Here is a 57,671-nt window from a genome sequence, read left to right on the forward strand (position 1 = left end):
ATTCCTTAGTCGCTGCCGCTTTGTATCGTGCTGTGCGAGAAGACCAACTTCCTTTAACTCGAGTGACAGAAATGTTTGGCCGTAAGGTGGCTTCTCTTGTTGAAGGCGTTATACGCATGGGGGAAGTGTCTAAAAACCTAACTGCAGATACAGCTGCAGAAGTCCTTGGCAGCAGTGAAAATCAATTAGAATCTTTACGTAAAATGCTTGTGTCGATTATTGATGATGTGCGTGTTGTGCTCATCAAATTGGCAGAGCGTGCCTGTGCCATCAAAGAAGCAAAGCATCAAGATGAAGAGCGCCGAGTCGCCGTTGCATTAGAAGTTCAGAGTGTTTATGCGCCTTTGGCTCACCGCTTGGGGATCGGTCATATTAAATGGGAACTTGAAGACCTGTCTTTCCGCTACCTTTACCCTTCTGATTACAAACGCATTGCTTCTTGGTTAGATGAAAAACGCTTAGATCGTCAGCAGTACATAGATGACGTGATCAATATGTTAGATGAGCGTTTAAAAGGCATTAATATTCATGCGGACCTAATGGGACGCGCAAAGCATATTTACAGTATTTGGCGCAAAATGAAGCGTAAAAATATCGGCTTCGATGAAGTGTACGATGTGCGGGCTGTGCGTATTTTGGTCGATGAACCAATGCAATGTTATGGGGTTTTAGGGGTTGTTCATAACCTATGGCGTCCTATTCCACAAGAATTTGACGACTACATTAGTAATCCGAAAACCAATGGTTATCAATCGCTACACACTGCTGTCGTCGGGCCACAAGGTCGAGCGTTGGAAATTCAAATTCGTACCCACAAAATGCATGAAGACGCCGAACTTGGCGTTTGTGCTCATTGGAAATACAAAGGGACGGATTTAAGCTCCAACAGCAGCAGTTACGAAGAGAAGCTGCAGTGGCTACGAACCATCTTGGACTTCCATGAAGTTCAGAATGATTTAGAGTCTTTGTCTGAGCAGGTTCGCAGTGACATTGAGCAAGATCGCATTTATGTATTCACTCCAGATGGTCATGTAGTGGATTTACCTGTCAATTCGACGCCAGTGGATTTTGCATATCGAGTCCATACTGAGATCGGTCACCGTTGTCGCGGCGCCAAGGTGAATGGCAAGATCATTACCTTGGTTACTCATCTTAAAACAGGCGATAAGGTTGAAATCTTAACCACGAAAGAGGGCGGGCCAAGTCGAGATTGGTTGCACCCAACTTTAGGTTATGTTCAAACAAGCCGTGCCAGAGCCAATATTCAAAACTGGTTTAGAAAAGAAGACAGAGAGAAAAACCTAGAAGCAGGTAAGTTGTTATTAGACAAGCAACTGAAACGACTTGGCATAGACGACAGCCGCATTGATTTCCAAAAAATTGCTTCTCGTTTTAGCTTCTCAAGTGCTAGCGATGTGTTTGTTTCCTTGGGGGCGGGTGATATTCAATTAGCTCGCGTGCTTAGAGCAATTGATGAGCTCTATGGCATTGATGGCGATGTTGCGCCAGTTCGCCCGATTCGATTGAAGAAAAGCCTTCACAAATCTTCGGATAATGATATACACATCCTAGGTGTCGGTAAGTTACTGACTCACATGGCAAAATGTTGTACGCCAATACCTGGTGACGATGTGATCGGATACATTACTCAAGGGCGAGGCGTTTCAGTACATCGTCAAGACTGTATCAATATCGTTCAGCTTGGTTTGGATGAGCCAGAACGTATTGTGAACGTGAGCTGGGGCGAAGAGTTAGACAATCAGTACCCTGTTAACATTCAGGTGGAAGCTTATGATAGAACAGGCCTGTTGAATGACATTACAAGCTTGTTGGCGAATGAAAAGGTTAATTTGCTCTCGATGAATACATTGTCAACCAAAGAGAGCCATACAGCCCAAATTCGATTCACCATCGAAGTCAGTGAGCTAAGTGCTTTAAGCCGCTTGTTACATCGTATTAACCAATTACCTAACGTATTGAATGTGTTTAGAGAGAGGGATTTTTGAGCGACGCACTTGCACGACTTCAGCATTTGATGGCTTGTCTTAGAGATCCTGAATTTGGTTGTGATTGGGATAAAAAGCAGAACTACAAAAGTCTGGCACCTTATACATTAGAAGAAGCGTATGAGGTGTTGGACGCCATAGAAAGAGAAGACTTTGACCACCTCAAAGAAGAATTGGGCGACCTATTGTTCCAAGTGATTTTTTATGGGCAAATAGGCGAAGAAGAGGGGCGATTTACCTTCGACGATATTGTGGATGCGATTACTCAAAAGATGGTAAGGCGCCATCCTCATATTTTTCCTGATGGCGATATGTCGCGTTTTGGTGAGAAAACAACATTAACTGAGCAAGAAATTGCACAGCAATGGCAAAAAATTAAAGCTCAAGAAAAGCTGCAATCACCAAACAAAAACGTTTCAGACTCAATATTGGACGATATTCCAGCTTCCATGCCCGCTCTAATGCAAGCAGTTAAAATACAGAAAAAAGTGGCTGGGTTTGGTTTTGATTGGCCGAATATAGCACCTGTTTTTGAGAAAATTCGTGAAGAGTTGGATGAGCTAGAAGAAGCCATCCGAGAAAATGATAAACCACATACAGAAGAAGAAATGGGTGATGTGTTGTTTGCTGTCAGTAATTTAGCACGACACCTTAATGTTTCACCCGATGTAGCATTAAACAAAACGAATGTTAAATTCCGTCGCCGTTTTGGCAGAATAGAAGACATCGTGTCCACACAGAATAAAAATTTAACGGACTTTTCTTTGGAAGAATTAGACCGTTATTGGGAGCAAGCTAAAAGCGAAGGTTTATAGACTTGCTTATCGTACTATGTACAGGAAATACTTTAATTACAGGCATTATCAGTACTGTTTAGGAGAGTGAAGTGAGTGATCGACAAGCGTCATTACGTGAGAATGTTAGGTTGCTGGGAGATTGTCTTGGCGAGAGCATGAGCAATCACCTAGGTGAAGACTTCCTGAAAAAAGTAGAAAATATTCGAATGCTGTCTAAAGATGGACGTCAATCAGGTGATTCCGCAGCCCTAATTGAAGCGTTAGAAGCATTAGACGATGAAGAAATTGTGCCTGTTGCTAGGGCGTTTAACCAATTTTTAAACTTATCCAACATTGCTGAGCAATACCACCGCGTTCACCGACGCAGAACCAATGAAAGTTTAGGGGTTTATCAGAACCCAATAGGCGATTTGCTCAAACGACTTTCTGATAAAAATTTCACACCAGAGCAAATGCTCGAATCGTTAAAATCTCAATCCATTGAATTGGTTTTAACGGCACACCCTACCGAAGTTGTGCGTCGTTCCTTGATCCGTAAATACGATAATATTTCAAGCGAGCTGGAAGCATTAGACAAAGACAATATTTTGCCTTTGGAAGAAACAAAGCATGTTCGTCGCCTTAAAGAAATCATTACCCAAGCTTGGCACACAGATGAAATCCGTGAAGAGCGACCAACGCCGGTAGATGAAGCGAAATGGGGCTTTGCTGTTATTGAACAATCTTTATGGCAGGCGGTTCCACGTTTCTTCAGACAGCTTGATGAGCAATTTAGTGCCGTCTCAAAAAATAATTTACCTCTCGATTTAGCGCCTATTCGTTTTGCAACTTGGATGGGCGGCGACAGAGACGGTAACCCAAATGTGACCCATAAAGTGACCAAAGAAGTGGCTTTGTTGGCGCGTTGGATGGCTGCAGATCTTTACATTAAAGACTTAGCGGTATTACGCGCTGAGTTTTCCATGACGCAGTGTAACGATGCATTGCGTGCACGAGTGGGTGACAGTACTCAGCCTTATCGTGAAGTGATTCGTCACCTAGAAAACAAAATGATAGCAACCAAGAACTGGGCGAAAGCGTGCCTAGATGGACAACCTGTTGCTGATGACGATATTTTCCTTGATATTCAGGAAGTAGTGGATGATTTAACTCTATGCTATCAATCTCTTTTAGATTGTGGCATGAAGGTAATTGCTAACGGCTCATTGTTAGATTTGATTCGTTGTGCCGCGACTTTCGGTGCTACTTTGGTCCGACTTGATGTTCGCCAAGACGCTGGACGTCATATTGATGCTTTATCTGCGATCACTCGCCATTATGGTTTGGGTGATTATGCGGAATGGGATGAAATGTCTCGTCAGGCTTTCTTGCTAACAGAATTGAACTCTAAACGCCCATTGTTGCCGATGGATTGGTCTACGACCGACGACGTGAAAGAGGTGCTTGATACTTTCAAGATGATTGCTCAAGGTCAGCAAAACTCTTTCGGTTCTTACGTGATTTCTATGGCAAGTTCGCCGTCTGATGTGTTGGCGGTTGCGCTTTTGCTAAAAGAGTCTGGCGTCACTTTCCCTATGCGCATTGTACCTTTATTCGAGACTTTGGCGGATTTAGACAATGCAGAGCCGACTATTGAACAGTTGTTCTCGATTCCTTGGTACAAGTCTTATATTAACGGTCATCAAGAAGTTATGATCGGCTATTCAGACTCAGCAAAAGATGCGGGTCAGATTGCAGCAACATGGGGTCAATACCGAGCGCAAGAAGCGTTGACTAAACTTTGTAAAAAGCATGATGTTCATTTGACTTTGTTCCATGGTCGCGGTGGTACCGCTGGTCGCGGCGGCGGTCCAGCACATGTGGCGATTTTGTCTCAGCCTCCGGGTTCTGTGAACGGTGCGATTCGAGTGACTGAGCAAGGTGAAATGATTCGCTTTAAGTTTGGTATTCCTGATATCGCTGTGCGTTCTTTAGAGCTGTATTGCTCCGCAGTAATGGAAGCGTCTTTGATTCCAGCTGAGCCACCAAAAGATGAGTGGCGTGCAATTATGGATGAAATGGCGGAAGTGGGGATGAATCAATATCGTTCCATCATTCGCGGCCATGAAGACTTTGTCCCATATTTCAGAGCAACAACACCAGAGCAAGAATTGGCTAAGTTGCCTTTAGGTTCACGTCCTGCTCGTCGTCGTTCCGATGGTGGTGTAGAGAGTCTGCGTGCGATTCCTTGGATCTTTGCATGGATGCAGATTCGATTGATGCTACCTGCTTGGTTGGGAGCAGAAAGTGCTATTCAACAAGCGGTTGAATCTGGCAACTTAGAGAAACTGCGTGAAATGCATCAGAAGTGGCCTTTCTTTGGTGCGTATTTAGACATGCTTGATATGGTTCTAGCGAAAGCAGAGCCAGAAATAGCAGAGTACTATGAGAAGCGTTTGGTGAATGAAGAGTTGCAAGGTTTAGGTCGTTTATTGCGCGGCAAACTGAAGCAGGTTAGTGAACTTGTGAAAATGCTGAAGAAGCAAGAAAGACTGATCGAAGACAACAAAACCATTCGTCAATCTATTGATGTACGAAACCCTTACATTGATCCGTTGCATTATTTGCAAGCAGAGCTTTTATATCGCAGCCGTAAAGATGATAACAACGCTGAGGTAAACAAGGCTCTAATGATTACCATGGCAGGTATTGCCAGTGGAATGCAAAACACGGGTTAAAGGTTATATTTGTTCGATAAACACTCAATATGAGTAATAAAACAATAAAAAACGACGCGTAAATTTGCATATTGAAGGGCTGCTTGGGTATGCTTGTCGGCCATTCAATTTTTAGTATGCAATTATTTGCTTGAACACATCACTTTGACGCTTTTTTAGCGTTAAAGTGATGTATCAATCATCTTTGCAAATCAGTTTACGCTGTCTTTGGAGACTTTTTATGCGAGTAATATTATTAGGTGCGCCAGGCGCTGGTAAAGGTACTCAAGCTCAATTCATTACAGAAGAGTTTGGTATTCCGCAAATCTCTACAGGAGATATGTTGCGTGCAGCGGTAAAAGCAGGAAGCGAAATGGGCTTGAAAGCCAAAGCAGTTATGGATGCTGGTCAACTTGTTTCCGATGACATCATTATCGGTTTGGTAAAAGAGCGCTTAACTCAAGATGACTGTGTAAAAGGCGCCTTATTTGATGGTTTTCCTCGCACGATTCCTCAAGCCGACGCTTTGAAAGAAGCTGGCGTTAATATCGATTACGTTGTTGAAATTGATGTTGCCGATGAAGAAATTGTAAAACGTATGAGTGGCCGTCGAGTTCACGAAGCATCTGGCCGTACTTATCATGTCATCTATAACCCACCTAAAGTGGAAGGCAAAGATGATGTAACAGGCGACGAGCTTGTGCAACGTGTTGATGACACTGAAGAAACGGTTCGTAAGCGTCTAGGTGTTTATCATGACCAAACAGCACCATTGATTGGTTACTATCAAGATTGGCTGAAAGCAGACAGTGCAACAGCGCCTAAGTTTGTAAAAGTAAACGGTGTTGGTGATTTAAATGAGATCAAACAAAGCTTGCTAACCTCTTTAAAGGCTTAACCATTCAATGACGGCGATTTTAGCATTAGATACGTCAACGCCAGCTTGTTCTGTGGCGTTGAATATTGATGGTGTTGTGTTAGAAGACTTTCGCATGGCACCTCGCCTTCATAATGATTTGATTCTACCTATGGTGGATCAGATTCTTTCCCAAGCTGGAATGTCTTTATCTGATCTGGATGCCATTGCTTTTGGTCGTGGCCCAGGCTCATTTACTGGACTTCGAATAAGTGCCGGAGTGGTGCAAGGGCTCGCTTTTGGTGCGGATTTACCTGTCGTACCAGTCTCTACTCTTGCTGCTTTATCTCTAGAAGCTTTCCAAAAAACAGGTCAAAACCATTGGCTTGCTGCGCTTGATGCTCGAATGGGCGAAATTTATTTAGGCGGTTATTTCGTTAATAAAACGGATGGTCAATATCAATTAGAAACTCGGATTAACGAACAGGTGGTAAAGCCTGATCTGTTGTCAGAGTTTGAAATGGAATTTAATGGTGTGGGTTCTGGTTGGTGTTATGAAGAGGTTTTAAGTAAGCGATTGCCTAAAACTCCAGAGTATATACTGACAGACTTTGCACCTCGTGCAGCTTGTATTGCTGAACTTGGGATGATGGCCTTCCAAAAAGGTGAAACAGTGTCTTCTTATGACGCTATTCCAACCTATTTAAGGGATGAAATCACTTGGGAAAAGCAGGCGCCTCGTATCGGGAAACGATAGCCTTATGTTGTGGTATCAAATTGTTTTTTTGTCATTAATTCAGGGTCTTACTGAATTTTTACCTATCTCAAGTTCTGCTCATTTGATTCTTCCTGCTCAGCTACTGAATTGGCAAGACCAAGGTCTTGCCTTTGATGTGGCTGTGCATGTTGGAACGCTTATTGCGATTGTTGCGTACTTTCGAAAAGACCTAGTACAAATTACGATTGCATGGTGTTTGTCTATTAAGAGCGGGCAATCTACATCGGATAGTCGTTTGGCTTGGTGGGTTGTTCTTGCAACAATTCCAGCTTGTTTGGCGGGATTGATATTCGGTGACTTTATTAGTCAGCACTTACGCTCAGTCGAAGTCATTGGTTATACCACGATTGGATTTGGTATCCTCTTATGGCTTTCTGATCGTTATGGCTCAAGCAATAAAACGGAGCATGACTTTTGTCTGAAGAGTGTAGTGTATATCGGTCTAGCTCAAGCATTGGCTCTGATTCCTGGTACGTCTCGCTCTGGTATCACTATGACAGCGGCTCGCTTTCTTGGTTTTAGTCGAGAATGCGCGGCACGGTTCTCTTTTCTATTATCGATACCTTTGATTTTCGCGGCCGGAAGTATGAAGCTGCTTGAGTTATTGTCGTTGGAGACGGAAGTTGAATGGGTGAGTATTAGCTCTGGTGTGGTTTTATCTGCGATCAGTGCTTACTTGTGTATTTATCTTTTCTTAAAATGGCTTAACAAGGTTGGCTTCTTCCCATTTTTTATATATCGACTAATATTAGGCTCAATACTTCTAGCCTTAGTGTATTTTTGAAATAACGTAAAAGTAGATTTCAGATACTTGAACAGATTAGATGTTCAGATTTAAAAGAAAAGCTTCTAGACACTAGAGGCTTTTCTTTTATCAATATATTTTATATTGCATCGTATAAATTAGTTTCTTATTCATTTTGTATTTTTGATTGCCTTGGAGATAAGTGCTTTTGTTGGATTCCATTGCGGTAGCGACAACCGATGCTTTTTTAGAAGCAGACGTTAAATTATTGGCTAAAAGCTTAGAGCTGCCTTTTTACTCTCTTAAAGGACAGATCAAGTTTGTTTCTGACTATGAATATTTATTGTTGAAAACCGAAGCAGGTATCTCTATTGCGAAAACGGGCAAAGGGGCGCCTAAGCCAGTGTTTGTCGATTTTACATCTGGCGCTGTCGATCATAGAAGACGATTCGGTGGCGGAAAAGGGCAAGATATAGCGAAGGCCGTAGGTTTGAATAAAGCTTCTAACTTGTCTGTATTAGACGCTACAGCAGGCTTGGGAAGAGATGCTTTTGTGTTGGCTTGTCTGGGCTGCACTGTTTCATTATGTGAGCGAGTGAGCTTTGTCAGAGCTATGTTGCAAGATGGCTTATACCGTGGCTCTTTTCACCATGAAGTGGCTGAGATAGTAGACAGAATGTCACTACTGGATACGGATATTCGAGGCATTGAAAATCAGTCGTTTGATGTGGTTTACCTTGACCCTATGTATCCGCACATGGAAAAGTCTTCGGCGGCGGCCAAAAAAGAAATGGCTTTCTTTCGTGATTTGGTTGGTCAAGATGCGGATGCGGATGAGCTTTTGCCCTTCGCAATGCAGTTAGCAGAATACAGAGTAGTGGTTAAACGTCCTAAAGGCGCTCCATTTTTAAATAGCACTGAGCCAACATATCAGCTTGAAGGGAAGTCTGGGCGCTTTGACGTATATGTATTGAAGTCTTTGGATTTATTGCCTTAGGCTATAAAAATTCATATAGCCTAAAAGCACTCTAGGGTCAGTAAAAAATATACTGTTAATAATGAGGTGGTCTTTCGCCTTCATGGATACTTTGTTGTTGGCGATAAGATTCTAATTGTTTTCCCATCATAATGAGTTTTTCTTTCATTAAAATTATATCTTTTTGTTGCGTAATTAACGCCTGATTTAAACTGTCAATTGTGTCTTCTTGGAATTGAATTTTAAATTCTAATTCGTCTATTCTTTGGTTGATTTGTGAGGTGTTCATGGATACCTTCTGTGTGTTAACCTTAGTTTGCTAAATTCGTATTTTATCAGCTGTTCTGTGCTCGTTGTTTAGTCTTATTGAGACCATTTGAGTAGAGAGATGGCGTGAAAATTGCTCGTATTAAAGTGAATAAAGATTTTACTACTATCTTCTTTAGCTTCACATGCAATTTCAGAAAGAGTTTAGTAAATATGTTTATTTTTACATTTTTGTACTAATACGGAACTCCTAAAGGGTTCCTTTCACAATAATATTTAATTTGATAAGAGATATACTGTTATGAATGATCATTATGATAATGTTTCGCATGGTAAAGGTTCTTCTGCTAATTCCGGTTTTTTTTCGTTGCGCGCATTTGTCGTTAGTCTCGTTATTGCTTTGATTGTCCCATTGCTTATTGCTGGGGTTTTGAAAGAAGAAATGGGAACCAACTTTCTAGTCTACTTTGGTTTTATTTTAGTGTCTGTTTATGTCGGTGCTATGGTAAGTCAAGTTCGCATTGCTGGTGGTGATTCTGAGTCTGAAGAAGACGAAGATGATGATCGTGAACAAGGAACGGTTAAGTGGTTTAACTCTTCTAAAGGTTTTGGCTTTTTAACAATGGAAAATGGTGATGATGTTTTTGTTCATTACCGTGCTATTCGTGGCCGTGGTCGCCGCTTTCTTGTTGAAGGTCAGCTGGTTCGCTTTTATGTCACAGAAGGTGAAAAAGGCAAGCAAGCAGAAAACGTTTCTATTATCCGCGGTTAATGAATTACCGCTTTATTGCTCAATATATTTAAGAGGCTATTTATGGCTACTGTTACACTTCAAGGTAACCCATTCGAAACAGCAGGTTCACTTCCTGCCGTAGGTTCGGCAGCACCAGAATTCGAATTAGTAAAGCCTAATTTATCTGTTGCAACACTAGCAGATTACAAAGGTGCGAAATTAGTATTGAATATTTTCCCTTCTATCGATACTCCTACATGCGCAACATCTGTTCGTAAATTTAATGAATCAGCAGCAGCTCTAAAGGATGTTAATGTTCTTTGTGTTTCAGCGGATTTACCTTTTGCAGCAGCGCGTTTTTGTGGTGCGGAAGGTATAGACAATGTTGATACAGGTTCTAGCTTCCGTTCAACATTCGGTGAAGATTACGGGTTGAGCTTTTCTACTGGGCCGCTACTTGGTCTTTTGTCTCGTGCGGTTGTTGTTCTTGATGAAGCAGGTACTGTTATTCATACTGAACAGGTTGCAGAAACAGCAGATGAGCCAAATTACGATGCTGCTTTAGCTGTATTAGCATAAGATTACAGTATAAAGAAAAAATAAAGGCCAGCTTCTACATTCTAGAAGCTGGCCTTTTTGTTTCTACGTATTGGTGATTGAGTTTAGTCTTTCTGTACAGGAATAGTGTTAGTGGTTCTTTCAACACTGTTGTCTTTGTTTAAATACACCAACTTAGGTTTAAAATTATCTGCTTCGGCTTCTTCCATTTGTCCATATGCTGCAATAATGACTCGATCGCCTACTTGGACCTTTCTTGCTGCTGCGCCATTCATTGAAATAGTGCCAGAGCCAGCTTCCGCCAAAATAACATAAGTGTGAAAACGCTCACCGTTATCAACATTGTAGATGTCGATTTTTTCAAACTCTCTAAAGCCAGCGAGTTCTACAAGGTCTTTGTCAATGGCGCATGAGCCGTCGTACCAAAGCTCTGCTTGGGAAACGCTGGCCATGTGAAGCTTGCCTTTAAGGAGTGTAATTTGCATGTGTTAAGTCTCTATTAATGTTTCTATATTACGTTTGCTTGCTAAGTCATGAAAATATCAATCAGTGTCTGATGCTCTGACTACGAACTTTCTATGACGTCGTATTCTTATTCCCAGATAAAAGGGCCTTCTCCATGAGAGTTGATTCGCCACCACTGATCTGGGTCTTGATCTCCATCTTCTTCCCATCCTTGAAAATTACAGCGGATTTCACAACCGAGCGCTTGAAATGCGTCTCTAGCGCAGCAGATATCATTTTCCCACGGCGTTTTATCTGAATCAAACCAGATAGAAGTAAAACGCTTACCCGCTGCTTGCTCCAAAATGGTAATGTCGATGATGTTATCATTCGATGAAACAGACACCTTTGTGCATAATGCTGATGGTGTACTTGTTTTTATAAGTGTGAAAGTGCCTTCAAGCCAGGTTATGATTTTTTCTGTTGGGCAGGATAAAGTATAGATTTCAATATCTGTTTGCATCCTGTTAATCCTTCTTTTTAATCATGTAATAAATCCTAAGCACACTCATAGATAAATAGCCTATGAGCGTCCATATTAAGCCAACGCCTGCAATAATTAGCCCTGATAACGCGATGATTTCTTGGCTAATAGACGGCTGTAAAACACGATCTGCAACCATCAAAATGAGCACGCCGAATACAAACATAAGTCCGCCTTGAATCATTTTGATCAAGGCGAGCTTAGGATTTTCTCCGAGTTTCATTATCCGTTTATGCAGCGTGTTTTTCATTCGAATATTGGCTTAAGTGTTTTTCACAAACAGGTTTTTCAGAATGCGAGTATAAATGAGTGATAAGTTATTCAGACTTTCAGCGTCTACGCACTCGTTTATTTGGTGGATCGTTGCATTGATAGGACCAAGCTCGACTACTTGAGTACCCATTTTTGCAATGAATCTGCCATCAGATGTGCCACCAGACGTAGAAAGTTCAGGAGTAATATCAACTGTGGATTGAACGGCTTCTACGATAGCATCAACTAGATTTCCTGGGCGAGTTAAGAATGGTAAGCCGTTGTAGGTCCATTCAATATCGTAACGTAAATTATGTTTATCCAGAATTTCTAGCACGCGTACTTTTAATGCATCAAAGTCGAGCTCAGAAGAAAATCGGAAGTTAAACTGAGCGTTTAATGTCCCTGGAACCACGTTTGTTGCACCAGTTCCTGCTTGTATGTTGGAGACTTGAAAGCTGGTTGGCGGGAAGAATTCGTTACCGTCATCCCAATGTGTGCTCGACATTTCAGCTAATGCTGGAGCAGCTAAGTGAATTGGGTTTTCAGCTAGGTGAGGGTAAGCAACATGACCTTGTTTACCGTAAACGGTTAAATCGCCGCTAAACGAACCACGGCGACCATTTTTAATAATGTCACCTAACGTCTTTGTGCTAGAAGGTTCACCAACAATACACCAATCTATTTTCTCATCGCGTTCCATTAAGGTATCGACAACACGAGTGGTGCCATCAACAAAAGGGCCTTCTTCATCGCTGGTAATAAGGAATGAGATTTGACCTTGGTGATCTGGATGCTCATGGATGAAGGCTTCTACAGCAGTCACCATGGCTGCCAAACTGCCTTTCATGTCGGCTGCGCCACGTCCAAATAACATGCCATCAACAATCTCTGGCGAGAAAGGAGGTACTTTCCATTCGCTTTCAGGGCCTGTTGGAACCACATCTGTATGTCCGGCAAAACATAAATTTGGACCAGAGGTGCCACGTTTTGCGTAGAAGTTTTTCACATCGCCAAATGGCATGTATTCAACCTCAAACCCAATGTTTTTTAATCGGCTAATCATTAGGTCTTGGCAACCAGCATCTTCTGGCGTTACAGAAGGGCGAGAAATAAGATCTATGGCGAGTTTTAGTGTGGGTGACAAGTTAGACATTCTTTACCTTTGCGTTGGTTTTCGCTACCTTATGGAAGAACCTGCTACTATAACAGGAGATTCATATAAAGGTGGAATTATGAAGTTAGGTGTTGTTGTTTTTTTGGGTTTGCTTAATGTTGGATGCGCTCTTACCGCTCAGCCTGTTGTCGTTCAAGAATCCTTTTTTGTACCAGTGATTCGTTCAGATGTATCTTCTGCAGGTTATACACCGACAGTGACACCGACTGTACCAACTAAAACAACTCCTCGAATTTATACGCCAGTATTACGTTAAAGCAATTTCTGAGAATACTCGTCTGAATTAAAGCCTAAATGGATTTCACCATTCGCTATAATAAGAGGGCGTTTTATCATTGAAGGCTGGTTGATTACTGTTTCTACAGCCAGCTCGTTATTCATTGAGTTTTTCGTTTCTTCATCTAATTTGCGCCAAGTGGTTCCACGCTTATTAATAACACTTTCCCAACCTAACTTATCTATCCAAGCTTTTGCTGTTTCGGTTTCTAAGGCTTCTTTTTTATAGTCATGAAAGCGGTATTCAACCTTATGTTCTTCTAACCAGCGAAACGCTTTTTTCATGGTGTCGCAGTTTTTAATACCGTAAATATCAATCATATTTCTCTCCCTCACATAGGTTTAGTTATAACTGATGAATGAATAAGTTAGAAAAATGCCCGACTTGAAAAGCCAGGCACTTTTTATTCACAGTTTGTATTGCTTAGTTATTCGCGTGAAGCGCTTCATTTAAGGCAATGGCTGTTTTATTTGTTTTGCACTCGATCGCGCCTGTTTCGGAGTTGCGACGGAAAAGAAGATCAGATTGACCAGAAAGGTCGCGTGCTTTGACAGTAGAAACAACTTGGTTGTTTTCATCTAATACTGCGACTTTGGAGCCGGCTGTGATGTATAAGCCAGATTCAACAGTACAGCGATCACCAAGACCAATACCGATACCTGCGTTAGCACCAATTAGGCACTTTTCACCCACCCCAATAACAATGTTGCCGCCACCAGATAATGTTCCCATTGTTGAGCAGCCACCACCTAGGTCTGAACCGTCTCCAACAACAACGCCAGCAGAAATACGACCTTCAACCATGCTTGTGCCTAATGTTCCTGCGTTGAAGTTTACGAAACCTTCATGCATAACCGTTGTGCCTTCGCCCAAATGAGCACCTAAACGGATGCGTGCTGCATCACCAACACGAATGCCAGTTGGTACAACAAAGTTCAGCATTTTAGGGAATTTATCTACGCTGTAGACTTCGATAGTGCGACCTTCCATGCGAGCGCTTAATTGACGGTCTGCCAATTCGCGAACATCAATTGGGCCTTCACTTGTCCATGCCGTGTTAATTAGTAGGCCGAACATACCATCTAAAACTGTATTGTGAGGTTGTACTTGACGATGTGAAATCAATTGCAGCTTCAAATATACTTCGGCTGGATTTTGTGGTGCTTCGTCAGTGGCTAGGACGCACAAAACAACAGGCTGAGTAGAAGCTTTTAAACGAGAAGCCAGTTCAGCTTGTTCAATGTTGCCAGCTTTAAGAAGGTTCATGTGCAGGCGATTTAGGTCGCTCTCATCTAGAACAAGTGTACTGTTGCCACCTTCATAGTTTGTGCTTTCTAGAATAGCATCTAGTGTGCTTTTTTCCGCGCCAAGTGTTGGTGCTGAATAGAAAACCTCTAACCAGTTGCCTTCTTTGTTTTGTGCGCCGATGCCTAGACCGAATGCGAAAATTGAATTACTCATGTAGTTCTCCAGCTGAGTGTTGTAACTAAAAATTATTTAAGGTTGTTGCGAGTAAGGAAAGCTTTGATTCTCTCAGCTGCCTCAACGCACTCAGATTCTTCTGCAACAAGTGCCATTCGAATATGTTGGTTACCAGGGTTTTCGCCGTTTACGTCTCGGCCTAAATAGCTTCCAGGTAATACTAATACCGCTTCTTCTTTGTATAAAGCAGTGCAAAATTCTTCATCTGTTATGTCTACTTTTGGCCATAAGTAAAAGCCAGCTTCCGGCTTATTGACGGCCATAAAAGGAGACAGTATTTCAAGTACAGAATCAAACTTGCGAGTGTAGATCTCGCGGTTCTTCGCGACATGAGCTTCATCATTCCAAGCGGCAACAGAGGCTTCTTGGTGGTGAACCGGCATAGCGCAACCTTGATATGTGCGGTATAGCAGAAACGGCTTCAGTAAGCTGGCATCGCCTGCCACAAAGCCAGAGCGTAAACCCGGTAGATTAGAGCGTTTAGAAAGAGATTGAAAAATCAGGCAGTGTTTATAATCTGTATTGCCAAGCAGTGTGCATGCTTCGAGCAAGCCTAATGGAGCCTGATCGCCAAAATAAATTTCGGAATAGCATTCATCTGCGACAATCGTAAAGTTAAAGGTTTTTGCCTTTTCGATTAGGAAGGCGTATTCCTCAAGCGTTGTAACTGTGCCGCTTGGATTGTTTGGTGAACAAACAAAAAGTACTTCACAACGCTTCCATATGTCATTGCTGACTTGCTGGTAATCTACTTTGTAGTTGGTTGCTGAGCCGCAAGGAAGAAAGTGAAGTTTTGCACCCGAAAGAATGCCGGCCCCTTCGTAAATTTGATAGAAAGGGTTTGGGCTAATAACCAAAGGTTGGTCTTTTTCACCAACAAGAGTTTGCGTGATTGCAAAAAGTGCTTCGCGAGTACCGGATACGGGAAGTATTTCTGTTTCAGGGTCTAGGTTCTCAAGAGAGAAACGACGTTTGGCCCATTCGCTAATTGCACTGCGTAATGACAATTCACCTTTTGTTCCAGGATATTTGCTGACGCCATTTAGGCTTTTAGCTAGCGTATCTAAGACAACTTGAGGGGCTTCATGTTGTGGTTCGCCAATGGTTAATTTAATCAACTTTTTGTCTGGATTTTGTGTAATTCCTTCCAATAGCTCGGCAAGCTTTTGGAATGGGTACGGGTGCAAAGAATGTATAAGAGGGTTCATATGTCTTTAATCCATCGCTTTTGAGAAACGGTCTATTTTCTCTTTTAATAGTGTGCAAATGTCGTTCATACGATCGTTATCTGTGATGAGGTCGCCATTTTCTTCTGTGATATAAAAGGTGTCTTCTACTCGCTCGCCTAATGTTGCGATTTTAGCCTTGTGTAACATGATGTTGTTGTTCATAAAGAACTGACCAATTAACGCAAGTAGGCCTGGACGGTCTGGTGCAGTGACTTCCAGTGCGGACCAAACTTCTTCTGGCTGGCTCACAAAATGTGCCGTTGCAGGAGAGTTGAATATTTTTAGGATTCTTGGTGTATGTCGTTGTACCACGCTTTCGTACAAAGACGGTGTTTCCAGTTGTTCCATTAAAGTGCTGCGAATGAGGCCGATCTTGTCTCTATCGAGATGTAGGTCTGTACCGTTTTCGGTGCTGTCCATAACAACAAAGCTATCTAGCGTGTAGTTATTACTGGTTTGGCTGATTTTTGCGTCAAGGATGGTTAATCCAAGTTGTTCAAAAGTCGCGGCCGTCACAGCAAATAAATGTTTGCTAATGAGTGTGTAGATGAAAATTTTGCTTGCGCCAGAGAAGTTGCGTCCGCCCAGAGGTGTAATAGCAATGAGGGGTTTATCGCTTGGTTGGTGTTTCAAAATAGCTTCTGTATTCCAAGCAATTTCATCCCCATTGGAACGGATAAAGTATTCGTCTTCTATTGTGTTCCAGATATTCTCAGCTTCGATGATGTCTAGGTTGCGCTCAATCATAATTTCTAATGCGCGTTGTTTGTGTTCATCACTGATCATTTCAGCATCAATAGGGGAGTCAAGTCCGCGGCGTAAAGCGCGTTTTGTTTCCAAATAAAGCTGACGCATAAGTGAGGCACGCCAACTGTTCCACATGGTTGGGTTGGTGGCATTGATGTCGGCTACCGTTAAAATAAACAAATAATCTAGATGTTCTTGGTCTTTAACGTAATTCGCAAACTCCCAAATAACTTCAGGGTCAGATATGTCTTTGCGTTGTGCAGTAACAGACATAAATAAGTGATTTCGAACCAACCAAACCACCAGTTCCGTATCTCGCTTAGATAGACCATGTTGCTCACAAAAGGCTTGGGCGTCGACACAACCTAGCTCTGAGTGATCTCCGCCTCGGCCTTTGGCGATGTCATGATACAGGCCTGCGATATAGAGCAATTCAACTTTGGAGATATGGCGGATGGCTTGCGACGAAATAGGAAATTTCTGTTTGTACTCAGGTAACCATAAACGACGTAGGTTTTCGACCAGCTGTAATGTGTGAGCATCGACCGTGTAAATATGGAATAGGTCGTGCTGCATCTGGCCGATAATAGCGCCGAATTCTGGAAGGTAGCGCCCTAAAAGTCCTAGGTGTTTCATGGACCTTAAAATACTGCTTAAGCGGTAACGGCTTGCGATAATGTCTAAGAATAAACTGTTATTCTTTTTGTTGCTTCGGAAGCTTTCATCAACAAGTTCTAGATTATCCCGAAGTTGTCGCATGGTGTTTGAACGAATGCCTTTGATGTTTTCGTGGGCACCAAATAAAACGTAGATTTCCAGCATGCAGGATGGATTGTCTTGAAATAAGGTCTCTGATCGAGCTTCAAGTTGTCCGTTTGCTATTTGAAAATGGTCGTTGAGTATTTCTACTGTGTTGACTTCATCGTTGGCCAGAAAAGACTCTTCGAAGTGTTGCAGTAATAAGTCGTTTAACTGTTGAATGGCGGCAACGCTTTGATAATAGCCTTGCATGAAACGTTCTACGTTGCGTTTTAAGTCGTCGTCATCAAAGCCAAACAGCTGAGCCAGCGTGCGCTGATGGTCAAAAAGAAGGCGGTCTTCTTTGCGTCCTGCCACCATGTGTAAAGCCCAACGCACACGCCATAGGTGACTAACAGCACCTTTTAATTGTATGTATTCATCTTCAGATAAGAACTCTTTTTCGATAAGGGCGCTAAGTCTGTGAGTGTGTAAATGGCGTTTGGCCACCCAGTCAATGACCTGCATATCGCGAAGTCCACCTGGGCATTCTTTTAGGTTGGGTTCTAAATTGTAGGCTGTGTTTTGATACTTCGCGTGACGCTGTTTTTGTTCAGCAAGCTTGGCTTGGTAAAAGGAATGTCCATCCCACATTCTGTCTGTTTCAATATTTTGTTGTAACAGAGTGAGTAGGTTAGATGGTCCAGCCAAAGTACGAGATTCTATCAAGTTGGTAATGATAGTAATGTCTTGCTCTGCGAGGGTAGTACATTCATCAATGGTTCGAACACTGTGTCCGATGTCTAAATTGATGTCCCATAAGAAAGTAATAAAGTTTTCGAGTTTATCTTTAGGGGCAGATGTTTCATTCTCGATTAGGATGAGAAGGTCAATGTCTGACTTTGGGTGTAGTTCGCTTCGACCGTAGCCACCAACGGCAACTAGGCTAACGTGGTTTTCGTTGTTTAATCCCTTTGCTGTCCAAGCGGCTTGTAATATTTCATCGAAAAAAGATGACAAGCCTTTGACTAGTTTTTCGATCGGATAAAGAGAGTGAAAAAGGTCATTATAAACACTGGTTTTTTCTTCAATAATGGCTTTGTAACGAACGATGGAGCAATTAGGTTGAGCCAGTTCTTGTTTTTCTTCCTGGGTGAGGAGTGGTGGAGCGTCTGGAAAAGCAGGAAAATCCATACAGGAGCCTCGAAGAATCAATTAAATGTATTTAAATAATATAACCAGTCAATTTTTTGCTTGGGTGTTGAAACACGCTTTCCTTATGAAAAGCGTGTTTCTTCTGGGCGACGAGTGAGTACTTCAACGCCGTCAGCGGTTACCAATAAAGTGTGTTCGTATTGAGCGGATAAACGGCCATCTTTGGTTTTTGCAATCCAGTTATCAGGACCTGTGTGCTTCACTTGTTTTTTACCGGCATTGATCATTGGCTCAATGGTTAATGTCATGCCTTCTTCTAGAATGACGCCAGTGCCCGCTTTGCCGTAATGGGCAACTTGAGGTTCGCCATGGAACGTGGTTCCGACGCCGTGTCCGCAATACTCTTCAACTACTGAATAATGGTGCTTATGGGCATGTGCAGAGATGGCTGCACCTATGTCGCCTAAACGAGTTCCAGGTTTCACAAGATCGATTGCAAGGTAAAGGCATTCTTGCGTTACTTTAGCAAGTCGTTCTGCATGAGGAAGCGCAGCGCCAGCAAAGAACATTTTGCTTGTGTCGCCGTAGTAACCATCTTTGATGATGGTGATGTCAATGTTTACCGCGTCGCCTTTTTTCAATGCTTTGTCATTTGGGATGCCATGACAAATAACGTCGTTTACGGACGTACAGCAGGATTTCGGGAAGCCGTGATAGTTGAGCGGAGCAGGAATAGCGCCTTGCTCTTGCACAATGTAGTTGTGTGCAATGATGTCAATTTGCTCTGTGGTAGCGCCAGGTACAACAAATTCTTCTAGCATGACCAATACGTCAGCGGCTAGTTTGCCTGCTGTGCGCATGCCTTCAATGTCGCTAATGTCAGTAAAGCGTGTAGACGCTGGGCGAGGAGTCCAAGAAGGAACTTCTACACGACCGTTTGCGGTGAGTTCTTTGATCTTTAGTAGTGTTTCGTTGCTCATAATGTACGTATCTTGAAATAGGTTCTAATAAGTTGTCGCATATTCTACATGAGTTGTACGGCAGAATCGCCTCCCTCGTTGAAAAAACTCATCGTAATTATGAGTAAAAAAAAGCGACCAAGTCTTTTGGTTTTGGCTCGGATATGGTATAAAACGCCCGCTTGCTCAGGGTCTTTCCTGAGATAAGTGAATTTATTAAATCAACGATCTTGCCGCAATTAAATAAGAGTGTCTGGGGTGTCATAGGTTGCCTTAAACCTTGTTTGACTGACGCTTTTAGCTGGTAAGCATAAATAACCCAAATATAAAGGATAGTAAAATGCCTACAGTTTCTATGCGCGACCTTCTACAGGTTGGTTCACACTTTGGTCACCAAACTCGTTACTGGAACCCAAAAATGAAGCCTTTCATTTTCGGTGCTCGTAACAAGATTCATATCATTAACCTTGAGCACACTGTTCCTGCACTTAACGAAGCTCTTGAGCTTGTTAAGAAAATGGCTGAGAACAAAAACAAGGTTTTGTTTGTTGGTACTAAGCGTGCTGCATCTAAAACTATTAAAGAGCAAGCTGCTCGCTCTGGTATGCCATACGTAAACCACCGTTGGTTGGGTGGTATGTTGACTAACTACAAAACTATTCGTGCATCTATCAAGCGTCTTCGTGAGCTTGAAACTCAAATGTCCGATGGTACATTCGAAAAGCTAACTAAAAAAGAAGCTTTGATGCGTACTCGTGAGCTTGAAAAACTTGAGCTTTCTATGGGTGGTATCAAGGATATGGGTGGCCTTCCAGATGTATTGTTCGTAGTTGACGTTGACCACGAGCGTATTGCTATTAAAGAAGCAAACAAATTAGGTATTCCTGTTATCGGTATCGTTGATACTAACAGTAATCCAGATGGTGTTGATTACATCATTCCAGCTAACGATGATGCGATTCGTGCTGTTCAGTTATACGTTGGCGCTTTCGCTGACGCAGTTCTAGAAGGTCGTGCTACGACTGCTGGAAATGCTGACGAATTCGTTGAAGTAAGCGAAGCTACTGAAGCGTAAGCAAACTTTCTAGTTTGTTCTGGTTTCTAAAGGGAGGTTTCTTACCTCCTTTTTTAAATTTGAATTAGTAAAAGAGGATTTAACATGGCCGCAGTATCTGCAGCATTGGTAAAAGAGCTACGTGATCGTACTGGCCTAGGCATGATGGAGTGTAAAAAAGCACTTGTCGCTGCTAACGCTGACATCGAAGTGGCAATTGAAGAACTACGTAAGTCAAGTGGCATGAAGGCAGCTAAAAAAGCGGGCCGTACTGCAGCTGAAGGTACTATCATCATGCGTGTTGCTGATGATGCTTCTTACGGTGTTCTTGTAGAAGTAAACTCTGAAACTGACTTCGCTTCTCGTGACGAAGGTTTTATTTCTTTTGCGAATAAAGTAGCTGACGCTGTTTTTGCAACGAAAGAAACGGACATGGCTAAAGTGATCTCAGGCGAAATGCTTGACGCTCGTGAAGCTCTAGTTCAAAAAATTGGTGAAAACATCACACCTCGCCGTGCAGTTATCATTGAAGGTGGTTTAGTTGGTGGTTACCTACACGGTAACGGTCAAATCGCTGTATTGACTCAGTTGGAAGGTGGTTCTGTTGAACTGGCTAAAGATGTGTCTATGCATGTTGCTGCTGTTGCACCTCGTGTTGTACGTGGCGAAGACATGCCTGCTGATGTTTTGGCGAAAGAAGAAGAAATCGTACGTGCTCAGCCAGACATGGCTGGTAAGCCTGCAGAAATCGTTGATAAAATGATTGTGGGTCGTATGAAGAAGTTCTTGGCTGAAAACAGCTTAGTTGAACAGCCTTTCGTTAAGAACCCAGAAGTTAAAGTGGGTCAGCTTGTAAAAGACGCTGGCGCAACAGTTTCTTCTTTCATTCGCCTTGAAGTAGGTGAAGGTATTGAAGTTGCTGAAGTAGATTTCGCTGCAGAAGTGGCGGCTCAACTTAAAGGTTAATCTTTAGTTGTGATGTCTTGCAAAGAAAAGGGGCAGCTTGACTGCCCCTTTTTTATGAAAGGTAAGAATGATTTGGGTTGATTGTGTCGGTCTAAGTTATTAAGGAAATGAACCATTGCCGGAGGTTGGTATGTCAAAAGAAAAGAGTCCAAAATATAAGCGAATTTTGCTTAAACTGAGTGGCGAAGCCTTAATGGGTGACGAGTCCTTTGGTATCGACCCGAAAGTGTTGAATCGTATCGCTCTAGAGATCGGTCAATTACGTGGTATTGGTGTTGAAGTCGGTATTGTTATTGGTGGTGGTAACCTATTTCGTGGCCAGGCGTTGAGCGAAGCTGGAATGGACCGCGTAACTGGTGACCATATGGGAATGCTAGCAACAGTAATGAATGCCTTGGCAATGCGTGATGCATTGGAGCGAGCAAATATTGCTACTCGTGTTATGTCTGCTATTACCATGACAGGTATTGTTGAACCTTATGATCGACGTCGTGCTATGCGACTAATGAAAGAAGGTGATGTGCTTATCTTCTCTGCTGGTACAGGTAATCCGTTCTTTACAACTGACTCTGCTGCTTGTTTGCGCGGCATTGAGATTGATGCAGATGTTGTATTGAAAGCAACGAAAGTGGATGGCGTTTATTCAGCTGATCCAATGAAAGATCCTGATGCTGTTAAGTATGATACATTGGGCTATGACGAAGTGATTGAGAAGCAGCTAGGAGTCATGGATCTAACAGCATTCTGTTTAACTCGTGACCACGGTATGCCGATACGCGTATTTAATATGAACAAGCCAGGTGCCTTGGTGAATATCATGGTTGGTGGTAGTGAAGGTACACTGATTAAGTGAGGAAGTTATGATTAACGAAATTCTTAAAGATGCAGAAGAGCGTATGGGTAAAGCTGTTTCTTCTGTTGAGTCTGCATTTAAAAAAATTCGTACGGGTCGTGCGCACCCAAGTATTCTTGATTCTGTTAAAGTGAATTATTACGGCTCTGAAACACCACTTAGCCAAGTGGCAAACATTACTGTTGAAGATGCTCGTACTTTGGGTGTTTCTCCTTGGGAAAATAACTTGGTTCCTGAGATTGAAAAAGCCATTATGAAGTCGGACCTTGGTTTGAACCCTGCAACCAACGGCAACCTTATTCGTATTCCTATGCCTGCTTTGACGGAAGAAACTCGTAAGAACTACTTCAAGCAAGCAAAGAATGAAGCTGAAAATGGCCGAATTTCTATTCGTAATGTTCGTCGTGATGCTAACGGTAGCCTGAAAGATCTTGTGAAAGAAAAAGAGATTTCTGAAGACGATGAGCGTCGTGGACAAGATCAAGTGCAAAAAATTACAGACAAGTACGTAGCTCTAGTTGAAGAGCGTCTGGCCGCAAAAGAAAAAGATTTGATGGAAATTTAATAAAGAAATGCGGGCTTCGGCTCGCTTTTTTTATAGGCTAGGAATAAATATGTCTGAATTGGTTGGCGATGATTTTGAATCTGTAGTCGTGCCTGCGCATATTGCCATAATCATGGATGGTAATAATCGTTGGGCGAAGAAAAAACATCTCCCAAGCATAGCGGGTCATACTGCGGGTGCTGCCGCTGTTCGCCGTACTGTAGAAATGGCGGCTCGATCTGGAGTGAAGGTGCTTACGTTGTTTGCCTTCTCTAGCGAAAACTGGAAACGCCCCAAAATAGAAGTCGATGGCTTGATGACTTTGTTTATGCGCTCTCTTAAGAAGGAGCTAAAGCGCCTGAATGAGCATAAAATTCGACTTAAAATAATGGGTGACACTTCTGCTTTTAGTGACAGTTTGCAACAGCAAATTGCGGAAACAGTTGAAGCAACAAAAGATAATGATCAAATGACGCTTGTTATTGCTGCAAATTATGGTGGGCGCTGGGATATTGCTCAAGCCGCCAAAAAAATAGCAGAGCAAGTTTTGTCAGGTGAATTGTCTTTAGATGAAGTGAATGAATCATCATTAGGTGAATGTATACAACTGGCTGATTTACCTGAGCCAGATTTGTTAATAAGAACCTCTGGTGAAGAACGAATTAGCAACTTTTTATTATGGCAAACTGCGTATTCTGAGTTTGTCTTTTTGCCGGTGTTATGGCCGGATTTTGATCAACAACATTTTGATGAAGCATTGCATATTTATCAAAATCGTCAACGTCGTTATGGTGGTCGTTAAGCATGTTACTCCCACGGGTTTTAAGTGCCATTGTTATGGCTGTTTTGTTTGTTTGTGCTGTTTTTATATTGCAAGAATCTAGCTTTATTATCTCCATGGTTGGTGTGGTTTTATTTGCGGGCTGGGAATGGGCTCGTTTGTCTGGTGTGGTAAATCAAATTGGTCGCGTACTTTTTGCTGTATTAATTGGTGTCTTGTGCTTTGTTGTTTTTACATTTGATACGCAGGCTTTGCTGCTAAATGTAGCGCCTCTTTTGTGGTTGCTTGCCTTGTATTGGGTTGTACGCTATCCCGATTTACTTCAATGGCGCCATACCAATAGTCGCCTTTTGTTTGGTGTATTGGTTTTACTGACTACTTGGTGTGCTTTGGTTGTCCTAAGGCAAGCTGATGATTTTGTAATGTGGGTTTTGCTTCTCATGGGATTAATTTGGGGAGCAGATTCTGGCGCTTACTTTGCCGGTCGTGCATTTGGAAAACGCAAGTTGGCTAAGTTTGTTAGTCCTGGCAAATCATGGGAAGGCGTTATTGGCGGATTAGTTTTAACTCAGTTGGGTGTGATGGTCTTTGCTTTTTATAGTGACTTTATTGCTTCCCAGTGGCTTGTGTTGGCTTTGATTGCTTTGTTGACTTCGTCGGTTTCAGTTTTAGGTGATTTGACAGAAAGTTTGTTTAAGCGCCACGAGTCTTTGAAAGATTCAAGTCGCTTGATCCCCGGACATGGCGGTGTCATGGACCGAGTTGATAGTTTGACAGCAGCTGCGCCTATTTATGTGTTGTTATTAAGTTTGGCTGGATGGCTTTAATGCAGGGTATTTGTTTACTAGGTGCAACTGGCTCAATAGGTCAGAGTACACTAGATATTATTGCTCAGCATCCTGATAAGTTTTCCTTGATCAGTGCATCAGCAAATGAAAGTGTGGCCAAAATGGCGGAGATTTGTCATCGCTTTAAGCCACAAAGAGTCGTTATGGGAACGGAAAAAGCCCGTGATGAATTGGCTCTTTTGTGTGTGGGCTTGTCAACTTCATTTGAATGGGGAAGTGATGCTTTGGATAGTATTGCTTCCGATTCAGCCGTCGATCAAGTTATGGCTGCGATCATGGGATTTGCTGGTCTCAAGCCGACTTTGGCAGGGATTCGCGCAGGTAAGCGAACTTTGCTGGCAAATAAAGAGTCTTTGGTGACAGCTGGTAAGTTGTTTATGGATGAGGTGACGCGTCATAACGTCGTGCTTCTGCCTATCGATAGTGAGCATAATGCGATCTACCAAAGCTTGCCTCAAACTCCCCAAGGTGCCCACAAAAAAGACATATCTAAAATTCTTCTTACTGCGTCTGGTGGACCTTTTAGAACTTGGTCTTTGGATGAGATGTCTTTTGTCACCCCTGAGCAGGCATGTAAACATCCAAATTGGTCTATGGGACAGAAGATCTCTATCGACTCGGCAACTCTTATGAACAAAGGGCTTGAGCTTATCGAAGCCTGTTGGTTATTTGACGTTACTCCGAATGATGTTGAGGTAGTGGTTCATCCTGAAAGTATTATCCATTCTATGGTGTCTTATCGAGACGGTTCCGTTATTGCGCAAATGGGCAACCCAGATATGAAGATCCCAATTGCTTATGGTATGACTTGGCCTGACCGTATTGAGACGCAAGTTGATCCCTTGAATTTGGTTGATGTGGCCCGATTAAACTTTGAAGCTCCTGATTTAACTCGCTTTCCTAATTTACAGTTAGCAGCAGATGCTTGGTTTGCTGGTGGCTCTGCAATGGCGGCTTTAAATGCAGCGAACGAAGTCGCAGTCGATGCTTTTCTGAAGCGAAAGATTTCTTTTCTTGATATTGCTCGTTTTAATGAAAAGGTGCTTTCTTCTACGAATGTTGTTGCTATTGATGCAATTGAAGATGTTTTTGAAGCCGATGCTCAAGCACGTTTTTTAGCTCAAAAGTATATTTCTGACGGTAGTGTTTCATGATCCAAAATATCCTCTCTATTGTTATTTCATTAGGTGTTCTGATTACCTTTCATGAATTTGGCCACTATTTTATTGCTCGTCGATGTGGTGTGAAGGTGCTGCGTTTCTCGGTCGGATTTGGTAAGCCTATTTATCGCCATGTCGGTAAAACAGGAACAGAATATACACTTGCTATGATACCGCTTGGGGGATTTGTCCGAATGCTTGATGAGCGTGAAGGAAATGTTCCTGAAGGTTTAAGAAATCAAGCTTTTAATAATAAAACGGTTTGGCAGCGCATTGCTATCGTTGCTGCTGGGCCGATTGCTAATTTTATTTTAGCAGCGTTTATTTACGCGATTGTCGCTATGTTGGGGATTCAATCTGTTGCACCCAAGGTAGGCAGTGTTGAGCCAAATACACCTTTAGCTCAGACGAGTATTCAAGCGGAAGACGAGCTGATTTCCATTGCTGGTGAGGCGGTGGATTCTTGGGAAGATGTAAATTTAGCGTTAGCGGGCTTGATTGGGCAAACAAGAACCATTATCGTTCGTTACCAAGCAGAGGGTTTGCTTTCTCAGCAAGAAGAGGAGGTTCGTCTAAACCAGTGGTTAGTCGGAGATGAACCTAATAATCTGATACGAGCTTTTGGGATTGTGTCATGGCAACCAAAAGTCCTTCCTGTAATTGATCAAGTTGTTGAAAATGGCGCGGCTTATTCCGCTGGCTTCGAAGCAGGCGATACGATTGTTGGAATAGGTGGCGATTCGATTTCAAGTTGGGATCAAGTTGTTGCTTTGGTTCAAGCAAATCCAAATAAGGAACTGCTAGTAACGGTACAACGAGAAGGTAATTCTAAAGAATTGCTGCTCTTGCCTAAGTCAACAGAACGAAATGGTGAGCTTGTTGGGTATGCAGGGTTGGCTGTTGTACCACCTGAATGGGATGAAAGTCTTATCAGGGAACGTCATTATGGAATTGTGGATTCGGTTTTTTATGGTGTTGCACAAACCTCTAAGATGGTATCTTTGACGGTTTCCTCTGTTGGGAAAATGTTACAAGGACTGATATCGGTTGATAACTTGTCTGGACCGATAACGATTGCAAAAGTAGCGAGTGCGTCTGCAGATTCTGGTTTGCAATCTTTTTTAAAATTTATGGCTTACCTCAGTGTTAGTTTAGGGGTGCTTAATTTACTGCCCATTCCAATGTTAGATGGTGGGCATTTGTTGTTTTTTGGTATTGAAGCGATCCGTCGTAAACCTGTTTCTGAAAAGATCCAGAATGTGGCATATCGTGTCGGCGCTTCTCTTTTATTTTCTATGATGGCAATTGCCATTTTTAATGATATTGCCCGCTTGTAGAGAGGTATATGTGAAAGTCGTTTCAGCAGTATTTTTGGCTTTAATAAGCGTGCAGAGTGTTGCAAAAGCCGTCGAGGATGTTCGCATCGATGGTTTAGTACAAATGCCATCCGCTAGAGCATTTGATGTAATTGGGTTTGACGAAGAGAAGTCTTATGACTCTGATAAAGTGTATCAGGCGATCAGTTCTCTTTTTAATACAGGCTATTTTAGTGACATTAATGTTTATGAAGAAAATGACATATTAGTTTTTGATGTCGTTGAACGTCCTTCTATTGGTAATTTAACCATAGAGGGAAATGATCTGATTAATACTGAAGACCTAGAACGAGGGCTTAAGTTATCAGGTCTTGAAATTGGTGAAATCTATAAGCCCGAAACACTAAATCAAATCGCGCAAGAATTGCAGCGTCAATATTATGCCCTTGGTCGTTACAGTGCCAAAGTGGATATATCCGTTGAAGAAATGCCTCGTAATCGTACCGGAATCTTGATCAATATTGATGAAGGTGAGACCGCTAAGATTGTTCACATCAATATTGTTGGCAACAAAGCCTTTGATGATGAAGAGTTGACGAAAGATTTTGAAGCAAGAGAAACCGGTTACTGGAACCCCTTCAGCTCTGCCGATGAATACGCGAAAGCTAAAATCGAAGGCGACATAAATACCTTAAAAAGTTTTTACTTAGATAAAGGTTATTTAGATTTTGAGGTGGTTTCTAGTCAGGTAAGTTTGTCCGCGGATAAACGCGACGTATACATTGTGATTAACGTCGATGAAGGCGAACCTTATTTCGTCAACGAGCTGTCTTTAAGCGGTAGTCTACCTATTTCAGAAGACAATGTATGGAAGCACATTTCCCATAAAAAAGGGGATGCGTTTTCCCGTAGTGAAGTGACCAAGATCATTGAAGATATTTCTACAGAACTTGGCAACAATGGTTACCTCTTTACGAATGTAAACGTTATTCCTGATAAACGTGATGATCATACCGTTAACCTCAGTTATCAAATTACGCCTGGGCCGAAAGTCTACGTGCGTCGTATTACCTTTAGCGGTAACAGCGAAACACAAGATGAAGTATTGCGTAGGGAAATGACGCAGTTTGAGGGGGCGTTGGCTGTTCACTCAAAAATACAGTCTTCCAAGCGCCGTATTGAGCGGTTAGGTTTCTTTGGTAGTGTTAATTTGAGAACGCGTCCAGTTCCAGGTACAACTGATTTAGTTGATATTGAAGTGGTTGTGCAAGAGCAACCATCGGGAAGTATTAATGCCAGTATTGGTTTCTCGGATGATGATGGTTTCATTTTTGGTTTTGGTATTTCTAAATCAAATTTCTTGGGAACCGGTAACCGTTTAGCATTCAATGCTTCACGTTCAAGCGATTACTCCTTGTATTCGATTACCTACAATAACCCTTACTTTACTGTCGATGGCGTGAGCCGAGGCACAAAGCTTTATTATCAATCCAGTGATTATGATTCTGATGATATTGAAGACTATCAATTAGATAAGGCTGGGTTAGAGCTTAGCTATGGTTACCCGATATCTGATACTGAAAGTGTGACATTTAGTGCGGCAGTCCAAAATACCAGTATTGATCTAAGTGATGATCCGTCACTGGAATCTGAATATTTTGTTGATACTTATGGCAACGAGTTTAATGACTTTATTGCATCTGCTGTGTACTCAGACAGTGACCTTATCGGTGGTATTTTGCCAACAAACGGTTATGCAACCAGTGTTAGCTTGCGAGTGGCGACACCAGGAAGTGATCAGCAATACTATAAAGTCGGTGTGACTTCTGAGAAATATTGGAATATCGATAATTCCAACCTATGGTTGTTCCATGTTAAAGGACGCTTTGGCTATGGTAATGGTTATGGGGACAGCGAATACTTGCCATTTTATGAGAATTATTATGCGGGTGGTATTGGCTCTGTTCGTGGCTATAGCTCTTCTTCATTAGGTCCTCAGAATACTTATGATGATGACTCTGATAATGATAGCGACGCTATGGGTGGGAATATTTTGATGGTAGGTACCGCGGAGATTATTTTCCCTCTGCCTATGGTTGAAGACCATAAATCTGTTCGTACAGCACTTTTCTTGGATGGCGGTAATGTCTTTACGGATTCTTGTTATTCCGTGAGTGAGAACTGTACTGCAGGTATTTCAGCTGATGAATTCCGCTACAGCATCGGTTTAAGTTGGACATGGATAACGCCTATTGCGCCGTTGTCATTCAATATTGCTAGAGCATTAAATGCTGATAGTGATGATGACACAGACTTCTTTCAGTTCCGTTTAGGTACAACTTTTTAATCTATAATTTAGGAAGATAAACATGAAACATGTAATAAGTATTTTAGTTAGTGTGTTTTTTGCCGCTAACCTATATGCCACTGAAGTGGCTGTGGTCGACTTTAGAGCCGCTGTATTACAAAGTAATATGGGGCAAAAAGCGGCTGAAGAGCCAAAGCAGAAAGTTGCAGAGATGGACGCGCGTTTGAAGCAAGAGCAATCAGCACTTGAAACATCTGCTCAAGAGCTAAAACGTGATGAACTAACGCTTTCGAAAGAAGAGTTTGATAAACGTAGACAAGCTCTTGCAGAGCAACAAAATAAACTGCGCGCTATGGCCGCAAACATGCAGCGTCAGGCAAAAGAATTAGAGCAGCAATTGGTTCAATCTTTAACGCCAAAAGCTGAAGCAGCACTAAAATCTTTGATAGAAGAGCGTGGTCTAAATTTAGTGTTGAATAGACAGTTAAGTTTGTATGCAGACCAAGACGCTGACATTACAAACGAATTAGTAGAACGTATAAATAGGGACAATTAATCTATGGGGTATACGCTAGAGCAGCTGGCTAATAAGGTTCAAGGTGTTGTTAAAGGAGACGCTAACCTTGTTGTTGATAAATTGGGAACATTAGAAAATGCGACTCATAAAGAGTTAAGTTTTTTAGCGAACCCTAAGTATCAAAGCCAATTAGCTTCAACTTCTGCTGGTGCTGTTCTTGTGAAAAGTGAAGAGCTTGCCCAGTTAGTAGAAAACGCAATAGTTGTTTCTAACCCTTATTTAGCGTTTGCTCAGCTTTCTCACTTATTCGCACCAATTACCCAAGGTTGGTCTGGTGTTCATAATAGTGCTGTTATCTCAGCCAATGCGAAAATCGGTAAAAATGTTGTCATTGGTCCAAATGCATCAATCGATGATGATGTAGTGATTGCTGATGACTGTATTATTGGTGCTGGCTGTGTTGTCAGTAGAGGAGCCAAAATAGGCAAAGGTACTCGTTTATACCCCAATGTTACTCTTTATCATGATGTCGTTATCGGGGAATCTTGCATTTTTCATAGTGGATCAATTATTGGTGCGGATGGCTTTGGTTTTGCTCCTACTCAAATTGGTTGGGAAAAGATTGATCAGTTGGGCGCGGTGAATATTGGTAACAATGTAGAAGTGGGCGCAAGTACAACCATTGACCGTGGTGCAATTGAAAATACTCAAATTGGCCACGGCGTCAAAATAGATAATCAAGTTCAAATTGCTCATAACGTCGTAATTGGTGATAATACGGCGATTGCGGCAAGCACAGCGATTGCTGGCAGCACAAAAATTGGTTCCTCTTGTACTATCTCTGGTGGTGTTTGTATCGCAGGTCATTTAACGATTGTGGATCGCGTACACATTACTGGTATGAGTATGATAAGTAATTCTATTGATGATGAAGGATCATATTCATCTGGTATGGGGATGGAGCCAACAGCTAAATGGCGTAGAACAGTAGCCAGAGTCAGACGAATTGATGAAATGGCAAAGCAGTTTTTACAATTGAAACAACAAGTTAATAAGCTTTTAGAAAAGGTTGATAAATAAATGATGGACGTGAAAGAAATCCGCCAATACTTACCTCACAGGTATCCGTTTTTATTGGTAGATCGTGTCGTTGAATTAAATTTAAATGAGTCCATTGTTGCTTATAAAAATGTAACGGTAAATGAGCCATTTTTTAATGGACATTTTCCAGACGACCCAGTCATGCCAGGCGTATTGATCATTGAAGCAATGGCGCAAGCGGCTGGAATCCTTGGTTTTAAAACTATGGATAAAAAGCCAGAAGATGGTTCTATGTATTACTTTGTAGGATCGGATAAAACACGTTTTAAGCGTCCAGTTGTGCCAGGTGACCGTGTTCAGCTTGAAGCAAAAATTTTGACTGAAAAACGTGGTATTTGGAAGTTTGAGTGTAAAGCGACGGTTGAAGGTGAGCTTGTATGTTCATCGACGATTATGTGTGCAGACAGGTAGGGTATAGTGGCAATACATCCAACGAGTTTAATTGATTCGAAAGCAGAGATTGATTCTAGTGTAGAGATCGGTCCATTCTGCGTGATCGGTCCAGACGTTAAAATCGGTGCTGGCACAGTCGTTAAATCGCATGTTGTTATAAATGGCCATACTACAATTGGATGTAATAATGAGATTTATCAATTCGCTTCTGTTGGTGAAGCGAATCAGGATAAAAAGTACAAAGGTGAGCCAACGCAATTAATTATTGGCGATGGAAATGTCATTCGTGAGAATGCCACTCTTCACCGAGGTACGATTCAAGACAACAGCCTGACTCAAATTGGTGATAATAACTTGTTTATGGCGAGCACTCATGTTGGTCATGATTGTATTGTTGGTAACAACAATATTATGGCCAACTTTGCCGCTTTAGCTGGTCATGTTCATGTAGGCGATAACACTATTTTAGGTGGTTACACTGGCGTTCATCAGTTTTGTCAGGTGAACTCCTACAGTATGTGTGGTATGGGTTCAATGGTAGTGAAGGATATTCCTTGTTACGTTATGGTTTCCGGTGATCCTGCAAAAGCACATGGAATGAATTTTGAAGGTATGCGCCGTCGAGGTGTTCCAAAAGAAGTTATTCGTGCTTTAAAGATGGCTTACAAAACGGTTTATCTAAAAGGTCTAACACTAGAAATAGCATTAGAAAGCCTTGAGCAGGGTGAGTTTTCTCAAATACCTGAAGTGATGAATTTCATTTCCTCTATTCGCCAATCTAAGCGTGGAATAGTTAGGTAACAGGTGATTTTCTCAAAGAAAACCCCGGACTGTTTCGGGGTTTTTTATTATTAGAGGTTATACAAATGACATCTTCGACAACTCGCTATGTTTTAGTCGCTGGTGAAGCGTCAGGCGATATATTAGGTGCTAACCTCATTGCCCATCTAAAAGCATTGCAACCTGACGCGATTTTTGAAGGCATTGGCGGCCCTTTAATGCAAGCCCAGGGATTAAATAGCATAGTGCCTATGGATCGTTTATCTGTTATGGGGTTGGTTGAGGTTCTTGGTCGTTTACGAGAGCTTTTAGGTATCCGTAAAGATTTATATAACCGTTGTATTAACAATCCTCCGACAGCCTTCATTGGAATAGACTCTCCAGATTTTAATTTGCCGCTGGCGAAAAAGCTTAAATTACAAGGTATTCCAACAGTTCATTATGTCAGTCCATCTGTTTGGGCTTGGCGTCAGAAGCGTATTTTTGGTATTAAAAAATCAGTTGATTTAATATTGGCTTTGTTCCCGTTTGAGCTGCCAATTTATCATCAACATGATATTCCTGTAACTTGTGTCGGACACACCTTAGCCGATGAGATACCGTTGGTTAGTGATGCGGATATCGCTAGAAAAACGCTTGGTGTTGATGTGGGAGAGGCTCCTGTTTTTGCCGTCTTGCCAGGTTCTAGAGAAGGTGAAGTGTCTCGCTTGGCGCCTTTGTTTATTGATACGATCAAACAAATCAAAGAAAAACAGCCGGATGCGGTATTTCTTATTCCTGCCGCCAATGCAGAGCGCCGTCAGCAGATTACCGAGATTCTTCAACAAGCAAATACGGATGCGATTCTAATTGATGGTCAATCTCGTACTGTAATGGCCGCATCGGATGCCATTTTATTGGCGTCAGGAACCGCAGCTTTGGAAGCTATGTTAGTGAAGCGACCAATGGTGGTGTCTTACAGAGTAAATAAGCTGACCTATTTTATTTTGTCTAGAATGATTAAGGTGCCTTATGTTTCTCTGCCAAATTTATTGGCTAATGAAGCTTTGGTTCCAGAGCTGCTTCAAGAAAATGCTTCGCCAGAGAATCTCGCTGCATCCTTGTTGGAAACATGGAAAACGTTTAAAACAGATGAAGCGATACAGGCTAAATATTTAGCTTTGCATCAAATGCTCCGTAAAAATGCAGGCGAGACTGGCGCGAAAGCCATTATTGCTATGTTGGATGAAAAGAATAGATGATAGAGCCTTTTGTGAGTCAAATGTACTTTGGTGACTTGGTCGCTGGCACAGATGAAGCTGGACGAGGGCCGCTCGCGGGTGAAGTTGTTGCTGCCGCTGTGATTTTAGACCCAAATAACCCTATTGCTGGTTTGGCGGATTCCAAAAAGTTAAGTGAAAAAAAGCGCGAAGCTTTATTTGATGAGATTCAAGAAAAAGCCCTAGCCTATGCTATCGCCAGTGCCAGTATTGAAGAGATAGACGAGTTAAATATTCTTCACGCAAGTATGTTAGCTATGTCTCGTTCTGTTGCTTTGTTACCTGTGTCTCCTGAACATGTGCTGGTGGATGGAAACCGTCTTCCTCCTAATTTACCTTGTACTGCTGAAGCAGTTGTCAAAGGGGACGCTCGACAAGCCGCTATTTCTGCTGCGTCGATCTTAGCTAAAGTGACCCGTGATAGGTCAATTGTCGAACTAGCGAAGACCTACCCAGAATACGGTTTTGAAAAACACAAAGGTTACCCAACGGCTTTGCATTTAGAAGCAATCCGTTTGCATGGTATTACACCGATTCATAGACGCAGTTTTGGCCCAGTAAAAAAGATTCTTGAAGGATAATATTTTGTCTGCATCGTTTGTACATTTACGAGTTCATACTGAGTTTTCCTTGGTTGATGGCTTGGTCAAAATCAAAGGCTTGTTAGGCACGACAGAAGCGATGTCCATGCCTGCGGTTGCAATTACCGATGAAAATAACCTTTGTGGTTTTGTCCGCTTTTATAAAGGGGCAATGGACAAAGGGATTAAGCCCATTTGCGGCGCAGATGTCGTTGTGGAAGAGGACGAGGAAACAGACAGTCGTTATCGTCTTACCTTGTTGGCAATGTCAAATAAAGGCTACAAAAACATCATAGATGTCATTTCTAAAGGCTATCAATTAGGTCAATCGGAAGGGCGTCCTATTGTTCGCCGTGAATGGATTGAAGGTTGCAGTGAGGATGTGATCGCGCTATCTGGCGCTGGTTTTGGTGACATAGGTATCTTGTTAAAAAAAGGTGGTCAAGAGCAAGCCAAGCAACGTTTGGTGCATTGGATGTCTGTCTTTCCAGATCGCTTTTATATTGAGTTACAGCGAACGAGCCGTGCCGGCGAAGAAAACTATATTCATGACGTAATACCCTTGGCAGCCGAATTAGATTGCCCTGTTGTTGCAACCAATGACGTGAGATTTCTAAAGCGCGAAAACTTTGAAGCCCATGAAGCACGAGTGTGTATTCACGATGGTGTGACATTGGATGATCCACGCCGTAAACGTCGCTATTCAGAAGAGCAATACTTTAAAACGCCGGAAGAAATGGCTGCACTGTTTGAAGATATTCCAGAAGCCATTGAAAATACGGTAGAGATCGCCAAACGCTGTAGCGTCGATGTTTTGCTTGGAGAGTATTTCTTGCCTGATTACCCCGTTCCTGAGGGTATGACAATGGAAGAGTTCTTTAGCAAACTTTCTTACGATGGACTCCAAGAACGCTTTGATTTTCTGACCAAAAAATACGGTGAGAGAATAGAAAAACGCCGCCAAGAGTATTGGGATCGTTTGGATTTTGAATTAACCATTATTAACCAAATGGGATTCCCTGGTTACTTCTTGATCGTAATGGACTTCATTAAATGGTCGAAAGACAACGGCATTCCTGTTGGGCCGGGTCGAGGGTCGGGTGCGGGTTCATTGGTGGCTTATGCGCTTAAGATCACGGATTTGGACCCATTGGAATACGATCTTCTATTTGAACGATTCCTGAACCCTGAACGTGTTTCGATGCCGGATTTCGATATCGACTTCTGCATGGATAACCGAGACCGAGTGATCGATTATGTGTCTCGAACTTATGGTCGAGATGCGGTTTCACAGATTATTACTTTTGGTGCCATGGCAGCGAAAGCCGTGGTGCGAGACGTTGCTCGTGTACAAGGTAAGCCTTATAGCCTTGGCGATAAATTGTCTAAGCTGATTCCTTTTGAAATAGGTATGACGCTGAAAAAAGCATTGGAAGAAGAGCCAGCATTGCCAGAATTTATTTCTGGCGATGAAGATGCAGCAGAAGTCATGGAAATGGCCATGTCTTTAGAGGGTGTGGTGCGTAACTTTGGTAAGCACGCTGGTGGTGTGGTTATTGCTCCAACCAAGCTCATTGATTTTGCGCCTTTGTATTGTGAAGAAGACGGATCAGGGCTGGTGACGCAATACGATAAAAATGATGTAGAAGAAGCTGGGCTGGTTAAGTTTGACTTCTTGGGTCTGAAAACGCTGACAGTCGTTGATTGGGCTGTTAAGAACATTGACACCATCAACGCATTAGAAGGCAAGCCTCCGCTAGACATCGCTTTGATTGATCTAGAAGATAAATCCACCTACGACCTTTTGAAGCGAGCAGAGACAACCGCGGTATTCCAGCTGGAATCCCGTGGTATGAAAGAACTGATCAAGAAGCTTTTGCCATCTCGATTTGAGGATATTATCGCCTTGGTGGCCTTGTATCGTCCGGGACCTTTGGGCTCAGGCATGGTGGACGACTTTATCAACCGTAAGCACGGTAGAGCAGAGTTGGCTTTCCCGCATCCAGATTATCAACACGATGACCTGATTCCAGTTTTGGAGCCGACCTACGGGATTATCCTGTATCAAGAACAGGTAATGCAGATTGCTCAGGTCTTGGCGAAGTTTTCCCTAGGTGGCGCCGATTTACTACGTCGAGCCATGGGTAAGAAAAAGCCTGAAGTTATGGCGGAACAGCGTCAAATCTTTATGGAAGGGGCGCTTAAAAACAACATAGACAAAGATCTGTCCGGTAACATATTTGACCTGATGGAGAAGTTCGCGGGCTATGGTTTTAACAAATCTCACTCAGCCGCTTACGCCTTGGTTTCTTATCAAACAGCTTGGTTAAAGAATCATTATCCTGCTCCTTTCATGGCCGCGGTATTATCGGCGGATATGCAGAACACAGATAAAATCGTTATCTTCATTGAAGAATGTCGTTCAATGAAATTGGTATTAGAGCTGCCGAATGTTAACGAATCTGTGTACAAGTTTACCGTTAATCCGCAAGGCGCGATTGTTTATGGTTTAGGTGCAATCAAAGGCGTTGGTGAAGGGCCGATCGAAGCTATTGTTGAGGCTCGTAAAGAGGGGCCTTTTGAACATATTTTTGATTTCTGCCAACGAGTTGGGCGAAAAATTAATAAACGTGTCATGGAAGCGCTTGTTCGTTCAGGAGCTTTTGACACCATTGGTCCAAACCGAGCAACCTTATTTGCGAGCATTGATGAAGCATTAAAACGTGCTGTTCAAGATGCCAAAAACCAAGACGCCGGCATGATGGATTTATTCGGTGTGGCGGTTGAAGAAAGCACTGAAGATGCTTACCGAGACATTGGTATTCAGCATGAATGGCCTCCGCGACAACGCTTAGACGGTGAAAAAGACACGTTAGGCTTGTATGTAACAGGGCACCCAATTGACGAATACGAAAAAGAAATTCGTCGTTTTGTGCGCTCTAAAATTGTCGACTTACAGCCAAAGCGTGGTGATACGCAAATCATGGCGGGCTTGATTGTTGACTTACGTATTACCAAAAGTAAAAAAGGTGGTAACATCGCCTTCGTTACATTAGATGATCGCTCTGCTCGAATTGAAGTGACCGTTTTCCCTGATAATTACGACACCTTTAAAGACGTTATTGTTAAAGATGAAGTGGTTGTGGTGGAAGGCGAAATTTCCGTTGATGAGTTTCGAGGTGGACAAAAGGTTATCGCCCGAAATGTTCTTGATATTGCTCAAGCCAGAATCCGTTATGTTGAGGCATTGCGAATTACTTGGACGTCTGAGACGGTAACACCAACAGAGATACAAACACTCGCAAACTACATGTCATCATTCCGTGGGGATGGTTGTGACGTAGTGATAGGGTTTGATACGCCGCAGGCTTGTGGCGATATTCGTTTAGGAAATGAGTGGAAAGTTCGTCCAGATGACGAATTAATTCACCAACTTCAGAAACAATACGGTAAACAAAACGTTCAGTTAGTGTATACTTAGTCGCATTTAATTATTAACACAATGAACGAGTGGCAATAAGCCTTTTGTTTTGAATTTGATGGCAACCAAACAACAGTGTAATTAAACATGAATTTAAATTATCTCCCTTTTGAACAACCTATTGCTGAACTTGAACAAAAAATTGAAGAGTTGCGTTTAGTCGGTAACGACAACGAACTTAATATCAGCGATGAAATCAGTCGTCTTGAAGATAAAAAGATAGCATTAACAAAAAGCTTGTTTAGCAATCTAGGGGCGTGGGAAGTTTCTCAGTTAGCACGTCATCCAAAACGTCCTTACACTTTGGACTACATCAAGCACGCATTCACAGATTTTGAAGAAATGCATGGCGATCGCCATTATGCCGATGACCGCGCAATTGTTGGTGGTATCGCTCGTTTAGATGGTCGTTCTGTGATGGTTATTGGTCACCAGAAAGGTCGTGAAGTAAAAGAAAAAGTTTTACGTAATTTTGGTATGCCTCGTCCAGAAGGTTACCGTAAGGCATTGCGCTTAATGGAAACTGCAGAGCGCTTTGGTTTGCCGATTGTGACTTTAATCGACACACCTGGGGCGTATCCAGGTATCGGTGCAGAAGAGCGTGGTCAAAGTGAAGCTATTGCTTACAACTTAGCGGTTATGTCTCGCTTGAAAACACCAATTATCTCTACTGTTATCGGTGAAGGTGGTTCTGGTGGTGCATTGGCAATTGGTGTTTGTGACGAGCTGATGATGCTTCAATACGGCACTTACTCTGTTATTTCTCCTGAAGGTTGTGCTTCTATCCTTTGGAAGAGTGCTGATCGAGCGTCTGACGCAGCTAAAGCGATGGGCATCACGGCACAGCGCCTTCAAGAATTAGGTCTTGTGGACACTATTGTTCCTGAACCATTAGGTGGTGCACACATTGCTCATGAGCAGATTGCACACAGCTTGAAAGAAAATATTTTAGCGGCACTAGATCGAATGGAAGCATTAACGACAGAAGAGCTGATGGCTCGTCGTTATAACCGTTTGATGTCTTACGGCTTATAATTTCTTATTAGTTAGAAAAGCCTCCTATTTCAGGGGGCTTTTTTGTTTTTGAGAACACATGATTGCTTTTTTTAAGAGTTATGATGAAACAGATGCTACTTAACCCGATTCATTCTTCGTCTCCGCTTTGTCTTAATCAAGCGTGGTTGGACTGCGTGTTTTCTGAAGCAGAAACGGTTTGGGTTGGCTTTAGTGGTGGTGTTGATTCTCATGTCTTATTGCATGCGGTTGTAGCGCAGCTTTCTAGTTCACAAAGAAAGAAATTGGCGGCTGTCCATATTCATCATGGATTGAGCGATAATGCGGACGACTGGTTGGTTCATTGTGAAGCGGTCTGCCAGCAGTTAGGGGTACGCTTTGTTGCTCAGCGAGTCCAGTTGGAAGCTCAAGCTTCGCTAGAAGATGCTGCCCGTAATGCTCGTTATCAAGTCTTTGAAAGTGTTATGTCAGCCAATGATGTGTTGCTTTTAGCCCACCATGCGGGCGATCAAGTGGAAACCGTCTTGTTTCGTTTATTGCGTGGTACAGGTGGAAAAGGGTTATCTGGCATTCCTGAGCAACGCTCTATTGGTCAGCAAGAAGCGCGTTTACTTCGTCCATTTTTATCGCTTTCAAAAGTTTATATAGAACATTATGCCAAGCATCATGAATTACAATGGATTCTTGATGAATCCAATGTGGATGAGAGCTTCTCCCGTAATTTTATCAGACACAGCTTGGTGCCAAAGGCTCAACAACGTTTTCCTAATATGGAATCCAATATCGTCTCTACGGCCAAGCGTGTAGAAACGGATTATGCCATCTTGAGCCGGTTTGCTCAGCGCCAATTAGCTTTATGGTGTGATGAGTTTGGCGGCCTTGCCTTACATGACATTGCAGACTTACCGGCCGAAGAAAGACAGTTTTGGTTACGAGAGTTTCTAGCGCAATCCGATATCTCTGTGCCTCACGCTCAATTGAAAAACCTAGATGCGACCTTCTTCAGTGCAGAAGATAAACAGCCTGAAATGCAGCTAGCAAAACATAGATTACTGCGCCATCAGAACCGCTTGTATCTTTTGCCTTTGGATCAAACCGTCGTATTGGGAAAATTACAAGAAGGGCAAAAACTCGTTCGAGCGTTTGATCTTGTCACCGTTCATGGCACCACAGACTGTGAACTCAGAACTCGCCCTCATGGCGTGAACCTCATTCTTCCAAATGGCAAAACACGTTCCCTAAAAAAATGGCTAAATGACCAAGGAATTCCCAGCTGGTGGCGAGAACACCTACCTTATATTTATCAACACAACGAACTCGTCGCAATCGGCGACCTTTGGGCACATCCTGACTGGCAAGGCAAAGTTGAATGGGAACCATCGGAACGCCTTCCATTGCTTAAAAAGAAATAGCAAGCATATCCTCAAGTAGGTCGAACTTTAGTTCGACAAACACGAATCTCTTGTATTATTGATGCCATTTTTCAAATGCCTCGCTTCGTCAACCTCAATAGTAGGTCGCACTTCAGTGCGACAACTTGTTTTATTATTGGTTTAACTAATTCTTTGCTCGTTTGTTTAAAAAATAACCATGGATTTGCGTGTTTATACTGGTAGATAAATAAATAGTCTTTTAGTATCAATGTATAAGGATCTCTAGCACTGAGATCTAATAAAGAGATGGAATAACTCGCACGCTCGTTTAGCCAGTTTTAAATTTTGTGGATGGCTTTGTAAAACACTGAAAACTCAGTTAGTTGTAGAGATATTCAGAGAGCTTTTTAAATGTGTAAACGCGCATGCGCACTATTAAAATGTTATGAGTTCGGGAGAACATGAGTACTGTTGAAGATTGGGTGATACTTTTAAATCTAAGAGAGTCTGAATTTGATGGGCTCGAGTACAGCACGCTCCAAGAAAAATACGTTCTTATATTGGCAACACGAATCAGTGAGCTTTGCCTAGATGCAGTGTTGCTTCTCAATCAAAATCGAATTTCAAGTGCGCCTCTAATTCTAAGGACAGCACTGGAATCGTACGCAGATTTAAATTCATGCATTAAAGATCCTACACATTGGGAGCAGCTAACAAAATCTTTTTATTGGCAACTACATGAAGTTAGCAAAGGTGTAGACACAGAAAGGGGTGAGCATTACAAGTCAATTGGAAAGTACTTGCCGGTTAATAAGCGTTTTAGTAAAGCCGGGTTGTCTGACTTATTTAATGGTTATTACAAAGCCCTATCGCTGCATAGCCATGGTAACTTGTCATCATTAATTGAATTTCACACCAAAGATAGTAATGCTTATCTTGGAACAATTTCTAATGACGATAAAACCATAGAATATTTTGAGCAAGCTATGAATTTGATGGCTCTATGCTTAAGAGATACTTGGGAGTTCTTTGAAATATCTCAGCAAGGCATTCAGCAAGCACAAAGAATCATAGATAAAATCAACAAAACTCATAACAAGTCAATTCATCCGACCGCTGACGCATCGGATGATTGAGGTGTTAAGGCTGTAGAACTTCTCCTAAAAGAACATTTGTATGTTCTTTTTTAATACTTGCCGTTGTCATAACTTATTTCCTGTAAATCGGCAGTTCATCGTAGTCATGCACTGCAAGTTTTCCATCCGTGAACCATTTTGGCATTTTTGACGTAAAAGTCTGCATCGGGATTAAATTTAGAAAGGAGAGAGTCAAGATGCAGGTCAAAGAGCTTCAAAGTGTGCTTTCATTTGAGAAAGTGGTGATTCATTCACTGGCGCCAAATTTGTATCAGGTGTCTGTGATGTTGGATGGTGAGGAAGTGTTTCTTTTGGATGGTAAAGGTAAGTTCCTCACGAGCCATAACAAACAAGATTTGCAGGAGTTGTTTAAGGATAAACAAGTGGGCGCTATGGTGCTTCGACATCAGAGTGCTTATGACGAAATGGTTGGTCAGCCAACAAGGGAATCGACGAATTGTTTAGAAGTGCCGATTGGCACCTTGTAGTATTCACGGATTTACTTTTGTTTAATGATTGGAGGTAAGGCTAATTTTGTATAAGCCAGTTTGCCTTGTCTTTGGTTGATAGAACCAATTCTGCATTGAGTCCATCGCTTTGTTGGATTCTGTTCATTGCCTGTTCATGGCTAAATCCCCACGCTGCCATATGGCGTTTTGCTAATCGCTCTGTGGCAATTTCGATCGGTATATCCAAGAACCAGTGTTCATCAAATAATGGCTTGGCGTTTTGCCAGCCATCTTGTGAATGAAGCAAATACAAGCCTTCAACCAAGATGACTTTAGCGTTTTTACTTATGAGGAGGTCATCTTCAATTGGGTCTCCTATGCTGTGGTCAAAGCTAGGCCATAAAACGTCTTTTGTTTGATAGCTTTGATGAATGCTTTTGATGCGTTCTGCAAACGCATGGCTATCAAATGTCCAAGGTGCGCCTCGTCTTGCAAAGGCTTCTTCTGGGTTAGGTAATTCACTGAGCTGGGATTTGGAAAGGTGAAAGCCGTCCATTGATAGGCTAATCACTTGTTGTTGATGCTCTGAGAAATAAGACGTTATGTATTCCGCTAATGTGCTTTTGCCTGAACCTGGCCCGCCAGTTAATCCAATCAGGGTTCTATGGGGCTTGTTCACTGCACTTTGTATTTTTTCCAAAGCTTGTTTGATGTCTGCAGAGTTGGAGTAGAAGTGTTCCAGTGGTGACGTTGCCATAGCTATTCCTGATTTTAGCTGAGCCTTGAGTAGAGTGAAGCTACTCTAAATTAGCATTGCTCATAAGTCGAACAGAAATCAAAAAATCGCTTTTCCTCTAATGGTTAAATCATCCCTTGGTACGCGAAAAAGGTCATAGACTGATACTTTGTTGTTATAAGGTAATCTTAGCTTGGAGTTGATGGGAGAGCTTTGATAGTATTTGTATTACTAATGGTTTCTGCTGTATAAAACAGTGTTGTTTTACATTGAGTGAAAGGGCGCGCGATGTTATTATTTTCCCCCGTCCTGAAGGTGCATTTTTCTGTGCCATCAAATCTATTTTTTTCTATTTTAAGGCGGGTTAAACACTCATGGCAACACGATATATTTTCGTTACAGGTGGTGTCGTTTCATCTCTTGGTAAAGGTTTGGCGTCAGCATCCTTAGCAGCCATTCTTGAATCTCGTGGGCTAAAAGTTACCATGTTAAAGTTGGATCCGTACATTAACGTCGATCCAGGTACCATGAGTCCTTTCCAGCACGGCGAAGTTTACGTAACAGAAGACGGCGCTGAAACCGATCTAGACCTTGGTCACTACGAACGTTTCATTTCGACCAAAATGGGTAAGCGCAATAACTTTACCAGTGGTCGTGTTTACCAGCACGTTTTGAAGAAAGAACGTCGCGGTGAATACTTAGGTGGAACGGTTCAGGTTATCCCTCATATTACAGACGAAATTAAACGACGTGTTATTTCTGGTGCTGAAGGCTCAGATGTGGCGTTAGTTGAAATCGGTGGCACAGTGGGTGATATCGAATCCCAACCTTTCTTGGAAGCAGTTCGTCAGCTAAAAGTAGAGTTAGGTTCCCGTCGTGCGATGTTTATGCATTTGACCTTGGTTCCTTACATTCGTACAGCAGGCGAAACTAAAACCAAACCAACTCAGCATTCTGTTAAAGAATTGCGTTCGATCGGTATTCAGCCAGATATCCTTATCTGTCGTTCTGAAGTGACTATTGAAGCGCCAGAGCGTAAGAAAATTGCACTTTTCACAAGCGTTGAAGAGCGTGCGGTTATTTCCCTTCCAGATGCCGATACGATTTACCGTATTCCTCAAATGCTAAATGACCAAGGCTTAGATAGCTTGATCGTTGAGTACTTCAATCTAGATTGCAACATGCCAAATCTGGATATTTGGAATAAGGTTACGCAAGCCAAATTGAATCCAGAAAAGCAAATCAATATCGCCATGGTTGGTAAATACATGGAGTTGTTGGATGCTTATAAGTCTCTGATTGAGGCGATGGATCACGCTGGTATTCATGCTAGAACGAAGGTGAAGCTGCATTACATCGACTCTGAAAGCATTGAAGAAAATGGCACTGAATGCCTAAAAGGAATGGATGCGATTCTTGTTCCTGGCGGTTTTGGTGAACGTGGCGTAGAAGGTAAGATCCTTACGGCTCAATATGCTCGTGAAAACAAAGTGCCTTACTTAGGTATTTGTTTGGGTATGCAAGTTGCGGTTATCGAGTTTGCTCGTAACGTTGCAAAATTGGCTGGCGCTCACAGTACAGAATTTAATTTAAAAGCAGAGAATCCTGTTGTTGGTCTGATTACAGAATGGACAAACTCAGAAGGTTCTAAAGAAATCCGGTCAGAGCAATCTGATCTAGGTGGTACGATGCGTCTTGGCGCACAGAACTGTAATCTAGCAGAAGGCACTAAAGCGTTTGAAGCTTATGGTGAAGCTGTGATTAAAGAGCGTCACCGTCATCGTTATGAAGTAAATAACTTCTATATTTCTGCATTAGAGAAAGCAGGTTTAACGATTTCTGGTCGTTCAGAAGATAACTCATTGGTTGAGATGGTAGAAATTGCTGATCATCCTTGGTTTGTTGCTTGCCAATTTCACCCAGAGTTTACTTCAACACCACGATATGGACACGGCTTATTTAGCGCCTTCGTTCATGCAGCGTTGAAGTATGCAGGAAAAGAAAAATAAACAGATCAAACAAGCAGTTTGTGATTTTTCATATATTTAAAGAGGTTTGTTATGAGTCAGATCGTTGATATTAAAGGCAGAGAAGTTCTAGATTCTCGTGGTAATCCAACAGTAGAAGCAGACGTAATTCTTGCGGATGGTTCTGTGGGTTCTGCGTGTGCTCCATCTGGTGCGTCTACAGGTTCTCGTGAAGCTTTGGAATTACGTGACGGTGATAAAAGTCGTTACCTAGGTAAAGGCGTATTGAAAGCGGTTGCGGCTGTAAATGGTCCAATTCGTGACGCTTTGATTGGTAAAGATGCACTTGCTCAAGCAGAGCTTGATAAGATCATGATCGATCTAGATGGCACAGAAAACAAATCTACATTTGGTGCAAATGCTATTTTGGCTGTTTCTTTGGCAGCAGCAAAAGCAGCAGCAATCTCCAAAAAAGTACCTTTATATGTTCATATTGCTGACATCAACGGCACACCAGGTGTTTATTCCATGCCTGTTCCTATGATGAACATCATCAATGGTGGTGAGCACGCAGACAACAACGTTGATATTCAAGAGTTTATGATTCAGCCAGTTGGCGCGCCTAACTTCCGTGAAGCATTGCGTTACGGTGCAGAAATCTTCCACGCATTGAAAAAAGTACTAAGTGCTCGTGGTTTGAATACTGCTGTAGGTGATGAAGGTGGTTTTGCTCCAAACCTTGCTTCTAACGCAGAAGCATTGGCTGTAATCAAAGAAGCAGTATCTGCAGCTGGTTACGAGCTTGGTAAAGACATCACATTAGCGATGGACTGTGCTGCTTCTGAATTCTACGAAGATGGTCAGTACAACCTAAAAGGTGAAGGTAAAGTATTCACTTCAGAAGGTTTCTCTGATTACTTGGCTGAGCTTTGTGAAGCTTACCCAATCGTTTCTATCGAAGATGGCTTGAATGAATCTGACTGGGAAGGTTTTGCTTACCAAACTAAGATTCTTGGCGACAAAATTCAGCTAGTAGGTGACGATTTGTTCGTAACGAACACTAAGATCCTTAAGCGTGGTATTGATGAAGGTATCGCAAACTCTATCTTGATCAAATTTAACCAAATTGGTTCTTTGACTGAAACACTAGAAGCGATCAAAATGGCGAAAGCAGCAGGTTACACTGCAGTTATTTCTCACCGTTCTGGTGAAACTGAAGACGCGACTATCGCTGATTTGGCTGTTGGTACAGCAGCAGGTCAAATTAAAACGGGTTCTCTATGCCGTTCAGACCGTGTTTCTAAGTACAACCAATTGTTGCGTATTGAAGAACAATTAGGTGGCAAAGCTCCTTATAAAGGTCTTTCTGAGATCAAAGGTCAGGCGTAACATTACCTTGATCTGAAAAAGGGAGAACTTTGTTCTCCCTTTTTTATACTTTTTTAACTCAATTCCCTTAATATAAGGGAATCTTTTTTTAGTCATTGAGGATGTTATGACGCGTTTGTTACTAGCCTTTTTTGTCTGTGCTGTTGGTTACCAAGCCTATCATTTGTACTTTGGTGATCAAGGGATAAAGAGACAAGAGGAATTGGCAAAACAAATTGCTTATCAAGAACGCATAAATCAGCGTTTGAAACATCGAAATGATGCGCTTAGAGCTCAAGTCGAAGACCTTCGCCTTGGTGAAGAAGCGGTGGAAGAGCATGTCCGCACAGAGCTGCAATACATTAAAGATGGTGAGATTTTTTATCGGATGGTGAATAAAAAATGACGCAATCTTTATGGGTAGTGATTCCCGCTGCAGGTGTTGGTCAGCGCATGCAAGCCGACTGTCCTAAACAATATTTACCGCTTGCAGGGCAAAGTATTTTAGATCGAACCATTGCCATTTTTTTATCGCATCCTGCTATTTCTGGCGTGGCCGTTGGCATAGGTCAGGATGATGCTTATTGGTCGGAATCTAAGTGGTTTCATCATGCGGATGTGCATTCGTTTGTGGGCGGTAAAGAACGCAGTGATACTGTATTAAAAGGTTTGGATTTTTTATCGACCTTTACTGACGTTACGCAAGACGTTCTAGTACACGATGCTGCACGACCTTTATTAACTCATGCTGCATTAGACAGAGTGATCGCTCATAAATCTGAGCAGGGCGCACTTTTGGCTATGCCAGCAAGAGATACAATAAAACTGCAATTGTCTGAGTCTTTGTCTGTTGATAAAACATTAGATAGAAACTCAATATGGTTGGCTCAGACGCCTCAAAAATTCCCCATAGATACACTTCATAAGGCTTTACTAGAAGCCCAGAGAAAAGGCCTTGCCGTGACAGACGAATGTTCTGCAATGGAGTTTATGGGGTATCATCCAGATTTCTTAATGGGAGAAAGTAGTAACATTAAGGTGACTTTGCCAGAAGACTTATTAATTGCTGAGGCACTATTTTCTTACCTTCATTCTTCCACTACAAAAGACAGTTAATTTTCAGGAGTTGTTATTATGATGCCATTTCGAATTGGTCATGGTTTTGATGTTCACAAATTTGGTGAAGGTGACCATATCGTTTTAGGTGGTGTTTCGATTCCTTATTCGCACGGTTTGGTGGCCCATTCAGATGGCGATGTGGCTTTACATGCGTTAACCGATGCTTTACTTGGTGCTGCTGCATTGGGTGATATAGGTAAACTCTTTCCAGATACGGATGCTGAGTTTGCTGGAGCAGACAGTCGTGTATTATTAAAACGTGCTTATCAGGAAGTGATGGCATTAGGCTTTTTAGTTGGCAATGTGGACGTTACTATCATTGCTGAAGCTCCTAAAATGCGCCTTCATATCGATGCAATGCGAGCAAATATTGCAGAAGATTTAGCGATAGATATTGGTGCCGTTAATGTCAAAGCAACCACAACAGAAAAGCTTGGCTTTACAGGTCGCAAAGAAGGCATTGCAGTTGAAGCGGTCGCGCTCATTTTTCAACAAGCTCAATGTAATTTAGAGCTTTCTAGTCAAGGTAAAGTATGAATACTGAATGGCGATACGCTTGGTCTAAACCTATTGCGACAGGTGACCTGAAGACACACGTTCAGGATTTTTATGTTGAAGAGCAGTTAGGTTTTGAGCCAGATGGAAAAGGCGAATTCTGCTTTGTTTTTATCGAAAAAGAAGGCGTTAATACCGATTTCCTTGCTAAGCGATTGGCTCAGGTTGCTGGCATTGCACCCAATAAAGTGACTTACAGTGGTGTGAAAGATCGTCATGCTTGTACGCGCCAATGGTTCTGCTTGCATGTATTGAATGAAGAACCTGATCTTTCCAGTATTCAAGAAGCCTTTAGAGAGCCGGAAAATGTTCGTGTGATTGCACAGCTTAGGCATTCCAAAAAACTTCGTACAGGAGCACATGCGTCAAACCGTTTTGTTATTCGCTTACGTGGCATCGCTGGCGACTTGAACGATCTTGAAAGCCGTTTACATCTTATAAAAGAAGGCGGTGTTCCTAATTATTACGGCCCTCAGCGTTTTGGTATTAATGGTAATAATTTAGTTAACGGTAAGAGCTTTGTACTAAAAGGGCGACAAAGCCGTCGGAAACTTTCTAAGACAGAATCGTTTTGGTTATCTGCTATACGTTCTTGGTGCTTTAACCAAGCATTAAGTGATCAGGTTGAAAATGGCATGTGGTCTCGTTTATGTGATGGCGATATCGCGCAATTTCAGCGTAAAGATGAGCAGTTCCGAGCGAAAGATTTAAGTGCGCTAATTTACCTAAGTGTGATGCGAGGGGAAATTAGTCCTGTTTTGCCATTAATCAGTGAAGGCTGGGAGGCAGGAACAGGCCCTCAGCGTGAGAAAGCCATTAAAGATTCTTTAGCCGATAATTGGGATTTAGCTGAAGCTCTGTTAGGGTTTGATCTTTCAAGAGACAGCCGCTTGGCTCGCCTTGTGCCAATGAATATGGCTTGGGAATTGCTTAAAGAAACAGAAGGAAATACACAATTGATCGTGGAGTTTTCGTTACCTAAAGGCTGTTTTGCGACCAGTATATTGCGCGAAATGATAGATTTTACGGACAAGTCGATAGAGAAACACCATGAGAATATTGATCGCGAATGATGATGGGATTGATGCTCTTGGCATACAAACCTTAGTAAAACATTTAGAGCAGCAATACGAAGTTTTAACCGTAGCACCAGATCGCAATCGTAGTGGCGCGAGTAATTCATTAACGCTGACGCGACCTTTGCAGCCAGTAGAAGTGGCAGAGCACAGCTATCGTGTTGATGGAACACCAACGGACTGCGTGAACTTAGCTTTGTCTGGTATGATTGATGGTCATGTTGACCTAGTTGTGTCAGGTATTAATCATGGGCCTAATTTAGGCGATGATGTTATTTATTCAGGAACAGTTGCGGCAGCAATGGAAGCACGTCATCTGGGGCGTCCTGCGTTGGCGGTTTCTTTGGTGGGGAATCAACACTTCGATACGGCAGCGAAGGTGATTCTTCAGTTACTAGAGGATTCACATACTCTTGTATTGCCAGCGGGTATTTTGCTGAACATCAATGTTCCGGATCTTCCTTACGAAGAACTGAAAGGCTTGCAGGTAACTCGTCTTGGTTATCGTCATCAAGCCCAAGCGCCGATTTCGGCACAGCACCCTAGAGGTTTACCTAGTTTTTGGATTGGTGCGTTATCTGAGCCTCATGATAGCTCTGACGGCACAGACTTTTGGGCTGTCGAAAATGGTTATGTTTCGATTACTCCAATTCATACGGATATGACTTGCTATGATGCGCAGTCACCTCTTAAAAAATGGACAGACACATTAGCGTTATGAGCCAACATGATCTTAATGGGTTAATTACACATACCGAACCTAGAGCTTCTAAAATGGTTCAGCAACTCAAGGATGAAGGGATTTCTCATGAAGCCTTGTTGTCTTTGATGGAAGCCATTCCTCGCCATGAATTTGTCGAACCTGCTTTTTCTCATCTTGCTTATTCTGCAACCCCTTTACCAATTGGGCGCAACCAAACCATTAGTCAACCACTGACAGTGGCGAGAATGACAGAATGGTTATTGTCCTATGCGCGTCTTGGTCGCGTCTTAGAAGTGGGGACGGGCTCTGGCTATCAGACTCGTATTTTGGCTCATTTCTTCAATAAAGTGCACACGGTTGAGCGTCAGAAACGTCTTCACGAACAAGCTAAAGAGCGACTCTCTTCAATGGGCGTGAACAATGTCGAATATTTATTTGGCGATGGACAAGCAGGTTGGCCTAATAAAGTTGAAATGGATGCCGTTATTATTACTGCAATGGCAAGTAAAATACCGCTCCCGCTAACTAATTGCTTAAAACAACAAGGTATTTTGATTATGCCAATTGATCATCCAACGCCACAAATTGGTTGTTGGAGGAAAGAAGGCGATCGTTGGAAATGCCTAGGTACAGAGTCAGCGCACTTTGTGCCTTTACTAGAAGGAACGGAACATGCCTAAAGGGCTAAAAATCTATCTGAGTGGCTTGTTGATGGGAGCTGCTGATGTTGTGCCTGGTGTATCCGGCGGTACGATTGCTTTTATTTTAGGTGTTTATGATCGTTTAATTTCAGCATTAAGTAGAGTGAATAAAGACAGTGTAAAAATGCTTTTAAAGGCAGATTTTAAAGCGCTTTGGTTGTATTTTGATGGCACTTTTCTTTTGTTGCTTGGAAGCGGAATTTTAACCAGTATTTTTATATTAGCTGGATTCGTCACCTATTTATTAGAAGTTTATCCAAGTTATTTATGGAGTTTTTTCTTTGGCCTTATTTTGGCTTCTGCAAAGTTACTTATTAATCAAATACAGGGATTTAATTGGCGACACTTTCTAATAATGGTGCTGGGCGCAGGCGTTGGTATGAGCCTTTCCTTATTAGTTCCGACACAATTTAATACATCGCTTTCAATGGTGTTTTTCTCGGGAATGGTGGCGATTTGCGCAATGATTTTGCCTGGTATTTCAGGGAGCTTTTTACTGCTAATGATGGGCATGTATGGCTTTATTTTGTCTGCTATTAAGAGTTTTGACTTACTTGTTATCAGTATCTTCTCTGCGGGAGCATTAATTGGCTTGCTAAGCTTCTCTAAAATACTGAATTATTTGCTGAATAGGGCGCGGTTCATGACTTTGGCGGCTCTTACTGGTGTTATGCTTGGAGCACTGGTAAAGGTGTGGCCATGGAAAGTCGTGACGGAATGGATGCTCTTGTCTGACAAAAAAATACCACTTGAAGAGTCTTTAGTATTACCTTGGGGTGTTCCAAATTTTCATTTTTTGACAAGTTTTGCCTATCCAGTGTTGTTCATTTTGGTAGGGTTTTTGAGCGTAATTCTCATTTCTTACATATTTTTACGAAACTCGGACAAATAGAAATATTTAACCGAAAAATGATAATCGAGGTAAAAAATATCTTAAGTGCTTCTATTAAAAAGTGTGGCGAAATAAAGCGGATAAATATTTTTTGTCAGCTGGCTTTGTTGTGCTTTTTATTAACAGGATGCTCTTATGAAGTACTGCATTATTCAGATAAAAATAACGCATCTTATTCCTCAAATAATGCAAGAGTTGCTTCCGTTCCTTCTTCTGGATATCACCGAGTTCAAGGTGGGGATACCCTGTTTTCTATAGCTTTCCGCTACGGTTTGGATTATCGAGAACTGGCAAGATTTAATCGAATCGATGCTCCATATGTGATTTACCCTAACCAGAAAATTAAACTTTCAGGTGCTAAGACTGCTGTTGCAAAAGCATCAAATAGCACAGCCAAAACAACGACATCAACTCCTACAGAAGTGAAGAAAACACCGCCGAAAACGGCAACGACAAGTACACCTAAAAGCGTGGTCAAAGAGCCAATTACAGATACAAAAGATGACAAACCTGTGGGTGATTGGTCATGGCCAGTGGATGGAGCGGTTGTCAGAGGGTTTTCAAATGCTGGCGTTAGTAGTAAAGGTATAGACATCAAAGCTGAAGAGGGTGCTTTGGTAAAAGCTGCAGCTAGCGGCACGGTTGTTTATGCTGGCAGCGGTTTAATAGGATATGGGAACTTGGTCATTGTTAAACACAATGATATTTATTTAAGTGCATACGCCTATAACGAAAGAATTTTAGTTAAGGAAAAGCAGAACGTTAAAGCTGGAGACTCTTTGGCAGTGATTGGTGGTAAAGGTGAGGATCGACCTTTGCTTCATTTTGAAGTGCGCCGAGATGGGCAGCCAATAGATCCAGTAAGTGTTTTACCCAGAAAATAATTAAGCGATGTAAGCGGATTAAGGAGGGGACATGAAATTGGCCAATGTGGAAAAGGAAACTCAAAAAGTAATCGGTTCAACAGATTTTGATCTTGATGCGCCTGTTGATGATTATGATGAAAATGCCATTGATGAAGAATTTGAGTCGGCTGTTAGTTCTCGATATGCAGAGACAGACAGTGGACGAAATTTAGACGTAACTCAGATGTATCTGAGCGAGATTGGCTTTTCGCCTTTGTTAACTGCTGAAGAAGAAGTTTACTATGCTCGCCTTGCGTTAAAAGGGGATGAGAAAGCCCGTAAGCGTATGATCGAAAGTAATCTACGCCTTGTTGTAAAGATTTCTCGTCGTTACCTTAATCGTGGCTTGTCGTTGTTAGATCTTATTGAAGAAGGCAACTTAGGTCTGATTCGAGGTGTTGAGAAGTTTGATCCTGAGCGAGGCTTTCGCTTCTCAACTTATGCTACTTGGTGGATTCGTCAAACCATTGAACGCGCTATCATGAATCAAACCAGAACCATTCGATTGCCTATTCATGTGGTAAAAGAGCTCAATGTTTACTTAAGAGCAGCTCGTGAGCTAACCCAGAAGCTTGATCATGAGCCAAGCCCAGAAGAAATTGCGGCTATGCTGGATTGTCCTGTAGAGGACGTTCAGAAGATGTTACGTCTTAATGAGCGTGTTAGCTCTATCGATTCTTCATTTGGTGGAGAAAACAACGACAAGAGCCTTGTGGATGTGTTGGCTGATGAGCATCAGCAAAACCCTGAAGCGGAAAGACAAACTGGTGATGTGCTACAAGGTATCGAGCATTGGCTGGATGAGTTGAGTGAGAAACAAAGAGACGTGATCACTCGTCGCTTTGGTTTACGCGGCCATGAAGCAAGCACGCTTGAAAATGTAGGCATTGAAATTGGTTTAACTCGTGAGCGAGTTCGTCAAATTCAAGTGGAAGCCCTACGAAAACTGCGCTCAATAATGGATAAAGAAGGCCTTTCTTTAGATGATGTGATTAGCTTAGATAATTAATTTTCTAAGCTAAAACCGAAAAACCACATGATGAAATATTCTTTTAGAGTCTTTCATCATGTGGTTTTTTTATTTTAAGACTTACTCAACATGGGTTATTTTTTCAACGTGAGCTTGAATCTGTTTTTTGTACTTATCTGACATGCCTTTCACTTCATAAGCCAAGACTTCGCTTTCATCCACTTCTATGATTTCAGGAAGCCCTGTAAACACTCTGTTTTGAATGTAGGATAAGGTGAAAATATCATCGCTGATAACAAGCTTGTTCATGCTTTCTGATTGGCTGAGCTGATCAACGCTCCTCAATAGTGCTTCGATCTTCTCAGGCTCAAAAACACTTTCTTTTACCATGGTTGTGATATGTGGGTTGCCTTGATGAAGACCTAGGTGGAAGTTCAACTTTGGTGTGTCTGAATACAACTCGTTTTCCAGTAACTTTTCGATGAGCTCTAAGAAAAGCTGTGCTGAGCTTACCGCGTCTGTGTAGAGGTTATCTTCACTGTTTATAGCGCTGAAAAGTATGATAGCTGAGTCATTTTCGTATTGATGAACCTGACCTTGATAAGCCTCACTTGCTTGAAAAATTGCACGGTAGATGGGGGTTAATAGGTTAGCGACCTGTAATGGCGTCATATTTTCGTGCCATTCTTCAAGGTTGGTAATGTTGAAATAAAGCAGGCAACTGCGTTGTTTTGATTCTTCAAATATAGCGTCGAAGTTAATTTCAAATTGTGCCTTTTTCTCGGTTTCCACTACAGGCTCAGTTTTTGTGCTGTTGTCTTGTTCTGTTGTATTGGCTTTAGAGGCTTTCTCAAGTGACTTTTTAGAACGCTTCATTTGTTGAACTTGATGAATGGTCTCACACAACTCTCTTGCTTCTTTGTACACCGGTGACGGAAGAGGATAGGCGTTTTCTCCTCGCTGATAGGAGTCTAGAGCGTCTTTTGCATGATTTATGGGAGCAAACAACCATCGAGTTAATAGGGTGATGAGTAATAGGGCAATGGCGCTGGTGAAAATGGCCACACCAATTAATAGGTTGTTGAGGTGTTGTAGTGTCGCTTGTGCTGGGGTTTTGTCCAAAGTGATTAATACGTGTCCAACAATTTCATCTCTGAATTTGATGCTGGAGCTATAAACCCTGCGTTGTTCATTTGGTCGGAGATCTTGTTCAGATAAACTGGATGCTGAACCGCTGTTGGCTTCTGCTAGGAGTTCATCTTTTTTGTTATAAACGCGAGCGCTAAGAATATTGTCGTCGACGACTAATCGATTCAGCAGCACATTTAAGCTTAATAGATCATTTGTCAGGATGGATTGTGTTGCGTTGAAAGCCGCTTGAGTGGCTAAACTACTACCTAAGACCTCAGTTTGCTGAGATAAATAATTACCTAGAGCATGAGTCATGGTGTACCAAAAAATACACACTGTCAGAATCATAAGAGAAACAAAAGCGGCAACATTAACGACGGCGGCGCTCAGTTTTTTATGAATTAATGCAGCAATTACTTTGGTTTTAGGCTGGGTGTCCATTCACTTCCTTTAGGTAACTCATAGAACAATGTTTAAAGTATACACATCATAACGGCTATTTTCTGAATTCTTTAAAGTAGAACAGGTGCTTAGCGAAAAGAAAACGATTTGTTATAGTAGGCGTCTTATTGAATTAGGAGCGCTTATGTCTGCCAGTATTACACTTATTGGTTCTTTGAACCCTGAATATCTAGAACAATTTAACACATGGTTAGGTAAGCGTGGATTGGCGGGCACGCCAAAAGTATTAACTGACGATCAAGACCTTGTCTCAGTGATTCAAATCGCGTTACAAGGCTCTGTTGAAGACAAGGCGACTTTGCAAGCGGAGCTGTTGGCTCTGTCTGATGAAACGGGTGTAGATCATATTTTTCAATCCACACTTTTAGATATACGCAAAGCGGGCGTTGCGGTATTTGATATGGATTCCACCTTGATTAAAGCCGAGGTGATGGATGAATTGGCTGTGGATGCTGGCATTGGCGAGCAAATAGCCGCAGTAACAGCAAGTGCGATGCGTGGTGAAATTGATTTCGTAGAAAGCTTTGTTCAGCGCCTTGCACTTTTAAAGGGTTTAAGCAGCGATGTGATGGACGGTGTTTATAAAAGAATTCAACACATGGATGGCATTTCGACTCTGATGAAGGTGTTGCATCATTATGGCTGGCATACTGCTATTTTATCCGGTGGTTTTACCTATTTCGCTGATCGCGTTCAGGCGGAATATGGCATGTCAGAAGTACACGCAAACGTATTGGAAATTCAAGATAATGCTCTAACGGGTAAGCATCTGGGGCCAATTGTTGATGGTGAACGCAAAAAGTTGCTCTTAACGAATATAGTTGAACAGCAAAAAGTGAGCTGGGATCAAACCATTGCTTGTGGTGATGGTGCGAACGATCTTTTAATGTTGAATCACGCCGCGTTAGGTGTTGCTTTGCACGCGAAACCTTTGGTTCGTAAACAAGCACCGTGCCCAATGAACAACCTTGGTCTGAATGGCATTTTGTACTTATTAGGCATGACATCCGAAGAGATTCGAGCTGTATTAGCCTAAACCTTTACTTCTGTTAGTGTCACCTTGAAAAGCTTGTTATGATTCCTAGTTATAATGATAACAATATGAGCTGAGGTGATACTGTGTCGGAGATAAAGCTATCTGATATTGATTTGAATTTGTTGTATGTTTTTCAAGTATTAACTGAAGAGCTCAATGTGACGAAAGCAGCGACTCGGCTTAAGGTGTCTCAACCTGCGGTGAGTCGTTCTTTGTCTCGTTTAAGAGAAGTATTCGACGACCCTTTATTCACCAGAACATCCCACGGCTTATCTGCCACGGTCAAAACACAAACCCTAGCGCCGCTTTTAAAAGAAATGCTAAAAGGCTTAGAAAGCCTAATTCAGCCTAGCGAGTTTGTGCCGCATACCAGCCAGCGACGATTCGTTTTATCAACCACAGATTTTGGTACCTTAACGGTGCTGCCTAAAATTCTTGATCAATTCCGTCAACAAGCGCCAGACGCGATCCTAGATGTGAAGTCTTGGAATGAAGACATGGTGATGGACTTGGATCAAACAAATATTGACCTTGCTGTTTCTGTGCTATCAAAAGAGCCACCAGCAGGCATTCGTGCCATGCGTTTGCAAAGTGACAAAATGGTCTGTTTGGCTCGTAAAGGGCATCCTGCTATTCAAGGGGAATTGACCTTGGACAACTACTTAAAAGCGAATCATGTACAAGTTGTATTAGGGCGTCGAGAGTATTTTGCGGTGGACAGAGAATTGGACAAAATGGGCTACAAGCGAAATGTAGCCGTTCATTTACCTAACTTTGTTCCTGCTGCAAGAATGGTAATGAGCAGCGACTTATTGCTCACCGTGCCGCGACTATTTGCGGAAGATATGGTGGAAGGCACTTCTGAAATGGCTCTCTATGAATTGCCATTTGCAACACGAGAGTTTGATTATTCGATGATTTGGCATGAGCGCTTTCAACATGACGCCGCCCATATCTGGTTTAGAGGATTATTAAGGCAAGCTTTTATAGATGTTTCGAGTGAACCAAACGCCTAGTAAGTTTCATTTGATAGGCGCTTGATTCGACTTGCATGATGAACTAAAAACCATTGAAGGGATAAAACGAGTAGGAACATCCGTATTCAATCGGCGTGTTGGCTTTAATATGCAGATAGCCTTGGCTTTCACAAGCCGCTAGCAAAGCACCAGAGCTTTGTTGTGGGTGAGCATAAGCTAAACCATCATCACCTATAGCGACACGTATGAATTCATCTCGCTGGATGGTTTTGGTACGGTTGAAGCCTGCATCAACCAAATAAGGTTGAGGACGGTTAGCCACTTGCCCAGAACAGACAGAAAGCAACAGCCTTGCAAACCAATGGAAAGTCACAAGTGTTGAACTCGGGTTGCCAGGTAAACCAATAAAGGGAATGCCATCAAGCGAAGCATGAACCAAAGGTTTTCCCGGTTTAATCGCTATTTTCCAAAGATGCACTGTGCCTAGTTTTTCAAGCACCGTTTTTACATGATCTTCTTCACCAACAGAAACGCCTCCCGAAGATAAAATCACATCAGAAGAAGCCATTAACGTTTTAAGCGTTGCTTCTGTGTCTTCTGGTGTGTCTGCAGCATGAAGGCATTGAGAAACCAGATGGCCAGCTTGAGTGACCAAAGCGCTTAACATTGGTCCATTCGAGTTGAAAATTTGCCCTGGCGCTAAGTTTTCTCCAGCAGGAATAAGCTCGTCTCCGGTCGTGAGTATGCCCACACGCAGCGGTTTATATACGCTGACTTGTGTAATGCCTAAACTGGAAAGTAAGCCAATGTGCATTGGTGTTAATTTCTGACCTGCTTTAGCAACCGTTTGTCCTGCTTTGATGTCTTGACCTTTGGGGCGAATATTATCTTGGCTTGGCGGTTGCTGGTTAAAAATGACTTTACCGTTAACTGCCTGAGCCTCTTCTTGCATGACAACCGTATCCGCACCTTCAGGAATGCTCGCGCCAGTAAAAATACGTGCACATGTACCCGCTTCAAGAGGCGTTGGGTGTTGTCCTGCAGGAACTCGCTGACTGATCACAAAGCTTTTGCCTGCTTGCCAGTCTTTCGCTGCTAGTGCATAACCATCCATTGCGCTGTTGTCATAAGGCGGCACAAAGATATTGGCGACAATATCCTTAGCGAGAATTCTGCCGGTTGCATTAGGCAAAGCAATTACTTCATCTGAAACACGCAGACTTGCGCTTTCTTCGATGGCTTTCAGTGCTTCTTCGAAGGCGAGTAAAGTCGACATATTAAGCCCCGTGTTGAGCGGACTCATAAGGCCCGATTAGCATGCTGACAAAGTTACAAGGTCTGTGAGAAGCATCAAGTTGCTCTTTTAAAATGCCATTCCAAGCCGTTTTACAGGCGCCTGTGGAACCGGGCAAACAGAAAACAAGAGTTTGATTTGCTAGTCCAGCCACTGCACGTGATTGAATCGTAGAGGTGCCGATTTCGCCATAAGAAATGTGTCTGAATAGCTCTCCGAAACCTTCGATGGTTTTATCAAACAATGGCATCATGGCTTCCGGTGTGCTGTCTCGTGAATAAAAACCAGTGCCGCCAGTGATCAAGACAACATGAACGGCTTCATCCGCAATCCAATTGGAAACAACCGCGCGCATCTGATAAACGTCGTCTTTTACCAGCTTTCTTTCTGCAAGTGTGTGTCCAGCTTCTGTGAGTAATTCAATAAGTGCGTTGCCGGATGTGTCTTCG

The 57,671-nt window shown here is 42.3% G+C and carries 57 protein-coding genes (2 of these 57 cut by a window edge); 43 read left to right on the plus strand and 14 right to left on the minus strand.

Features of this window, described 5'->3' with window-relative positions; genetic code table 11:
* The 7 genes from relA to AC0L46_RS12715 all read left to right on the plus strand — a co-directional run.
* Window positions 1-2,006: the 3' portion of a GTP diphosphokinase gene (relA, locus tag AC0L46_RS12685; RefSeq protein ID WP_414680384.1), read on the plus strand. It extends 244 nt beyond the left edge of the window; 2,006 of the gene's 2,250 nt are visible here — the last part of the coding sequence; its start codon lies off the left edge, out of view; the stop codon is at window positions 2,004-2,006.
* Window positions 2,003-2,821: a nucleoside triphosphate pyrophosphohydrolase gene (mazG, locus tag AC0L46_RS12690; protein WP_473504060.1), complete on the plus strand. Its 819-nt coding sequence runs from the start codon at window positions 2,003-2,005 to the stop codon at window positions 2,819-2,821. The genes relA and mazG overlap by 4 nt, the downstream gene beginning before the upstream one ends.
* A gap of 71 nt (window positions 2,822-2,892) precedes the next feature.
* Window positions 2,893-5,520 carry a phosphoenolpyruvate carboxylase gene (ppc, locus tag AC0L46_RS12695; protein ID WP_473504062.1) on the plus strand — a complete coding sequence of 876 codons (2,628 nt, stop codon included), beginning with the start codon at window positions 2,893-2,895 and terminating at the stop codon, window positions 5,518-5,520.
* Window positions 5,521-5,740: 220 nt separating this feature from the next.
* The gene (adk, locus tag AC0L46_RS12700; RefSeq protein WP_414680381.1) at window positions 5,741-6,397 is read left to right on the plus strand and encodes an adenylate kinase; all 657 of its coding nucleotides are present in this window, start codon (window positions 5,741-5,743) and stop codon (window positions 6,395-6,397) included.
* 7 nt (window positions 6,398-6,404) lie between these two features.
* Window positions 6,405-7,112, plus strand: coding sequence for a tRNA (adenosine(37)-N6)-threonylcarbamoyltransferase complex dimerization subunit type 1 TsaB (tsaB, locus tag AC0L46_RS12705; RefSeq protein ID WP_473504065.1), 708 nt, complete (start codon window positions 6,405-6,407; stop codon window positions 7,110-7,112).
* A 4-nt stretch (window positions 7,113-7,116) separates the two neighbouring features.
* Complete coding sequence (locus tag AC0L46_RS12710; RefSeq protein WP_473504067.1) at window positions 7,117-7,917, plus strand: undecaprenyl-diphosphate phosphatase; 801 nt, start codon at window positions 7,117-7,119, stop codon at window positions 7,915-7,917.
* A 169-nt stretch (window positions 7,918-8,086) separates the two neighbouring features.
* Window positions 8,087-8,875 (plus strand): class I SAM-dependent methyltransferase, encoded by a 789-nt coding sequence (locus AC0L46_RS12715; protein WP_473504069.1) that lies wholly within the window; start codon window positions 8,087-8,089, stop codon window positions 8,873-8,875.
* A gap of 55 nt (window positions 8,876-8,930) precedes the next feature.
* Here the strand turns inward: AC0L46_RS12715 and AC0L46_RS12720 are convergent, their stop codons facing one another.
* Entirely contained in the window at window positions 8,931-9,143 is a 213-nt protein-coding gene (locus AC0L46_RS12720; protein WP_317003289.1) for a SlyX family protein, read from the minus strand.
* Between the two features lie 279 nt (window positions 9,144-9,422).
* Between AC0L46_RS12720 and AC0L46_RS12725 the strand changes: the two genes are divergently transcribed.
* Entirely contained in the window at window positions 9,423-9,893 is a 471-nt protein-coding gene (locus AC0L46_RS12725; RefSeq protein WP_317003290.1) for a cold-shock protein, read from the plus strand.
* 42 nt (window positions 9,894-9,935) lie between these two features.
* Window positions 9,936-10,433, plus strand: a complete 498-nt coding sequence (gene tpx, locus AC0L46_RS12730) for a thiol peroxidase (protein WP_473504071.1) — start codon at window positions 9,936-9,938, stop codon at window positions 10,431-10,433.
* Window positions 10,434-10,516: 83 nt separating this feature from the next.
* On the opposite strand, the gene panD is transcribed toward tpx, so the two are convergent.
* The 4 genes from panD to dapE form a co-directional block, all read right to left on the minus strand.
* Complete coding sequence (gene panD / locus AC0L46_RS12735; RefSeq protein WP_414680377.1) at window positions 10,517-10,897, minus strand: aspartate 1-decarboxylase; 381 nt, start codon at window positions 10,895-10,897, stop codon at window positions 10,517-10,519.
* A 107-nt stretch (window positions 10,898-11,004) separates the two neighbouring features.
* Window positions 11,005-11,379 (minus strand): hypothetical protein, encoded by a 375-nt coding sequence (locus AC0L46_RS12740; RefSeq protein WP_473504073.1) that lies wholly within the window; start codon window positions 11,377-11,379, stop codon window positions 11,005-11,007.
* 4 nt (window positions 11,380-11,383) lie between these two features.
* Complete coding sequence (locus AC0L46_RS12745) at window positions 11,384-11,623, minus strand: hypothetical protein (protein ID WP_473504075.1); 240 nt, start codon at window positions 11,621-11,623, stop codon at window positions 11,384-11,386.
* Window positions 11,624-11,662: 39 nt separating this feature from the next.
* Window positions 11,663-12,808, minus strand: coding sequence for a succinyl-diaminopimelate desuccinylase (dapE, locus tag AC0L46_RS12750; protein WP_473504077.1), 1,146 nt, complete (start codon window positions 12,806-12,808; stop codon window positions 11,663-11,665).
* Window positions 12,809-12,887: 79 nt separating this feature from the next.
* On the opposite strand from dapE, the gene AC0L46_RS12755 reads away from it, so the two are divergent.
* Window positions 12,888-13,085, plus strand: coding sequence for a hypothetical protein (locus AC0L46_RS12755; protein ID WP_414680373.1), 198 nt, complete (start codon window positions 12,888-12,890; stop codon window positions 13,083-13,085).
* Here AC0L46_RS12755 and AC0L46_RS12760 read toward each other — a convergent pair.
* The 5 genes from AC0L46_RS12760 to map all read right to left on the minus strand — a co-directional run bounded on the left by AC0L46_RS12760 (window position 13,082) and on the right by map (window position 19,437).
* On the minus strand, window positions 13,082-13,426 hold the full coding sequence (locus AC0L46_RS12760) for an ArsC family reductase (protein ID WP_473504079.1): 345 nt from the start codon (window positions 13,424-13,426) through the stop codon (window positions 13,082-13,084). The two genes, AC0L46_RS12755 and AC0L46_RS12760, sit on opposite strands and share 4 nt — an antisense overlap.
* Window positions 13,427-13,529: 103 nt before the next feature.
* Window positions 13,530-14,567 carry a 2,3,4,5-tetrahydropyridine-2,6-dicarboxylate N-succinyltransferase gene (gene dapD, locus AC0L46_RS12765; protein ID WP_414680371.1) on the minus strand — a complete coding sequence of 346 codons (1,038 nt, stop codon included), beginning with the start codon at window positions 14,565-14,567 and terminating at the stop codon, window positions 13,530-13,532.
* A gap of 32 nt (window positions 14,568-14,599) precedes the next feature.
* On the minus strand, window positions 14,600-15,796 hold the full coding sequence (gene dapC, locus AC0L46_RS12770) for a succinyldiaminopimelate transaminase (RefSeq protein WP_473504081.1): 1,197 nt from the start codon (window positions 15,794-15,796) through the stop codon (window positions 14,600-14,602).
* A 6-nt stretch (window positions 15,797-15,802) separates the two neighbouring features.
* Entirely contained in the window at window positions 15,803-18,496 is a 2,694-nt protein-coding gene (gene glnD, locus AC0L46_RS12775; RefSeq protein WP_473504083.1) for a [protein-PII] uridylyltransferase, read from the minus strand.
* 83 nt (window positions 18,497-18,579) lie between these two features.
* On the minus strand, window positions 18,580-19,437 hold the full coding sequence (map, locus tag AC0L46_RS12780) for a type I methionyl aminopeptidase (RefSeq protein ID WP_414680368.1): 858 nt from the start codon (window positions 19,435-19,437) through the stop codon (window positions 18,580-18,582).
* Between the two features lie 319 nt (window positions 19,438-19,756).
* Between map and rpsB the strand changes: the two genes are divergently transcribed.
* From rpsB to AC0L46_RS12880, 20 genes are all read left to right on the plus strand, one after another.
* On the plus strand, window positions 19,757-20,491 hold the full coding sequence (rpsB, locus tag AC0L46_RS12785) for a 30S ribosomal protein S2 (RefSeq protein WP_347982954.1): 735 nt from the start codon (window positions 19,757-19,759) through the stop codon (window positions 20,489-20,491).
* 84 nt (window positions 20,492-20,575) lie between these two features.
* Window positions 20,576-21,436 (plus strand): translation elongation factor Ts, encoded by an 861-nt coding sequence (gene tsf, locus AC0L46_RS12790; protein ID WP_414680367.1) that lies wholly within the window; start codon window positions 20,576-20,578, stop codon window positions 21,434-21,436.
* A 130-nt stretch (window positions 21,437-21,566) separates the two neighbouring features.
* Entirely contained in the window at window positions 21,567-22,289 is a 723-nt protein-coding gene (gene pyrH / locus AC0L46_RS12795; protein WP_317003301.1) for a UMP kinase, read from the plus strand.
* 7 nt (window positions 22,290-22,296) lie between these two features.
* Window positions 22,297-22,854: a ribosome recycling factor gene (gene frr / locus AC0L46_RS12800; protein ID WP_414680366.1), complete on the plus strand. Its 558-nt coding sequence runs from the start codon at window positions 22,297-22,299 to the stop codon at window positions 22,852-22,854.
* Window positions 22,855-22,903: 49 nt separating this feature from the next.
* A complete protein-coding gene (locus tag AC0L46_RS12805) occupies window positions 22,904-23,635 on the plus strand; it encodes an isoprenyl transferase (protein WP_473504086.1) in 732 nt (243 codons plus the stop codon).
* A 2-nt stretch (window positions 23,636-23,637) separates the two neighbouring features.
* Entirely contained in the window at window positions 23,638-24,441 is an 804-nt protein-coding gene (locus AC0L46_RS12810; RefSeq protein ID WP_473504088.1) for a phosphatidate cytidylyltransferase, read from the plus strand.
* Complete coding sequence (gene ispC / locus AC0L46_RS12815) at window positions 24,441-25,616, plus strand: 1-deoxy-D-xylulose-5-phosphate reductoisomerase (protein ID WP_473507144.1); 1,176 nt, start codon at window positions 24,441-24,443, stop codon at window positions 25,614-25,616. Before AC0L46_RS12810 ends, ispC begins: the two co-directional genes overlap by 1 nt.
* Complete coding sequence (gene rseP, locus AC0L46_RS12820) at window positions 25,613-26,959, plus strand: RIP metalloprotease RseP (protein WP_473504090.1); 1,347 nt, start codon at window positions 25,613-25,615, stop codon at window positions 26,957-26,959. Before ispC ends, rseP begins: the two co-directional genes overlap by 4 nt.
* Before the next feature lie 10 nt (window positions 26,960-26,969).
* On the plus strand, window positions 26,970-29,285 hold the full coding sequence (bamA, locus tag AC0L46_RS12825; RefSeq protein ID WP_473504092.1) for an outer membrane protein assembly factor BamA: 2,316 nt from the start codon (window positions 26,970-26,972) through the stop codon (window positions 29,283-29,285).
* Window positions 29,286-29,307: 22 nt separating this feature from the next.
* The gene (locus AC0L46_RS12830; RefSeq protein WP_473504094.1) at window positions 29,308-29,802 is read left to right on the plus strand and encodes an OmpH/Skp family outer membrane protein; all 495 of its coding nucleotides are present in this window, start codon (window positions 29,308-29,310) and stop codon (window positions 29,800-29,802) included.
* A 3-nt stretch (window positions 29,803-29,805) separates the two neighbouring features.
* Window positions 29,806-30,843, plus strand: a complete 1,038-nt coding sequence (gene lpxD, locus AC0L46_RS12835; protein WP_473504096.1) for a UDP-3-O-(3-hydroxymyristoyl)glucosamine N-acyltransferase — start codon at window positions 29,806-29,808, stop codon at window positions 30,841-30,843.
* Entirely contained in the window at window positions 30,844-31,275 is a 432-nt protein-coding gene (gene fabZ / locus AC0L46_RS12840; RefSeq protein ID WP_347982945.1) for a 3-hydroxyacyl-ACP dehydratase FabZ, read from the plus strand.
* 6 nt (window positions 31,276-31,281) lie between these two features.
* On the plus strand, window positions 31,282-32,058 hold the full coding sequence (gene lpxA, locus AC0L46_RS12845; RefSeq protein ID WP_473504098.1) for an acyl-ACP--UDP-N-acetylglucosamine O-acyltransferase: 777 nt from the start codon (window positions 31,282-31,284) through the stop codon (window positions 32,056-32,058).
* 65 nt (window positions 32,059-32,123) lie between these two features.
* Window positions 32,124-33,278: a lipid-A-disaccharide synthase gene (gene lpxB, locus AC0L46_RS12850; RefSeq protein WP_473504100.1), complete on the plus strand. Its 1,155-nt coding sequence runs from the start codon at window positions 32,124-32,126 to the stop codon at window positions 33,276-33,278.
* 20 nt (window positions 33,279-33,298) lie between these two features.
* Window positions 33,299-33,877: a ribonuclease HII gene (gene rnhB, locus AC0L46_RS12855; protein ID WP_473507146.1), complete on the plus strand. Its 579-nt coding sequence runs from the start codon at window positions 33,299-33,301 to the stop codon at window positions 33,875-33,877.
* Between the two features lie 4 nt (window positions 33,878-33,881).
* Entirely contained in the window at window positions 33,882-37,358 is a 3,477-nt protein-coding gene (gene dnaE, locus AC0L46_RS12860; RefSeq protein ID WP_473504102.1) for a DNA polymerase III subunit alpha, read from the plus strand.
* 87 nt (window positions 37,359-37,445) lie between these two features.
* Complete coding sequence (gene accA, locus AC0L46_RS12865; protein WP_317003313.1) at window positions 37,446-38,393, plus strand: acetyl-CoA carboxylase carboxyl transferase subunit alpha; 948 nt, start codon at window positions 37,446-37,448, stop codon at window positions 38,391-38,393.
* An 80-nt stretch (window positions 38,394-38,473) separates the two neighbouring features.
* Window positions 38,474-39,784 (plus strand): tRNA lysidine(34) synthetase TilS, encoded by a 1,311-nt coding sequence (tilS, locus tag AC0L46_RS12870; RefSeq protein WP_473504104.1) that lies wholly within the window; start codon window positions 38,474-38,476, stop codon window positions 39,782-39,784.
* A 422-nt stretch (window positions 39,785-40,206) separates the two neighbouring features.
* Complete coding sequence (locus AC0L46_RS12875; RefSeq protein WP_473504106.1) at window positions 40,207-40,881, plus strand: DUF5677 domain-containing protein; 675 nt, start codon at window positions 40,207-40,209, stop codon at window positions 40,879-40,881.
* Window positions 40,882-41,078: 197 nt separating this feature from the next.
* The gene (locus AC0L46_RS12880; protein ID WP_473504108.1) at window positions 41,079-41,369 is read left to right on the plus strand and encodes a DUF6482 family protein; all 291 of its coding nucleotides are present in this window, start codon (window positions 41,079-41,081) and stop codon (window positions 41,367-41,369) included.
* Window positions 41,370-41,409: 40 nt separating this feature from the next.
* Here AC0L46_RS12880 and AC0L46_RS12885 read toward each other — a convergent pair whose 3' ends face one another.
* Window positions 41,410-42,087, minus strand: coding sequence for a P-loop NTPase fold protein (locus AC0L46_RS12885; protein WP_473504110.1), 678 nt, complete (start codon window positions 42,085-42,087; stop codon window positions 41,410-41,412).
* Window positions 42,088-42,440: 353 nt separating this feature from the next.
* Between AC0L46_RS12885 and AC0L46_RS12890 the strand changes: the two genes are divergently transcribed.
* The 11 genes from AC0L46_RS12890 to rpoS all read left to right on the plus strand — a co-directional run bounded on the left by AC0L46_RS12890 (window position 42,441) and on the right by rpoS (window position 52,361).
* Window positions 42,441-44,075 (plus strand): CTP synthase, encoded by a 1,635-nt coding sequence (locus AC0L46_RS12890; protein ID WP_347982931.1) that lies wholly within the window; start codon window positions 42,441-42,443, stop codon window positions 44,073-44,075.
* Between the two features lie 51 nt (window positions 44,076-44,126).
* On the plus strand, window positions 44,127-45,422 hold the full coding sequence (gene eno / locus AC0L46_RS12895) for a phosphopyruvate hydratase (protein ID WP_414680349.1): 1,296 nt from the start codon (window positions 44,127-44,129) through the stop codon (window positions 45,420-45,422).
* 106 nt (window positions 45,423-45,528) lie between these two features.
* A complete protein-coding gene (locus AC0L46_RS12900; RefSeq protein WP_414680348.1) occupies window positions 45,529-45,807 on the plus strand; it encodes an FtsB family cell division protein in 279 nt (92 codons plus the stop codon).
* Window positions 45,804-46,517, plus strand: coding sequence for a 2-C-methyl-D-erythritol 4-phosphate cytidylyltransferase (ispD, locus tag AC0L46_RS12905; protein ID WP_473504113.1), 714 nt, complete (start codon window positions 45,804-45,806; stop codon window positions 46,515-46,517). The genes AC0L46_RS12900 and ispD overlap by 4 nt, the downstream gene beginning before the upstream one ends.
* Before the next feature lie 18 nt (window positions 46,518-46,535).
* Complete coding sequence (gene ispF / locus AC0L46_RS12910) at window positions 46,536-47,057, plus strand: 2-C-methyl-D-erythritol 2,4-cyclodiphosphate synthase (protein ID WP_473504115.1); 522 nt, start codon at window positions 46,536-46,538, stop codon at window positions 47,055-47,057.
* Entirely contained in the window at window positions 47,054-48,148 is a 1,095-nt protein-coding gene (gene truD, locus AC0L46_RS12915) for a tRNA pseudouridine(13) synthase TruD (protein WP_473504117.1), read from the plus strand. The genes ispF and truD overlap by 4 nt, the downstream gene beginning before the upstream one ends.
* Entirely contained in the window at window positions 48,126-48,872 is a 747-nt protein-coding gene (surE, locus tag AC0L46_RS12920; protein ID WP_473504119.1) for a 5'/3'-nucleotidase SurE, read from the plus strand. Before truD ends, surE begins: the two co-directional genes overlap by 23 nt.
* A gap of 53 nt (window positions 48,873-48,925) precedes the next feature.
* A complete protein-coding gene (locus tag AC0L46_RS12925; RefSeq protein WP_473504121.1) occupies window positions 48,926-49,534 on the plus strand; it encodes a protein-L-isoaspartate(D-aspartate) O-methyltransferase in 609 nt (202 codons plus the stop codon).
* A complete protein-coding gene (locus AC0L46_RS12930; protein WP_473504123.1) occupies window positions 49,527-50,447 on the plus strand; it encodes a DUF368 domain-containing protein in 921 nt (306 codons plus the stop codon). The genes AC0L46_RS12925 and AC0L46_RS12930 overlap by 8 nt, the downstream gene beginning before the upstream one ends.
* A 17-nt stretch (window positions 50,448-50,464) precedes the next feature.
* Entirely contained in the window at window positions 50,465-51,331 is an 867-nt protein-coding gene (locus AC0L46_RS12935) for a peptidoglycan DD-metalloendopeptidase family protein (RefSeq protein ID WP_473507148.1), read from the plus strand.
* 31 nt (window positions 51,332-51,362) lie between these two features.
* Window positions 51,363-52,361 carry an RNA polymerase sigma factor RpoS gene (rpoS, locus tag AC0L46_RS12940; protein WP_414680340.1) on the plus strand — a complete coding sequence of 333 codons (999 nt, stop codon included), beginning with the start codon at window positions 51,363-51,365 and terminating at the stop codon, window positions 52,359-52,361.
* Between the two features lie 81 nt (window positions 52,362-52,442).
* On the opposite strand, the gene AC0L46_RS12945 is transcribed toward rpoS, so the two are convergent.
* Window positions 52,443-53,894, minus strand: coding sequence for an AhpA/YtjB family protein (locus AC0L46_RS12945; protein ID WP_473504126.1), 1,452 nt, complete (start codon window positions 53,892-53,894; stop codon window positions 52,443-52,445).
* A gap of 145 nt (window positions 53,895-54,039) precedes the next feature.
* Here AC0L46_RS12945 and serB point away from each other — a divergent pair, with 145 nt between their 5' ends.
* Entirely contained in the window at window positions 54,040-54,951 is a 912-nt protein-coding gene (gene serB, locus AC0L46_RS12950; protein WP_473504128.1) for a phosphoserine phosphatase SerB, read from the plus strand.
* A gap of 83 nt (window positions 54,952-55,034) precedes the next feature.
* On the plus strand, window positions 55,035-55,967 hold the full coding sequence (locus tag AC0L46_RS12955) for a LysR family transcriptional regulator (RefSeq protein ID WP_414680337.1): 933 nt from the start codon (window positions 55,035-55,037) through the stop codon (window positions 55,965-55,967).
* Window positions 55,968-56,010: 43 nt separating this feature from the next.
* Here AC0L46_RS12955 and AC0L46_RS12960 read toward each other — a convergent pair whose 3' ends face one another.
* Together AC0L46_RS12960 and moaB are read right to left on the minus strand one after the other, a co-directional pair.
* Window positions 56,011-57,204: a molybdopterin molybdotransferase MoeA gene (locus tag AC0L46_RS12960; protein WP_473504130.1), complete on the minus strand. Its 1,194-nt coding sequence runs from the start codon at window positions 57,202-57,204 to the stop codon at window positions 56,011-56,013.
* Window position 57,205: 1 nt separating this feature from the next.
* On the minus strand, window positions 57,206-57,671 hold the 3' portion of the coding sequence (gene moaB, locus AC0L46_RS12965; protein ID WP_473504132.1) for a molybdenum cofactor biosynthesis protein B. Its footprint extends 74 nt past the window's final position; the window shows 466 of its 540 coding nt (coding positions 75-540); the start codon falls outside the window, past its right edge; its stop codon occupies window positions 57,206-57,208.

The organism is Marinomonas sp. 15G6-16, from assembly GCF_055809555.1.

Excerpts from the sequence above, each read along its gene's own strand:
- ispF (WP_473504115.1), top strand. The coding sequence starts at position 46,536 with ATGATGCCATTTCGAATTGGTCATGGTTTTGATGTTCACAAATTTGGT.
- pyrH (WP_317003301.1), top strand. The coding sequence starts at position 21,567 with ATGTCAAAAGAAAAGAGTCCAAAATATAAGCGAATTTTGCTTAAACTG.
- AC0L46_RS12725 (WP_317003290.1), top strand. The coding sequence starts at position 9,423 with ATGAATGATCATTATGATAATGTTTCGCATGGTAAAGGTTCTTCTGCT.
- AC0L46_RS12740 (WP_473504073.1), bottom strand. The coding sequence starts at position 11,379 with ATGCAAACAGATATTGAAATCTATACTTTATCCTGCCCAACAGAAAAA.
- ispD (WP_473504113.1), top strand. The coding sequence starts at position 45,804 with ATGACGCAATCTTTATGGGTAGTGATTCCCGCTGCAGGTGTTGGTCAG.
- tsf (WP_414680367.1), top strand. The coding sequence starts at position 20,576 with ATGGCCGCAGTATCTGCAGCATTGGTAAAAGAGCTACGTGATCGTACT.
- adk (WP_414680381.1), top strand. The coding sequence starts at position 5,741 with ATGCGAGTAATATTATTAGGTGCGCCAGGCGCTGGTAAAGGTACTCAA.
- frr (WP_414680366.1), top strand. The coding sequence starts at position 22,297 with ATGATTAACGAAATTCTTAAAGATGCAGAAGAGCGTATGGGTAAAGCT.
- glnD (WP_473504083.1), bottom strand. The coding sequence starts at position 18,496 with ATGGATTTTCCTGCTTTTCCAGACGCTCCACCACTCCTCACCCAGGAA.
- rseP (WP_473504090.1), top strand. The coding sequence starts at position 25,613 with ATGATCCAAAATATCCTCTCTATTGTTATTTCATTAGGTGTTCTGATT.
- AC0L46_RS12925 (WP_473504121.1), top strand. The coding sequence starts at position 48,926 with ATGGTTCAGCAACTCAAGGATGAAGGGATTTCTCATGAAGCCTTGTTG.
- ispC (WP_473507144.1), top strand. The coding sequence starts at position 24,441 with ATGCAGGGTATTTGTTTACTAGGTGCAACTGGCTCAATAGGTCAGAGT.
- rpsB (WP_347982954.1), top strand. The coding sequence starts at position 19,757 with ATGCCTACAGTTTCTATGCGCGACCTTCTACAGGTTGGTTCACACTTT.
- AC0L46_RS12930 (WP_473504123.1), top strand. The coding sequence starts at position 49,527 with ATGCCTAAAGGGCTAAAAATCTATCTGAGTGGCTTGTTGATGGGAGCT.
- AC0L46_RS12935 (WP_473507148.1), top strand. The coding sequence starts at position 50,465 with ATGATAATCGAGGTAAAAAATATCTTAAGTGCTTCTATTAAAAAGTGT.
- tsaB (WP_473504065.1), top strand. The coding sequence starts at position 6,405 with ATGACGGCGATTTTAGCATTAGATACGTCAACGCCAGCTTGTTCTGTG.
- AC0L46_RS12830 (WP_473504094.1), top strand. The coding sequence starts at position 29,308 with ATGAAACATGTAATAAGTATTTTAGTTAGTGTGTTTTTTGCCGCTAAC.
- fabZ (WP_347982945.1), top strand. The coding sequence starts at position 30,844 with ATGATGGACGTGAAAGAAATCCGCCAATACTTACCTCACAGGTATCCG.
- AC0L46_RS12810 (WP_473504088.1), top strand. The coding sequence starts at position 23,638 with ATGTTACTCCCACGGGTTTTAAGTGCCATTGTTATGGCTGTTTTGTTT.
- tpx (WP_473504071.1), top strand. The coding sequence starts at position 9,936 with ATGGCTACTGTTACACTTCAAGGTAACCCATTCGAAACAGCAGGTTCA.
- AC0L46_RS12755 (WP_414680373.1), top strand. The coding sequence starts at position 12,888 with ATGAAGTTAGGTGTTGTTGTTTTTTTGGGTTTGCTTAATGTTGGATGC.
- rnhB (WP_473507146.1), top strand. The coding sequence starts at position 33,299 with ATGTACTTTGGTGACTTGGTCGCTGGCACAGATGAAGCTGGACGAGGG.
- accA (WP_317003313.1), top strand. The coding sequence starts at position 37,446 with ATGAATTTAAATTATCTCCCTTTTGAACAACCTATTGCTGAACTTGAA.
- AC0L46_RS12720 (WP_317003289.1), bottom strand. The coding sequence starts at position 9,143 with ATGAACACCTCACAAATCAACCAAAGAATAGACGAATTAGAATTTAAA.
- eno (WP_414680349.1), top strand. The coding sequence starts at position 44,127 with ATGAGTCAGATCGTTGATATTAAAGGCAGAGAAGTTCTAGATTCTCGT.
- panD (WP_414680377.1), bottom strand. The coding sequence starts at position 10,897 with ATGCAAATTACACTCCTTAAAGGCAAGCTTCACATGGCCAGCGTTTCC.
- serB (WP_473504128.1), top strand. The coding sequence starts at position 54,040 with ATGTCTGCCAGTATTACACTTATTGGTTCTTTGAACCCTGAATATCTA.
- surE (WP_473504119.1), top strand. The coding sequence starts at position 48,126 with ATGAGAATATTGATCGCGAATGATGATGGGATTGATGCTCTTGGCATA.
- AC0L46_RS12960 (WP_473504130.1), bottom strand. The coding sequence starts at position 57,204 with ATGTCGACTTTACTCGCCTTCGAAGAAGCACTGAAAGCCATCGAAGAA.
- lpxD (WP_473504096.1), top strand. The coding sequence starts at position 29,806 with ATGGGGTATACGCTAGAGCAGCTGGCTAATAAGGTTCAAGGTGTTGTT.
- truD (WP_473504117.1), top strand. The coding sequence starts at position 47,054 with ATGAATACTGAATGGCGATACGCTTGGTCTAAACCTATTGCGACAGGT.
- map (WP_414680368.1), bottom strand. The coding sequence starts at position 19,437 with ATGAGCAACGAAACACTACTAAAGATCAAAGAACTCACCGCAAACGGT.
- AC0L46_RS12900 (WP_414680348.1), top strand. The coding sequence starts at position 45,529 with ATGACGCGTTTGTTACTAGCCTTTTTTGTCTGTGCTGTTGGTTACCAA.
- dapC (WP_473504081.1), bottom strand. The coding sequence starts at position 15,796 with ATGAACCCTCTTATACATTCTTTGCACCCGTACCCATTCCAAAAGCTT.
- AC0L46_RS12745 (WP_473504075.1), bottom strand. The coding sequence starts at position 11,623 with ATGAAACTCGGAGAAAATCCTAAGCTCGCCTTGATCAAAATGATTCAA.
- AC0L46_RS12760 (WP_473504079.1), bottom strand. The coding sequence starts at position 13,426 with ATGATTGATATTTACGGTATTAAAAACTGCGACACCATGAAAAAAGCG.
- rpoS (WP_414680340.1), top strand. The coding sequence starts at position 51,363 with ATGAAATTGGCCAATGTGGAAAAGGAAACTCAAAAAGTAATCGGTTCA.
- AC0L46_RS12805 (WP_473504086.1), top strand. The coding sequence starts at position 22,904 with ATGTCTGAATTGGTTGGCGATGATTTTGAATCTGTAGTCGTGCCTGCG.
- dapE (WP_473504077.1), bottom strand. The coding sequence starts at position 12,808 with ATGTCTAACTTGTCACCCACACTAAAACTCGCCATAGATCTTATTTCT.
- AC0L46_RS12890 (WP_347982931.1), top strand. The coding sequence starts at position 42,441 with ATGGCAACACGATATATTTTCGTTACAGGTGGTGTCGTTTCATCTCTT.
- tilS (WP_473504104.1), top strand. The coding sequence starts at position 38,474 with ATGATGAAACAGATGCTACTTAACCCGATTCATTCTTCGTCTCCGCTT.
- lpxB (WP_473504100.1), top strand. The coding sequence starts at position 32,124 with ATGACATCTTCGACAACTCGCTATGTTTTAGTCGCTGGTGAAGCGTCA.
- AC0L46_RS12875 (WP_473504106.1), top strand. The coding sequence starts at position 40,207 with ATGAGTACTGTTGAAGATTGGGTGATACTTTTAAATCTAAGAGAGTCT.
- AC0L46_RS12945 (WP_473504126.1), bottom strand. The coding sequence starts at position 53,894 with ATGGACACCCAGCCTAAAACCAAAGTAATTGCTGCATTAATTCATAAA.
- AC0L46_RS12710 (WP_473504067.1), top strand. The coding sequence starts at position 7,117 with ATGTTGTGGTATCAAATTGTTTTTTTGTCATTAATTCAGGGTCTTACT.
- AC0L46_RS12885 (WP_473504110.1), bottom strand. The coding sequence starts at position 42,087 with ATGGCAACGTCACCACTGGAACACTTCTACTCCAACTCTGCAGACATC.
- AC0L46_RS12880 (WP_473504108.1), top strand. The coding sequence starts at position 41,079 with ATGCAGGTCAAAGAGCTTCAAAGTGTGCTTTCATTTGAGAAAGTGGTG.
- dapD (WP_414680371.1), bottom strand. The coding sequence starts at position 14,567 with ATGAGTAATTCAATTTTCGCATTCGGTCTAGGCATCGGCGCACAAAAC.